The organism is Leptospira kobayashii (assembly GCF_003114835.2).
Lineage (GTDB): Bacteria > Spirochaetota > Leptospiria > Leptospirales > Leptospiraceae > Leptospira_A > Leptospira_A kobayashii.
This window is the reverse complement of record NZ_AP025029.1, coordinates 230,685-274,191: the sequence shown is the minus strand read 5'-3', so window position 1 is coordinate 274,191 and position 43,507 is coordinate 230,685. Positions and strand designations below refer to the sequence as shown.

The window sequence follows — 43,507 nt, the reverse complement described above, 5'->3', positions numbered from 1 at the left end:
AAACTAATCTTTGTCGATTCATTCCTAGGATTGTTCAAGAACGTTCTTTTGCCTAATCTTTTTTCGGATATTTTGATGGTTCAGAGAAAAAAGGGAGCCAAAAGGGTAAATTTTTAACCACAGCTTTCATGATGGTTATGGATTTTTTTGAGTTTTTAGAATTCGAACGGGTTTCAAAACGACTTTCCTCGGACGAAGCGGAAATTTCGGCCAGGTTAGTGAAACCGTTCTCGTCATGTAGTACCTCTTTTTTAATTGCAAGCGGTTTCGATTTGAAAAAGGGAAATCCCAAAATTACATACTCGACCGTTATTCGAAATCTTTTGGAAGATTCGGCTTATTTTATCTACCACGGCTTTTTCCCGAAGCGGAAGGGGAAAGTGACTCGCACATATCAAAAACAAGGCTTGGATTTAAAAAAAGTAACTTTTCGTATTGATGAAAGGTATTTGATCGAGATGGATTTAATGGCGAGTGCTTTGTCCATCTCTCGCAGTCATTTGCTTGGGTTATTATTGGAATGGCGGGAGATGGGTTGGTTGGCGATGGTCCGTGAGTTTGGAATTGTGAGAGGTACCCCATTTCTACGCTCCGTCCGTCTCACCCAAACATACGATCTCAAAACAGATCGTTATCCCACTTTCAAAGCCGAGCTCCTCCACAACGCGAACTCTTCATAAGAAAAACAGACGATCCCAAACGGGAACAATTAAAATAACTCGAGATAATTCGACACATGCTGATGAAAATAATCTCCAAGCCCATTTTTCTCATCCGTTGTAATTTGATCCATCTCAGTTTCCGCGACAATTAGATAACCCTTATAAATTCCTTCCCAACGAAGATAAACTTTTACAGGTGAGGAGATATCTTTCATTAGTATACTGGCTTTTCTGCCCTGCCAAGAAAAATAGTAAACCTTTGTTGCGTTAGTTGAAGGTAAATCTGAATTCAGATAAGGAAAAGATCTTTGGTTGTCTTGATTGGTGGAAGAAACTTTAATCCAGGCTATCTCGCCCGCTTTTACATCTTGATATTCTATTTTGTAAGAATTCCCGCTTTCGTGCAAACTGCCGGATTCCAATAACACAAAATCCTTTTTCGGGGACCAAACGGAATCATAGGTTAATCGAAGTTTTGTGATTGGTTTTGCCGTAAATTTCCCGCTATCGTTACGATTTTCTTTAGGGTCGTTTATTCTGCCGGATACTTCCGAAAGTTGGGAAGATTTGCACATTATAAGAAAAAATAAAAATGATGCCGCAATAACCGGAAATCTAATGAGTAACTTCATATTCTCCTCCATTAAAATTTTTAAACAGATAGGAAGTTTCTTTCTTCTCTATCAAATAATTTGGCCCGAGTAGTACTTTCCCACCGCCACCGGTCAGATCTTTCACATAATTGGGAACGGTAAGCCCGGACATTCTCCCTCGGATAGCATACATTAGGCGAATTCCTTCTTCGATAGGCACCACAAAACCGGAGCTACCGTAAACTTCGTCACATTGATGCAAATAATAAGGTTTAATCCCGAATCGGACCAATTTATAATTGAGCTCTTCCAGAGTTTCCACGGTATCGTTCACACCTTTCAGCAGAACCGACTGATTTAAAACAGTTACATTCCCTTTTCGAATCAATTTTTCGATCGCCACTTTTACTTCTTGAGTAAGTTCTTTCGGATGATTGAAATGAGTGACAATGTACAATGGAAAGTATTTAGAAAAAATTTCGCAAAGAGAATCGGTGATTCTCATTGGCATAGTAACCGGATATCTTGTATGAACTCTCAAATGATTGATATGATTGATTGTACTTAATTCACTCAGTAAATAATCAATGTGTTGATCGGAAAGAGTCAAAGGATCTCCACCGGAAAGTATCACTTCTTTGATCTCCGTATGGTTTCGGAAGTATTCCAGGGCCTCTTGCCATTCTTCCCGGTTCGGAGTTTCCGTTGGCTTGGAAACTTTCCTTTTCCTGGTGCAAAATCTGCAATAAACGGCACAAACATGAGAAATATACCAAATGGCCCGATCAGGATACCTATGGGTTACCCCTTTGATTGGCATATGAACTTGCTCCGCCAAAGGATCTTCCCATTCATTTTCTGCGCGAATTAACTCATTCGATCTTGGTAGAACTTGTTTTCGGATGGGGCAAGCTGCGTCAGTAGGATGGAGCAGAGAGAGATAGTAAGGAGTGATAGAAAACGAAAATTGTTCCTGCGCGGCCTGGAAAACGGATTCTTCTTCCTCAGAAAGGGTAATATGGTTTTTCAACGTGGCAAGATCGGTAATTCGATTCTGCATTTGCCACATCCAATCTTCCTGGCTCATCTTATGACCATACTTGGATTGACACCATGGCAAGTCCCCTGGATTTTGTTTTACGAGATTGAAATTATGACATTAGGCATTACAGAAGTTAAGAAGGGCATGATCCTTAAAATCGAAAACGAACTTTATTCCGTGGTTAAAACCGAATTTGTTAACCCGGGAAAAGGATCTGCGTTCATTCGTACCAAACTAAAGAACGTTATCAAAGACTCTTCTATTGAAAGAACATTCAAAGCTGCGGAAAAATTGGAAAGTGTTGAATTGGAAAAGAGAAAAATGCAGTTCTGTTATGCAGACGGTGACGATATCATTTTCATGGACGTGAATGATTACGAACAAATCCCTGTCTCCAAGGATTATGTAGAAGATATCCTTCCATTCATGAAAGAAGAAACTCCCGTAGAAGTTTCTTTTTACGAAGACAAGCCAATCGGTGTCATTCCTCCGAACTTTGCCGTACTCGAAGTCACTTACGCGGAAGACGGGCTCAAAGGAGACACAACAGGTCTTGCATTGAAGAGAGTTACCGTTGAAACAGGTGGGGAAGTCAATGTCCCTATCTTTATCAAACAAGGGGATATGGTGAAAATTGACCTTCGCGACATCACCTATGTGGAGAGGATCAATAAATAGGATTGGGTGACCAAGGTTTTATTGGAGAGCTGGTTCGACTCTCGCAGTTGTATTACCAAAGGCAGTGGATGTTTGCCACTGCCGGCAATCTATCTGTCCGATCGGAAAAAAAACATTCCTTTTGGATTACCGCCTCGGGCAAACACAAAGGAGAATTAAAAAACAACGACTTCGTTGAAATAGATATCCCTTCTCAGTCTATGATTTCAACAACAGACGGGAACAAACCGTCCGCAGAAACTTCCATTCATCATTCCATATACAATCATCTTACTGATGCAAATTCCATACTTCACGTTCACACACTCGAATCCAACGTACTTAATTTCAAGCTGACTCCCGAAGAAGGTTATCGGTTGGTTCCGATTCCTCCCGTGGAGATGATAAAGGCTTTTGGAATTTGGACGGAGCGGCCTAGTTTGCAAATGGCTGTTTTTTATAATTTTGGAGAAGTGAAAAAAATCGCGGATACCATTTCCTTATTTCTGAACAAACATCCGGATTATTCTCTTCCCTTTGTTTTAGTGGAAGAGCACGGACCCACAGTTTGGGGAAAAACAATTACCGAGGCCAATCGACATTTGGAAGCAGTTGCTTTCCTTTTTCAAGTCATGGCCCATCATAAATGAACAGATCCAAAAAAATATTTGTTTTTGGCGCCGGATCCGGCATCGGACAAGCGGTTTTTAACGAATTCCACTTGGATTCAAAGAACAACCAAAAGATAGAGGTTTACGGTTTTTCAAGAAGCGGACAAAGCCAATTAACCGAATTTATACCGAATACCAACCACAAATTCGACCTTACTGCTGATATGGATTTTGATCTTTGGGAAACAACCTGGCAAAAACAATGGAAATCCTGGGAATCCGGCAAGGAGAAAACCGAATATGTCGTCTACTTTGCGCAAGGCGATGGTATTTTTTCACCTGTCGAAGATATAAATCTGATTGAAATTCAAAAACATTTTAGTTTGAATCTATTTTCTTCTATGAGAGTATTAAAAATTATGAGTCCTGCTTTGAAGTCATCCCTTCCTGCGACGGTAGTTTTTTTCACTTCTACGGCGGCAAAACTAGGATTCCCCAATTCTACCGTTTATTGTGCTTCCAAACATGCGGCCTCCGGACTTGCCAAAGCTTTGAGAGAGGAATGGAAACCTTTTGGAACAAAGGTAATCAATGCTTATCTCGGCGCCATTGCAACTTCCATCTGGGATAGCCGTCCGGAATTTTCAAAAGAAGATATGGTAAATGTGAAAGACGCCGCGATTTTCCTTCATGATCTTGCTTTTCTTCCTGAAACGGTTTATCTGGAAGAGTTTTATATGACTCCGAAAAAAGGAATACTGTAATCATGGAAGTTCCCGAAACAATCATCATACTAACGGGCGGTAGTGGAGGAATCGGTCGGGAGATCGTGAGGTCACTCGTCTTATCCGGATTTTCCGTTTGGAATTTGGATAAAAAAAGACCGGAGACTCCTGTATTGCAGGAAACCTTCAGAGAAATCGATTTATCCGAACCATTATTCGTTTTGGAAAGAGCTCTCACCAAGATTATTTCCGAATGCAAGGAGAGTGGTGAGATTTACGGATTCGTTCACTGTGCCGGTTACGGCGGACCTTACCACAAGATAACAGATGTTAATTTGGAAGAGTGGCAGAATATTTTCCGCATCAATATGGATTCTCTTTTTCTTTTATCCAAATTATTACTTCCTAAATTCAAAGAGTCCAAGTTCGGTCGTATCGTTTCGATAGCATCTTCCCTTTCCATCGTGGGATCGGCTTTATCGGTGGGATACTCCGCTTCCAAACATGCAATGGTAGGATTCACAAAATCCATCGCGGATGAGTGGGGAGAATTCGGGGTCACCGCAAATTGTATTAGCCCGGGCTATGTGGACACTTCCATGGGGATTCAAGAGGATCAGGTCAAGGATCATCGCCAGATCATTATCAACAAAACTCCCGTTAAACGAGTTGCCGAACCTGCGGAAATCGCAAGAGTAGTCAACTTTTTAATGCAAAGAGAATCCGGATATATTTCCGGTGCCAATTGGTCTGTAGATGGAGGGATTACCTCTATCTAAATTATGCGAACCCACCCTCCGAAAGACGCATTTCTATCTATCACTTCCAAAGAAATGATTGGAAGGGCTTCGGGTATTATCCTTCAAAAAGAAGCATTGGTAATCATGAAAGCGATCGAAGCTCTTTCAACGAAAGATCAAATTGAAAAAGGTGCGCTCTTCCAAACCAACGAATCTTCCGTTGAAAAGTTGAAAATATCTTTGGAAGTGGCACTCGAACATCTTTGGGAATTGATCGATTATGGAATCGTTACGCAACTTTTCGAGATCCGTTACAATCATGGATTGGGTTCTATCGATATATATCCGTTTTGCGTTTCTGTCCCGGACGGACTTTCTATTGAAGATACGTTTCACCGTTTGCTTAAAAAATCTTCCGATGCGATTAAAAAATATGCAATCGAGAAAAAACAGTTGGGAGAAGAAGATTGGAGATCCATTTTATTAAAAATCTCCGATCCACAATTTATCAAAGAGGCAACTAACGGAGACGATATTGATCACTTATTGTTGCCGAATGAATTTCCTTATCCTCCCTCGCCGCTCATGCTTAGAAGATCGAAGGAATTGCTTTTGGAAGAATTGGATGCCGAAACCAAGCTGATAGTCCTTCCCAATATAGGAATTTTTTCCATTCTCGATAGCCAGGCACAACATTTCATTTCAATTGCGAATGAACTTTTTTTAGCAAAGGTAGAGCCGATAGCCAGGTCTTTCGATTTGGGACTAAGGGACCGCATTGATGAAATGAATGCTGAAATTAAGGAATCGCAAGCACTCTCTGACAATCACGAAATCGAAACAATTAAAAAGAGAATGGATGTTTATCTTGCTTATGAAGCGATCTTGAAAGAGAAAGGATATTTCCGCATAGTCAAAGTAATACGGAAATTGTGCGATATCGCGGCCGTTAATCAGGAGAAAAGCCAAAGAACGGAATTGGATAAATTGCTGAAAGTTTATCTGACAATGCTTGAAAGTACTTTCGATTTCGATTCCAGATTGCTTCGCATCAACTTGGAAAGAGATACCAAGAATGATATCATCATCGTAGAACAATTGAAAAAAAATCCGAATGTTCTTTCGGCGGAGTGGTTGGACCCGGACGCTAAAATGGCTATTTTTGCTTTGAAAAACATTGCCAGTTTGAAAGAGATTAATTCGCTTATTTACGAAAACTATCGTTTTACCACGGAATACATCCTGTATTTTAAGGCTCTCATTGAAACGAATGAAGCGGATGTAAAACCGATTTTTAAAGACGAAGACTTTGTAAAAATCTACGGGAGGAATTTGCAATCCGTTTATTTTAATTACATTCCCTGGTTTTACAAACTATTCTATATGTTGGGAGTCACACCTATTGTTAATAGTGGTTATGCGAAAGCAAAATCCATTATCGCATATGCTCAGATGGATCGCCAGTTTCAATATGAAAAAAGAAGGGAAAATTTTCTCAAAAAGAAGTTAAAAGAACGCGAAGAAAAAATCGAAAAGGATAAAAAGGTTCAAAATAAAAGGGTCCTCATCCAAGCCATTGAAGAAGCGTTTTTCAGCAAACGGATTCCTCCTACTGTAGAGTGGATCCAGGCGAATTATCCTATATTCAATTTGGAATTATTGGAGAAGATGATTCCGGACTTTGCCTTTCTCAAATTTCCGAATAAACCGCTAGCGGACGATACTATCATTTCTTTTCCCGACTCGACCGAGTTTGAGGCAAAGAATGCAAAATTAAAAGAATTATTGAATCGTTGGATACGCAGAGAAGAAGCGTTCGAAGAAAAATACGAATCCAAATTAGTTGAGATTCGTAACGCAATTCATTCCGTACACTAAAGCGATAAACCGGATTAAAACCATCTTTTGAATCTAAAGTACAAGTACATTGTAATTCCCGTACCTATCATCAATACCAAGGAATAAAAATAACCCCATTCCCAGTCTAGAGAAGGAATATTTTTAAAGTTCATTCCGAATATTCCGGCGATAAGTGACATCGGCAACATAATCGCAGTCATAATCGTGAGTGTTTTCATGATTTCATTCGTTTTTCTGCTGGAGATCGCGATATGAGCTTCCAAGGCCGATGAAATCGATTCGATGTTACTATCAACTAACTCTAGTATTTTGATGGAATGATCCCGTACGTCCCGAAAGAAAGCATCCGCTTCATCGCTGAAAAAACTGCTTTGGATCGCTTCCACATGTTCCAGAACCTCTTTGTTTTGAATCAGCCATTTTTTCATACTTTGAAGACTTCCCCGTAAGCTGTAAACATAGCTGATATCCAGTCTTCTCGTGTTGTTGAATATCTGATCTTCCAAATGTTCTATTTTTTCTTCAATTTTCTGGACGATCGCCAAAGTATGATCCGTCTCTATATCCAGGATTTTATGGACAACGAATTCGTAACCTTGCGCTAAAATGCGATGGTTCGCTTTCCAATTTTCAATTAGATCGCTGATTGTTTCGCGAAAATCAAGAGTAAGCGAGATGATTTGATTTTTCGTCAGAATAAAATTAAAATTCCGCGAAACAAGTTGGTTTTTCTCCAAATGAAATCCTTTATAAATAAAGAAGATATAATTCGGAAATTTTTCCAACTTGATTCTACTACTTGGGTTGAGTATGTCTTCGATGGTAAGAGGATGGATTTTGTGTTTATGAAATAACAATGTAAGCTGCTGTTCGTTTTCAGCTGTTATATGAATCCAATGTTTTCCTCCTTTGGATAGAGGCAGAGGTTTATTGGGAAGAATCTCCTCTTTTGTGGAAGGAGTAAGGATATAATTCAGAATACTCGCCATTTTAGCTCACTCCGAAAAATGAATTCTGAATTTGTTTGATTTCGGTCGGGATGATACTACTAAAGGAAAGTTTTTTGTTTTTATAACTTCCTCCCACTTCGATAAGAATCTCTTTCGTCTTTCCGTATCTGGACAAAAGTATCACTATTTTTTCTTTCGGTTGAAATTGTTTTTCCAATTTTTGGAAGCCGGAAAAATTCACCCGTTTTCCGTTGATTGCAATGATTTCATCTTCCAGTTGAATGTCCGGTGTAGCGGTATCCTTTCCATGGAGGATTTTTTGAACGAAAACATTTCCATTTTTTTCTTTCACTCGAAACCCCAGGTCCGAACTGAAATCGGAGTCCGTTCGGAAAACGCCGATCCATTTTAAATACTCTTCCACAGGAATCCTTACCGGTTTGGTCAAATACGTGTCAAATTCAGTTTTTAAATCCACACCTGTCGTCTCCAACGCAGTATCGAAAAACTCTTGTTTGGTGAATCCTCTTTTTTTCTCGATATAAAACTTTTTATATAAAGCCTGCATTATATTCTGGAAGGAATTTAAACCGGCAGTCTCCTTTCGAATGAAAAGTTCCATACACAAAACCAGAATCCCACCTTTTGTATAATAGGAGATATTCAGGTTATGACTATTCGCATTTCTTTTGTAAAACTTGTTCCAGGCTGTAAAGGAAGATTCTTCCAAACTCATCCATTCTTCTGCGTTCGTTTCATCCAGCGCAAAAATATCCGCCTGGATTTTGGTTAGATAATCTTCTTTTGTAATGAAACCGGAAAGATATAAAAAGTAGATATCGTAAAAACTGGTAATTCCTTCCGCAATCCAAAGTTCTTTTGTTAGGTTGGGTTTTTGATAATCGAAAGGACCGAGTGCAATCGGTCGAATTCGTTTGATATTCCAGAGATGAAAGTATTCATGAGCCAATAATTCCAAAAGACGTTTGTATTCTTCTTCGTCATGGATCTGATCGGGGCTGAAAAAATTAATACTGGAAGCTCTATGTTCCAATCCACCGTAGGCATTTTGGCTCAGATTCAAAACAAAAAGATAGTATGGATTCGGGTTGTCGCCCATCCATGCGATCTCGGTAGATGTTATTCGTTTCAGATCGTTCGCCAATTTTTCCTTAAAGGAATAGGGCACATCTCCTTCAATGAGAAGTTCGTGCTGACAAGATCCTGCTTCAAAGAATACTGAATTTTTATTTGTTAGGTGGAATGGGGAATCGAACAATTCGTCAAAGTCATTTGCATGAAACGAATGTAGGGAATTGTTTTTTGAAAGGGATGTGTATACATTTGAGAATATGTCCGAAACCTGAAATTGAATCTCCACAGGCTGTGACAAACCGTTCTCGGGATAAAGAAAAAAACCTGCAGGGTTGATAAATCCGAACTCAGTGTCCAAATAATTGGTTCTAACGGTATAATCTTCAAAGGCATAAATGATATAAGAAACAGTAACGGATTTTCCTTCGGAAAAAATTTTCCAATGATTCAAATCCGTTTGTTCCAAACGGACAGGCTCCTTTGTTTTCGAATGAATGGCACCAAATTTATGTAAGTGGGTGGAGTAATCCCTGATCATATAAGAGCCGGGTGTCCAAGCCGGCAAAACAAGATCTATCTCTTCCTTGTCTGATTCTATCATGAGGTTTACCTCATAATAATGTTTATGTAAGTCCCTGATTTTTACTAAAAAGGAAAATTCTTCCTTAGACTCTTTTTCTTTTTTTACCGGAACCGGATTTGCTTTTTTTTCCTTTGCCATTTGGTACAATGTTTATGTAATTTTCCCATTTTGCCAAATGTTTTCTTGACACTGAAATCCAAGAGTACTAGAAAAGGTTAGCTAAGGTATGAGCAAAGGAGGTGGTCTATTTGGATAGTAGTTGTTACAACACAAGAATTTTGACTCGCGAGGTGGCTGGGCAATAAGCCTACCAGCGTCGTTGCAAAACCGACCAGTCACGATCTTTCCAAGTTCTGAAAGTTGGTCCCTTTCAGGTTTCGTTAGTTGAACCTAGCGTGAGCAGTCGCTTGGAAAGATTTCTCCTTCCTTTGGTTTCAAAGCCTTTCCTTACAATTTGAATTTTTGTAAGACATCTTCTAGTTTTAAACTAATATTTGTCATGCGAGATGAATTTTCCGTCATAATTGCAGCTTGGTCCGATAAAATCTGAGATCCGTTCGAAATATTTACTGTCATGTTGGCGAGTTCGTCCGTGGCTCTTTTTTGTTCTTCCGTGGACTGTTGGATTGAATTAGTTTTTGAACTTGTGCTCCTCCTTTGTCGATGGATTCCAAGGCGCCTGCCGACAATTGATTGATTTGAGAAACCGAATCGGCGGCCTGAGAGGCAAGTTTGGAAATTTCTTCCGCTACCACGGCAAAACCTCTTCCTGATTCACCGGCGCGGGCCGCTTCAATCGCAGCATTCAATGCGAGTAGGCTTGTTCTTTCGGAAATATTGGAAATCACATCGGAAAATTCTGTGATCATTTGCGACTTTTCCTGGATTTCTTCGATGGCCTCGGAAGTAAGGGAAGCCATATTTCTCCCTTCTTCCGCACGTTGATTGGCTTCGACCGCAATTTTGCCGAAACCTTCCACAGCTTGTGTGATGTTTTGTACAAGCCCTTGGATTGTGATCAAAGACTCGTGAATGGATTTTGTATTGTCCACGGCTTGCCTTACATTTCCGTTGATGGTTTCGCTGGATGCATTCAGTTCTTCCACCGTGGCACTTGCTTCTTCGGAAGAAGCGGCTTGAGACTGGGCGAGATCGGAAAGTTCGAATATGGATTTTCCCATTTGACTTGTGGTTTGGGAAAGTTCTCCTCCGGAAGACTGCGCGACAGCTAATATCTGTTTAATGTTATCCGTCATCATTCCGACCGAATTGACAAGTCTACCCATCTCATCGTTTTTCATTTCGGAAAGGGAATGGGTTAAATCTCCCTTACTCGCTTTGTCCGTAAAATGAAGTATGTTCTGCAGACGTATATCCACTAACTTATGAAATATGATGTAATTGGAACTGACTGAGATGACGATGCCGATCAAACCGAGTATCAGCGCCAGCCAAAATAAAAACCGAATTTCGTTTGTGATCAATCGGATGGGATAGGAAATGCGGATGGTCCAGGGATTGCCGTCTTTTACCAAATGGATCGGAGCACTGATATGCAGATAACCGTCATCCGTATAAATTTGTTTTTTTCCGGAACTCATGGCAAGATTTACATTCGGATCCCATTCGTCTTTCCAGACTCCCGATTCTTTTTCAGGATGAAATCCGTCGAATAGCAAAATTCCGTTGTTTGCGATGAAGGTTAGTTTTCCTTCTCCTTCGAATAATTTGATCTTTCTAAAATAATCCTGAATGGTTTGCAAGGATAAATCCGCTCCGGCGATCCCAATAAACTTATCTCCTTTTAGAATCGGGTATACAAGAGAGACCATCATTGTATCCACTCCATCCACCTTATACGAGAAAGGTGGCAGTAGTTCCAGTTTTTTGGTTTTTTTAGGAAGTTGGTAAAATCCGGATTCTTCCTTATCATAGTCTATTACCGGTTCGATGATGATTTTGCCGTTGGATTTTACGGAATAAGGGACAAATCTCCCCGTACTATCATGATACTTTGCATTTCTAAAATTGGAATCCAAACCGTCGAATGCATTCGGTTCGAAAACAACGTAAGTTCCGAGGATCGTTTGGTCGGATGCGGTCAAAACATTCAACAATTTGAGAGTTTTTCCCCGGTCTAGAATCGATCCTTCTTCGATGGTTTTTTTCAAGATATAGGCCTCATTCAAAGGACCCGACAAGGAAGATGTCACTTCCAAGCTCATTTTGTCCGTGATTGTGGAAAGGTTTTCTATCACTTCTGATTTTGTTTTGTTATAAATGACAACGGATATGACTGTTAAAATGATTCCCAAACTTAAGAATGTAAAAATAGAAGTGCCTGTAGCTAACTTTTGTTTGATTGTCATAGAATTCCTATAAATGCAATGGCTCGGGGAAACTGCTGAGACCTAGTTTGTTTCCGTCTGGGTCCGAAAAATAAATTGTGAATTCGGTTCTTTCTCGGATGGAGGTTGAATTTAAAAATGATTTCCAATTCTGCCAATTCTTTTCTTGGTAAAGAAAGACCATAGCTCGGGGAGATTCTTTTTCTCCTTCTTCTATCATTAGAATCGTATCTGAAATTTGAAACCAGACAGACCGTATCCGATCCGAATCCGGATATAGGTTTTCTTTTAAAAACATACAATCGGGGATTTTTTTGTAAAAATCAGCTAGAACCCGAACAGACTTAGTACCAATCGCAATATGATGTATCATTTTTTTGTTTTCAAATCCATTTCCTTGAAGGATTGTATCAAGAAACATAAATCCTTGGAGATTTTCATGAAAAAATTACTTGTTCTTGCTCTCTTTTTGGGCCTTTCGCTCACAAATTGTAAATCGAAAGTTTACTCTCAAGAAGAATGCGATGCGGCTCTTACTTCTGCTTTCGTAGCGATTGAAGAAGAAGCAAAAAAGAACCCGCAAGCAGCACCGTTACTTGCAGGATTACAACAAGGCAAGATTAAAATGGTTGAGCAGTGTATGGAAGGAAAATTCGATCCAAACTGTTTGAAAAGTTCCCCTGGTCTTGCAGGCATTATGGGTTGTGTGAAAAAATAACCTGATTTTTGTGACCTCTAGGCCTTTTTACGTGCCTTGAGGTCACTTCTCTTCTTCCTCTAAAATGAAGCCTTCCGGCTCCAAATAACATCCATGCAAACGATAAGGTCCTGATTCATAAAAAAAGATTTTCTGAGCGTACTGTTTTCCCTGCAATATACATCTTTTGCATAGATAGGGAAGGATGGCCCAGTCTTCGCATTCTTCGGGACGAAAAGCAGGCCAAACTCTGAGAAGCGGTTTGGAAATTTCTTCTTCTTTCGCAATACGATCCGTCACCAACCCGAAAGTACATACCAGAAATAGAATCCAGATTCGTTTCATTCTATTTAATGTATCGGGGAAATCGCCCGTTTCCAACATGGAACTATCATGGACTGGAACCTAAAAATTAAAAAAGAATGGCAGGGTGCAATCCTCGTTCTCATAGGAGCCATTTTATTTTCGGCCAAAGCGGTGGTTGTCAAACTGACTTATCAATATCCTTTGGGTGCGCTTACTTCTTTATTCTTTAGAATGTTATTTGCTTTTCCTTTCCTGATTTGGATTGCCCTTTCGGAAGAGAAAAAATTGGGCCCTGCCGAACTCACAAGGAAAGAATGGTTCTCCGTATTTTTTATGGGAATTGTGGGATACTATCTTGCCAGCTTATTTGATTTTTTAGGATTACAATATATCACTGCCGGTTTGGAAAGAATCATACTTTTCATCTATCCTACGTTAGTTGTTATTCTGTCCTTTCTGTTTTTGAAAAAGAAAATCCGTTCCAGAGAAATATTCGCGCTTTTACTCACTTACACGGGCGTTGCAATTGCGTACAGCCAGGACTTGAAAGTAGGAGCCGCAAAAGATGTTTCCCTCGGCGCTATTTTTATTCTATTGAGTGCATTGACATATGCTATTTATCTTATGGGGACAGGGTCACTTGTTCCTAAATTGGGAGCGAAACGATACACTGCGATCGCACTTGCCATTTCTTCTTTGGCGGTATTCATTCATTTTGCGCTTTTCGGGAAATGGGAGGAACTGGACCAACCTTTCTCCCTTTACCTGCTTACCTTTTTTATGGGAACGGTAAACACTGTTCTCCCGGCAATTTTTGTATCGGAAGGAATCAAGCGGGTGGGGTCTAAAGAAGCGGCGATCATCGGATCGGTCGGACCTATGTCAACTTTGTTCCTGGCATATTGGTTTTTGGGCGAAACGATTACATTTTTCCACACAATCGGGACATTTTTCGTTTTATTTGGAGTCTTTTGGATTAGCTCTGGAAAAAAAGAAAAAGTTCTGAATGATTAGGAAATAAATTTTCGTTCATTTGTTGATCGATGTAGGGGATAATAAAGGCAAAAGCTAGGGTTTTTTGCTAAGGTGCAATCAGTTATGAAACGAACCGGATTTATATTTATAATCTTATTTGGGGTGATCCTGAAAACGCAAAGCCTACAAGCACAATTTACCTGTGAAGGGAAATCTTGCGCTTATTTGCCTTCCAACCTCACGAGCCTAACCAACAATACATACTACCGTTTTCAAAAAGAGTATTTAAACGAAGTAATGAAGACAAATACGGAGGCAGGATTTCTTGCCAATCTGGGCGGCTCTATCGTCGGTACCGGTCATGTTAGGCGATTTCAGGTAGGGGTAGGAGTTTCCGCCGCAGGTTATAAAAAAGACAATATAACAGTAGGTGATACCGGTTTTAAACTACCTGAACTTCCCAACGTGGGAGGAGCGATCATTCCTTCTTTCAATTTGGATTTCAATCTCGGGTGGATTCTAGGGTTTGATGATCAGCATTATATGCGCAGATTTTCGGTTTATTTGCATGGAGTGAATTCCGCCATTTCTCAAAAACAACTGGAAGGTCTTTCCAATAATAAAAACTACGAAGGCCGCATAACAGTCAAAAGTTACGGAGGGATGCTCCGTTACCAGGTTTTTGAAAAGGTAGGTTTTTTCGCCAATGTGGTTACTTGGAATGGAGTGAACTTAGGGGTCGGACATCATGTGATGAATGAAAGCTTCAGTCTCAGTTATTTGGAAGGGAAGGCTGCAACGATAGAAACAAACGGAGTCAAAGGAAAGTGGGGCGGAGATACCAATTTCGAATACCAAACAAAAGTTAGGACAACTCATGTTGATCTTCGAACCGGAATCGGTTTATTTTGGTTTTTGAATGTAATTGTAGGTGGTGGGTACAGCTGGAACACGGGTGATAGCGAAATTTCCCTTTCCAGAAAAGGACCTTTCCTGATTCAAACCGCGGCTGCCAATATTATCGATCTACCTAGGGAATACCAAAATCAAATCAGTCCTGCGTTACTTTCTGCAAGTGAGTCTGGCACTCTCGGACTTTCGGCATACGGTAGCGGCAATTCCAAAAGGAAAATAGGATATGGGATCGTTGGTTTGGAAATCGATGTGTTTTTGTTTAAAATCATCGCAGAAGGAATCTACGGTGGCCAAGACTTGTATTCGGGAAATTTGGGTGTAAAAATTTCCTTTTAATTTGGTTTTTTATTATTTCTTTCCCATTATTTTATCTTAAAAATCGTTAAATTTTATTTCCCATTCTCTTTGGATTTAGAGACTGGGAAGTAGAATGTTCAAAAGATTCGCTCTCAAATTTTTCATTTTCACAGAATTCATCAATCTAATCATTTTGATACCATTTGCCTTTTGGTTCGTGGTTTTTTTCATAGAGCCGTCTACTGACCAGCTCAAAATTTTATTGGGAGGGGGGATTTTAGCGGCCATTCTTGCTCAAGTTTTACAGTTGTTCATCGGGAAACAACTCAAACCCCTTAAAATTTATCTAAATCTTTGGGAACGGGGTGAAACCATTCCAAACGAAATTTTCCGTGATGCAAGGAACAGACTCGCCAATTTGCCGGGAAGGGTTGTTTTGATCGGAATCATAAGATGGACTCTCGGTACTTTGATTTCAACGATTCCTTTCTTTCTTTTTCAAGAATCGACTGTTTCTCAGGAAGTGAATTTTACCGGGATACTGATCTTTACCGCAATTGTAAGTATTCTTATCGCTTATATTGTAGCGGTTGTTCTGTTGCGGAATTTATACGTAAAAGAAATATTCATACCTCCCAAAAACTATCAGGGCGAAAATTTGGATTACCAAAGTTTAAGATTGTCTTTGCCGATTTTGATCTCCGCTTTGATTCAACTTTTGCTGATAGTGCTGGTTCTAATTAGTTTCAACTCTACTAAAAATGCAATAGATATCGCATTTCAAAACCAATTGTCCAATATCAATTCCAATAATTCAATCATAATCGAACGATTTTTCAGATCGAGAGAAACGGACATTCTGGACTTCGTATCTGACAAACGGATTATTCAGATAACAAAAGAAAAACGATGGAGAGAACTTTCTCCTTATTTACAAAAGATACACAATGATCCTTTGGCATTATATGAAAATACTTTTGTAGCATCTCCTTCGGGCATCGTTGTGGCGAGCGGATTGCCCGATGGTGCAGGCATTGGCAAAAATCTGCATGATGAGGCGGAAGCCAGAAACAACCTGAAATTTACTACGGACCAAACAACGATTTTCAGTAAGGCATTCCGTTCTCCCGTCACAAAAGAGTCCGTGATTCTTCTAACGGCACCCATTAGAGACGAATCGGGAGAGGTGATTGCCATTGCAGGCTTTCCTTTTCTTGCAGGCAAATTTGTCCAGTCGGTGGTCGGCGGACTGAAGTTAGGTGGGAAAAGCGGATATTCTCTTCTTTTGGATCGGGATTTGATCGCGATTTGGCACCCTAATGAAAAATACACTTTATATGATTTTAAAAAAGAATCCTTCGGAGAAAGGTTAGCCAGTGCTTCGGATGATGCATTTGTAAAGTATTCTTTCAACGGTTCTCATAAGGCATTGATGCGTAAGTTCAACGAAAAATACCAATTTTATTTCATTACTACTATAGGTGTGGATGAGATTGAAAAAAGCGCAATCGTTTCCATGGTTTGGCTTTCCGTGATAGGTACTTTGAGTTCTATTTTCATCAATATATTTGTAGTTTTGCTTTTGAAAAGTAGGCTATCGGGTTTGTCTAAAGTCGAAATGATTTTGGAGAGAATCAAAAAAGGCGACTTAACGGAAAAGACTCATCCCGACTCAGTTGATGAATTGGGTAAATTGCAAGAAGGTTTGAACAATACGATCGATCAGATCGCCGATGTAGTAGGCGCCAATCAAATGATATCGGAAGATTTGGCATCCTCCGCAGAACAAATGTCAGTTGCCCTGGGGAGCCTTTCCGCAAATGCCCAAACACAGGCTGCTTCTGCGGAAGAAATTTCCGCATCGATTGAAGAAATCACAGCTGCAGTTGAAAATGTGGACGCTAGGTCCGATGAGCAGGCGCAGAAAGTGGAAATTCTGAAAGCGCAAATGAATCACTTGTCCAATATCATTCAAGCAATGGGAAGACAAGTTGGAAAAGCTTCGGAGGATGTGACCGAAATCACAAACGAGGCTCAGAGGGGCCAGGCTTCTTTGGATTTTATGCGAAACAGCATAACGAAGATCAGCGAAAGTTCTCAGGAGATCGGAAGTGTGATAGAAATCATAAATAATATCTCCGAGCAGATCAACTTACTTGCATTAAATGCAGCAATCGAAGCGGCAAGAGCGGGGGTTTACGGAAGAGGTTTTGCGGTTGTTGCGGATGAGATCGGCAAATTGGCGGATAAAACTGCTCAGTCCATACAAGATATCGATTCTTTGATCCAAGCGAATGAAAAAGAAATTACCAATGGAACGGAAACCATTGAATCCACGATTTCTTTGATTCAGGCGATCATCAAAGGTGTGAATTCATTCCAGGATTTGACTCATTCCATCGAATCCAATACCAAAGAACAACTTGTGATCAATCAGAAAGTGATTACGGAAGTCGATAGTGTGAACGAAATCAGCCGAGGGATCAAACTTTCCATGGAAGAACAAAAGATTGCAATCGGAGAAGTGGCACAGGCGATTTTCAGTATCAACGATCTGACTCAATCTACGGCAGCAGGTTTGGAAGAAATGACTGCAACATCCAACGGAATGGCGAATTTGGCGGAAACTTTAAAACGGAAAATTAATTTTTTCCAATTGAGTAAATCGGTTCCTTTGATTCCGAGATCATAACGGTTTTAAATGTTGCAGAAGTAATTAGAGCCATTCCCATTGACCTTTAGGTTCACTGGAAATGAAATTATACAAACAATATTCCCTTAGGATTCTTTTAGTTTCTCAAGGTCTTTCCCTTGGGGTAGTCGTTCCACTCGGTACTATCTTTACCTATTTTCTGCTCAAACCGACCAAAGAACAGTTTGTTACGATTTTACTTTCCATCCTTGTCGCTTCGCTCACTTCTCAAATAGTACATTTCGGGTTTATCGCAAAGTATTTAAAAGAAATAAAAAACTATTTGGTTCAAAGGGAAAATGGAGAAACCATTTCTTCCGAAGCTTATCTAAAGGTATGGAATACCGCTGCGAGAATTCCCATTATATTCGCCATTGGCGGAGCGGTTCAATGGATCATTGCCGCCGCGATCATTTTAGTTCCTTTTCTCATGATGGATGTCACTACCAAGACCCAAGCTTTCTATTTTGAAAACATACTGATCTTCCTTGCTCTGATCAATATTCTTTTGGCTTTTGTGGGAACGGAAACAGCATCTCATTTTCTTTTAAAGAAAGATGTGTTTGATAGAGGATTTGAAGAAAAGGAAAATCCTTTCTACCGAAGATTGGGTAAAAGTATTCCTATCATGTTTTGTCTTTCTATCATTATGCTCAGCGACGTATACATGATGGTTTCTTTTAAAATCAATGCCAACTCCCTGGAAAAGGCATATTCGAATCAACTTTATAATTTCAATTCAAGCAATGAAGCCGCCATGAGCGTGTTATTCGAAGCACTTGAGGCCAGTATCACCGAATTTGCAGGTAGCAAAGAGGTAAAAGATGCATTTGCTACCAAACAGTATGGAAAACTAGCGCCTACTCTGAAAAGGATTTTGGAAAACCCTGCAAGCTTTATTGAAAATACATTTGTTGCCAGTCTTGATCCCGGTTATCCGGTTGTTGCAACCGGATCTCCCAAGGGCGCAGGACTTGGATTCAAACTCAGTGGCAATCCTTTGATCAAAGAAAATATCGATAAAGCCTTAAACGGAGAAATTCATTTTGGAATCGCAGAGGCTTCACCTCTAACCAAAAAGATCGTTATCTTTGTTTCCGCTCCGGTGAAAGATGATAAAGGCAAAACGATTGGAATTGTGGGATTCCCTTTTCTGATCGGGGACGCATTAAGTACTTTTTTGAAAAATGTTCATATTGGAACCACCGGTTATTCTTTTCTTTTGGACCGTGCCAATAAGATGGTTTGGCATCCAAATCCCAAATACCTGTTATTCGATCTTACGCCGGATAAAAATTTTCAAGAGTTGGCGAAGGACGCAGGAGAAACTGAGGCGTTTACAAATCCTTGGGAAGGATCCGTCTTTCTTCTTCGCAAAAAACTGAACCCTAAATATGGATTTCAATTTTATTCCACAATTGATTTGGATGAGATCGAAAAGGAATGTTATGATGCTTTGGACGGACTAATGTACCTCAGCATCAGCGGTGCATTTGCCATCGCATTCTTTATGTATGCCTTGTTCTATTTCCGTTTCAAACCGCTTCGTTCCATTGAAAAAACTTTGGAAAGAATGGCGGAAGGAGATTTGCAGGACAATGCCCATTTACAATCTTCCGATGAATTTGGAAAATTGTCACAAGGTTTGAATCGTACGATCGCACAGGTATCTGAAGTGGTTCAGGTGAATCAGTCCATCTCGGACGACATGGCCGCTTCGGCGGAAGAAATGACGGTTGCATTGAATAGTTTGTCTTCGAATGCACAGACACAGGCTGCCGCTGCAGAGGAAATCTCTGCCTCCATAGAGGAAATTTCGGCCGCCGTACAGAACGTAGATGCACAAGCGGAAGATCAGTTCAAAAAAGTGGAATTCCTACGCAAACAGATGTCCGAGTTGTCGGGAATCATCGAGTCTATGGGAAAAGAAGTAGGGGAAGCTTCCGCAGAAGTGAATCATATCACAAACGAAGCGAGAACAGGTCAGTCCTCTTTGGATTCTATGCGAAATAGCATAACAAAGATCAGCGAGAGTTCCCAAGAAATAGGGAGTGTGATTGAAATCATAAATAATATTTCCGAACAGATCAACTTACTCGCATTAAATGCGGCAATCGAAGCGGCAAGGGCGGGGGTTTACGGAAGAGGATTTGCGGTTGTTGCGGATGAAATCGGCAAATTGGCTGAAAAAACCGCTACCTCCATCAAAGACATAGACGAACTCATTCAAGCCAACGAAAAAGAAATCAGTAACGGAACAGTAACTATCGAAGCGACGATTTCTCTCATTCAAAGAATCATCCAGGGAGTGAATTCTTTCAATGCAATGACTCAATCTATTGAAAAGAACACCAAGAACCAACTAACGATTAATGTAAAGGTCAGCGATGAAGTGGAAAGAGTGAACCAAATCAGCCGAGGGATCAAACTTTCCATGGAAGAACAGAAAAACGCAATCGGAGAAGTAGCTCAGGCGATTTTCAGTATCAACGATCTGACTCAATCGACTGCGGCAGGTTTGGAACAAATGACAGCCACGTCGAATGGAATTGCTAATTTGGCGGATACCTTAAAGAAAAAAATCAACTTCTTCCATTTGAAGAAGTCATAATCCACGCCTGAAATAATTTCTTGACAAAATTGATTTTTAGAATTTCATACTTGTCTAATGAAAATTATTAAGTTCATTCTTTTTGGTTTCTTATCCCTCGTTCTAGTGTTTCTACTTAGTGGGTTCTTTCTACCTTCGGAGTACGGTTTGGAAAGAACCATATTCATTCAGGCAAACAAAGAGAAGGTTTTCGATCTTGTGAATGATGTGGAAAAAAATCAACTTTGGTCTCCTTGGAGAGCAAAGGATCCCGAGGCAAAAGTTACTTTTGGAGAAAAGAAGGCGGGACTAGGTGCCTCTTATAGTTGGGTTGGTCCTGTTTCCGGATCAGGCACTTTGACTATCACCAAGTCGGAACCTTTCCAAACGATAGAAAACCATTTGGATTTCGGTGATATGGGAAAGGCCGAGGCTTATTGGAAATTTTCTCCGAAAGAAAAAGGAATGGATGTTACCTGGGGTTTCACCGGGAAAGCGGAAGGATACATAGATCGCTATTTTGGTGCTTTGATTGAGCCGTTTTTGGGCCCGGATTATGAAGCGGGTTTGAGTAAGCTCAAAGCGATCGCAGAAGAATAATTTTCAAAAAAACTATTGTCAAAACCATACATATCAAGATTTCTTGATATGTAGATATCTTTTGGCAATGAAACTGGGAACATACCCCCAACCATCGGCTGGCCCGAGACATATTTTACCCGCCTTGAAAGCAGTTTCGGATGAAACCCGTGTACGCATCCTTCATATTCTCAGTTTTGGGTCTTTTTCTGTAAATGAAATCGTTGAGATCCTAAGCATGGGACAGTCTCGGATTTCCCGCCACCTAAAGATACTTACGGATGCAGGCCTGATTTCTTCCCGAAGAGAAGGATCTCTCGTATATTCTTCCCTTCCGGAAGACCCTTCCAAAACAAACGAAGGTAGTACGGAGATTTTTTCAAACGACCTTACCCATCTCATTCTTTCTTATAAAGAAGACCTTCCTGACAGAGAAAAAGACCAAAGAATGGTGAGTTTGATTCTGGAAGGAAGGGAAAAAAAATCAAAAGTATTCTTTGATAGAGTTGCTGCAGAATGGGAATCCATTCAGGAAGAATCTCTCAATCCGAAATTATACAGATCCTGGATCATCGAAAATCTACCGACAAACAGTCATCAGATTGTGGATTTGGGATGCGGTCCCGGAGGACTGATTCCTTATTTGCTTCCCAAATCCAAAATGGTGCTCGGGATAGATTCCTCTCCTAAGATGATCGAACTTGCCCATACCGCTTATGGGAATAATCCAAGTGTAAAATTGGCCCAAGCACAACTGGAATCACTTCCTATATCGGATGAAACTTGTGAAGCGGTGGTCGGTTCCATGGTGCTTCATCATATCTCCCATCCACCGACAGTGCTTGAGGAAATTCATAGGGTTTTAAAACCGGGTGGAGTATTTTGCCTGGTAGATTTGGAAAAACACAACCAGGAGTTTATGCGTGATAATTTCGCAGACTTATGGCTTGGGTTTGATAAAGATGTTTTGGAGTCATGGCTCATCAACGCGAATTTCGAGATCGAATCGGAAAACCAAATTCAAACGGATTCAATATTTAAAATATTAACAATCAAAGCAAGGAAGAAAGGAGGACAATATGTCCACAGCAACTAATACAAAATCAGAAAGACTGCCTTATAAAGTCAGAGATATCTCTTTGGCTGATTGGGGTAGAGAAGAAATCATTCTCGCTGAAAAAGAAATGCCAGGTCTCATGGCACTTCGTGAAGAGTTTGGAAAAACAAAACCGTTGAAAGGCGCGCGAATTGCAGGATCTCTCCACATGACGATCCAAACCGCAGTTCTTATTGAAACATTAATCGAGTTAGGCGCTGAAATTCGTTGGTCTTCTTGTAATATTTTCTCTACGCAAGATCATGCGGCTTCTGCCATCGCAAAAGCGGGAATTCCCGTATTTGCTTGGAAAGGCGAAACGGAAGAAGAATACTGGTGGTGTATCGAACAAACCGTTTTCTTTGACGGAGACAAAGGACCGAATATGATTTTGGATGACGGTGGGGACTTAACTCATTATATCCATGACAAATTCCCTCAATTTCTTTCCGAAATCAAAGGTGTTTCCGAAGAGACCACTACAGGTGTGAACGCACTGTACAAGAAATTGAAAACAGGTGAATTGAAACTACCTGCGATCAACGTAAATGACTCGGTTACAAAATCGAAATTTGACAACCTTTACGGTTGCCGTGAATCTCTTGCTGACGGTATCAAAAGAGCAACCGACATTATGCTTGCCGGTAAAGTAGCACTTGTTTGTGGGTATGGCGATGTTGGAAAAGGTTCCGCTGCTTCCCTTCGCAATTTCGGTGCAAGAGTCGTAGTGACTGAAATCGATCCGATCTGTGCTCTTCAAGCAGTGATGGAAGGATACCAAGTTCTAAGAGTGGAAGACATTATCGAAAATGCGGACATCATCGTGACTGCAACCGGAAATGACGACATCATCACTTTGGAACATATGAAAAGTATGAAAGACGGCGCTATTCTCTGCAATATCGGTCACTTTGACACTGAAATTCAAATGTCCAGATTGAACTCTGAAAAAGGCGTTACTAAAAAAGAAATCAAACCTCAAGTTGATAAATACACTTTCCCTGACGGTAAAGCAATCATCGTTCTTGCGGAAGGAAGACTTGTTAACCTAGGTTGTGCAACAGGACATCCGTCTTTTGTAATGTCTACTTCGTTTACAAATCAAGTACTAGCTCAAATCGAACTTTGGACTAACAAATATGAGATCGGCGTGTATCGACTTCCTAAAAAATTGGATGAGAAGGTTGCGGCTCTTCACTTGGAAAAACTAGGTGTAAGACTTACCAAACTCAATGCGAAACAGGCAGAGTACATCGCAGTTCCGATCGAAGGTCCTTACAAACCGGAACACTACCGTTACTAGAAAAAAGAAATCTCACCTGGCATACGTCGGGTGAGAAACACCAAATCTGATAAAGGAGGATTTCATGGCTTATGTAGTAACTGAACTTTGTGTCGATTGCAAATACACTAGTTGCGCGGCAGTTTGCCCTGTGGAAGCTTTCCACGAGGGGCCGGATACTTTATATATTGATCCGGATACTTGTATCGATTGTAACGCATGTCAATATGAGTGTCCTATCGATGCGATTTTTCCCGATTATGATGTACCGGACAAACATAAAGAGTCCATTGCGGTAAATCAGTCGGAAGCGACTAAGTTTCCTGTGATTGTCAACACCAAACCACCGCTAAAAGGTGCTAAGTGTATCGATCCGAGTAAATAAAATTTTTCACGAGGGATTCCCCTCGTGTTGTCTAATAAGTAATCATAATAAATATAACACAATGAAATTTGAATATACCAACCCGGCGGGCAATAGACTCGTACAACTCATTCAGGAAAGAATCCTCATTTTAGATGGGGCTATGGGTACTATGATCCAAAGGCATTCTTTGCAAGAAGATGACTTTCGGGGAGAAAGATTCAAGGACTGGACTTTATCCGTCAAAGGTAATAATGATATGCTTGCGATGACCCGCCCTGATATTATCGAAGCGGTTCATTTGGAGTATTTGGAAGCCGGATCAAATATCATCGAAACAAATACGTTCAGTTCCAATTCCGTCTCTCAGGCGGATTATAAAATGGAGTCCGTCGTCCGTGACCTCAATTTAGCGGCTGTTCAGTGTGCAAAAAATGCGGTTAAAAAATATACGGAAAAAACCGGCAAAACGGATATATTCATTGCAGGTTCCATCGGACCGACCGTAAAAACTGCATCTCTTTCCCCTGATGTAAATAACCCTGCGTTTCGTGCGATCACATTTGATCAGTTAGTCGATAGCTTCTACGAACAAATTACCGCTCTCATCGACGGAGGAGTGGATTTACTTTTACCAGAAACAAATATCGATACTTTAAACCTAAAGGCATGTATCTTTGCCATAGAAAAGATATTTGAAGAAAGAAATATCCGAATCCCTGTAATTTTGTCCGTTACCATTACGGATGCGTCCGGTAGAACACTTTCCGGTCAAACGGGGGAAGCATTTTATATTTCCGTAAAACATGCAAGACCTTTGGCAGTGGGCATCAATTGTGCGTTAGGTGCAGGGGAAATGCGTCCCTATATCGCGGAACTTGCAAAAGTGGCGGATTGTTACGTTTCCTGTTATCCGAATGCGGGACTTCCGAATGCGTTCGGCGGATACGATCAAACACCCGCCGAATTCGGTTCTTGGATGGAAGATTTTGCCAAGGCGGGATTTTTAAATATAGTCGGCGGATGTTGCGGAACCACACCGGATCATATCCAAGCAGCAGCGAAAGCGGTTGCTTCTTTCCCTCCGAGACAACTCATTACACAACCGAAACTCAGTGCGTTTTCGGGGCTTGAGCCTTTGAAACTTACCAAAGAACAGGGTTTTATCAATATAGGGGAAAGAACGAATGTTACAGGTTCTCCTAAGTTTAAAAAACTGATCTTGGATGGGAAATTCGAAGAAGCTGTGCAAGTTGCCTTACAACAAGTGCAAGCCGGTGCCAATATAGTCGATATCAATTTTGATGAAGCACTTTTGGATGGGGAAGGGTCTATGACCAAATTCCTCAATCTGATTTCGGGGGAACCGGAAATTGCCCGTGTTCCCTTTATGATCGATTCTTCCAAATGGTCTGTTTTGGAAGCCGGACTTAAATGTGTCCAAGGCAAGCCGATTGTAAATTCCATCTCCCTAAAAGAAGGCGAGGAAGTCTTTTTAAAACACGCTAAAACCATCCAGAGATTCGGTGCTGCCGCAATCGTAATGGCTTTCGACGAACAAGGACAAGCTGCGACAAAAGATGAAAAGATCAGGATTTGCAAAAGAGCATATGATCTACTCATTTCCAAACTGGATTTTGATCCTAACGATATTATTTTCGATCCGAATATCCTAACAGTTGCTACGGGGATCGAGGAACACAATAATTACGCTGTGGACTTCATTGAAGCAACCCGCGAAATCAAAAAGATTTGTCCGGGAGCAAAAGTTTCCGGCGGGCTTAGTAATATTTCCTTTTCTTTCCGTGGGAATAACCCGGTTCGGGAAGCGATGCATTCCGTATTCCTCTATTATGCGATCCAAGCCGGAATGGATATGGCCATAGTAAATGCGGGAATGCTCGAAGTTTACGAACAGATCCCAAAAGATCTTTTGGAATTGATAGAGGATGTACTTCTCAACCGCAGACCGGATGCTACCGAGAGACTCATTGATGCTGCTGGTACGTTTCATGGGGAAGCGAAGGTTCAGAAGAAAGACGATGCGTGGAGAGCCGGGAACGTGGAAGAGCGTTTAACACACGCTCTAGTCAAAGGGATTGATGAATTTGTAACACAAGATACGGAAGAGGCGCGACTTAGTTTTTCGAAACCGTTGGAAGTGATCGAAGGTCCTCTTATGAACGGAATGAAAGTGGTCGGGGAACTTTTCGGCGCAGGTAAAATGTTTCTCCCCCAAGTGGTAAAGAGTGCAAGGGTGATGAAAAAAGCCGTGGCATATCTATTGCCCTTTATGGAAGAAGAGAAAAGAAATCAAAAGGACGAATCCGCTCAAGCCAAGTTTTTAATCGCCACTGTGAAAGGGGATGTTCACGATATAGGCAAAAATATCGTGGGTGTAGTGCTTGCTTGTAATAATTACGAAGTGATTGATTTGGGAGTTATGGTTCCCGTTGAAAAGATTTTGGAAACTGCGAAAAGAGAAGGAGTCAAAGCAATCGGTCTTTCCGGGCTTATCACTCCTTCTTTGGACGAGATGGTGCATGTTGCAAAAGAAATGGAAAGACTAGGTTTCCAGGTTCCTCTTCTTATCGGAGGTGCTACTACTTCTCCCGCACACACTGCGGTTAAAATCGCGGAACAATACTCTCAACCCGTCATTCATGTACTGGATGCTTCCCGTGTAGTGAATGTGATGAACGGTGTCTTGAATCCGGCAACAACGGAAAGTTATGTGGCGACCGTGAGAGAAGACCAAGCGCGCATTCGGGAAGAATTTTATTCCAGAGAAAGTGAAAGAAATCTTTTGAGTTTTGAAGATGCAATCGCTAACAAAACCAAAATCAATTGGGAAAATTACAACCCTCCAAAGCCTTCTTTCACGGGGATTAAAGAGATAACAGATGTTACTTTGGATAAATTGGTTCCTTATATCGATTGGTCTCCTTTTTTCCTCGCTTGGGAATTGAAAGGCAGATTCCCGCAAATCCTAAAGGATCCTGTGATCGGAAAAGAAGCCACCACTCTTTATAACGATGCGAAAGTCATGTTGGAAAAGATGTTGAAGGACGAGAGATTGAAGCCGAGAGCGGTTGTTGGTATATTCCCGGCACATGCGGTAGGTGAGACTCTGGAAGTATATTCTGATGAATCCAAGTCGGTACTCCTTGAAAAATTTCCGATGTTGCGCCAGCAAAGCACGAAACTAGCTGGACAACCTAATTATAGTTTGGCTGATTTTATCGCTCCTAAGGAATTCAAAAAACAGGATTATCTTGGCTTTTTTGCAGTAACTACAGGCCACGGCGTGGATGAAATTGCAAAGGAATATGAAAAAGATCATGATGATTATAATTCCATTCTTGTAAAGGCTCTGGCTGACAGGTTTGCCGAAGCATTTGCGGAATATATGCACCATTGGATGCGAATTGAATGGGGATTCGGCAAAGACGAAAACTTATCCAGTGAAGATTTGATTCGTGAAAAATACCAAGGGATCCGTCCTGCTCCCGGTTATCCGGCTTGCCCTGACCATACGGAAAAACCGAAGATTTGGAAATTGATGGATGTGGAAAAATATACAGGTATTATACTAACGGAAAGTTGCGCAATGTGGCCTGCGAGTTCCGTGAGCGGATATTATTTTTCCAATCCTGAATCCAGATACTTTGCAATTGGTAAAATAAACGAAGACCAAATCATTGATTATACGGAAAGAAAAGGTATGGAAAAATCCGAGATCGAAAGATGGCTTTCCCCTTACTTAAATTATGATCCGAATAAGAAGCCGGCACTGTCTAAATCATAGGCAATACTTATGAATCACGATCACGGCTGGAACTTTCAAGGGGAAGTATCTCTGGAGAAGGGATTCCCCTTTCATTCCAAATTAAAGGATTGGATCGGAGAATATACGAATCTTCCCGAAGGACTATCCATTTCCATATTCGAATCAAGATGTGAAGAAGCGAATTGTCCTGTGGAAGAAACAAAACTTTCTTGGAATACGGAAAAGGGAGAAGATAGCCTTCGGATCGGCAGATCAAAGGAAAAGATTTCCAAACAGGATTTTTACCTAGCTTGGAAAAAAAAGACTTCGAATTAAAACTTTTCGGAAGCGCGAACCGGCAAAAGATATTTCAGACCTAAATTTCCCTGGATTTCGGGAGCCCAGAGATCGTCCAAAGTGCGACTCGCTTCACGGGCATTCAAAGGAACCTTTACCATACCTTCAAATACCAAATTGCTATTGGAGATACTGATCCCCGGCGTAACATAGATTTGGCGACCGATGAAATTTGTCCTGGAAGGGTCTTGGACTTTTAAAGCGGTATTGAAGTTTTTGGAAAAAGAATCGGAATCAAAACGATGGAGCTCCGATAACTGCAAAAACAATTCCCAGCGGGAGTTTTTCAAAAAAGAAAAAATATTACGGTTCAAACGGTAACTGAGGCGCATCTTGGTTTCGGAAACGTCAATGTAAGTAAGTCCTCCTCCGTTCAAAGACATACCGAAACTAAGCCCCATATCGAAACTGAATCCTCTTCTGAATGTAATGTATGTTACATTGGGTTGGTAGGACAATAAAGCGGAGTTTGCAGATCGGTTGACTACGTCAAAACTCCCTTCCGGATTTCGGTAAGGGTTGGTGCTGGAAAAAGGAATGACCGGAGAAAAAATCTGAATCCCAGACATAGGATCGGTTTGGTCTTTGTTTGCACCTACCGGCAGTCTTCCCAATTCCAGTTCCGCTGGGAAGCGGAAAGGTATGGATAAGGATCTCACCTCACTGTAATTTGGTGAAGCATTCACTTGGAAAAGACCGGGTCTAGGGTCGGAAAAAGAATAGCTGGAAAAGAAAGGCAACCCTTGCGCCAATAGAGCGACCGTCAAGAAGGGTATCAAAAGGATAATGATGACGGTCAAATTTTTCATCTATAGGAATATCATCGAAAAATCTTGAGAATTGCAATGAAATTTGCTTTCCCTACTGTGTTTTTTTGATAAAACTCTGGGAAATGAATCAAAACGATACCAAAGTAGAACAATTCGGTGACTGCCTTTATCCCAACCCGGCAGGGTATGATTACTGGACGGATGAGAAGTCGGTTGTGCTTTTCCAGACTGTATTTTCGGGGCAAGAAGAAGCCATTCATACGGTTAGGAACAGCCCTATCTTTTTTGAACAGGCCGGTCCTAGGGAAAAGATTTATTTTAACCCTTCCGATGTGACGGCAGGTATCGTAACATGCGGTGGACTCTGTCCGGGGATCAACGATGTGATCCGCGCACTTGTGATGGAGCTTCATTATCGTTATAAAGTTCCGCGTATTTTGGGTTTTCCTTTCGGTTATGAAGGTATGGTGAAAAAATCAGGGCATCGACCGATTGAACTGACTCCCGATAAAGTGGCTCATATTATGAACTTCGGCGGATCGATTCTTGGTTCTTCCCGGGGAAATCAGTCCACAAACGATATGGTCGACACCTTATGTCTGTATGGTGTAAAAATGCTTTTTTGCATCGGTGGTGACGGAACACTCCGGGGAGCACAAGCCATTCAGGATGAAGTGAAAAAAAGAAAGGAAGAGATCGCTGTGATCGGAATTCCCAAAACAATCGATAATGATATCAACTATGTTCAAAAAACGTTCGGGTTTTCGACTGCATTTAGTAAGGCGGTAGAAGCGGTCAATTGTGCTCATGAAGAAGCAAAAGGAGCTCCATTCGGGATAGGGCTGGTCAAGTTAATGGGAAGGCATTCCGGTTTTATTGCAGTGAATGCGGCCCTTGCTTCGAAAAACGTAAACTTTGTTTTGATTCCCGAATCCGATTTTGATTTGGAAGGCAAAGGTGCGTTTTTTGAAACTTTGAAAGATAGAATTCAGAAACGGGGTCATGCGGTGATTATTCTCGCGGAAGGAGCAGGGCAGAAATTTTTTGAGGACAAAGGGGAGATGGATCCGTCGGGGAATAAAAAACTTTCGGACATCGGTCTTTTCATCAAAGATAAAATATCGGATTATTTCAAAAGAGAAAATCAAACCATCAATTTGAAATACATTGATCCGAGTTATATCATCCGTTCTGTTCCGGCTACGGCGGAAGATTCCGTATTTTGCGGATTTTTAGCGCAAAACGCGGTACATGCGGCATTTGCAGGAAAGACAGGATGTGTAGTCGGGATTTGGAACAATGTTTTTACAGTGATGCCGATCACCCTTGCCATAGCGGAAAGAAAAGTGCTGAAACCGGAAAGAAGTACACTTTGGAGAGCCTTGCTTGCTTCGACGGGACAACCAAACTCAATGAAGGCGATAAACTGATTATCTATTTTCCACTTTCTTTTGGAACTTCAGGATATTGTCCCGGATTTCTTCTTCTTTCTGGTTGAGTTCATCGAAAAATTCGGAATCGATCATGACGGCAGGTTTTTTAATAAACTTGCTTTCATCGTAGTTGTCGATTTCGTGCAATAGATCTTCGATATTGGATTCCACTTTCACAAGGTTTTGAATGGTCTCTACGACTTTCTTATTGATAAATAAAATCTCTTTGAATCGAAGGATGTAATGTTGGAAACGATTGTCGCGAATCATCGCTTGCCTTTGCATTTCTTTCACGACTTCCCGTTCTTTCAATACTTCCTTCTTTTCCATCAGGATTTGATTTTTGAAAGTGGAGATTAGATTTTCCGTTTCCGATCTGTAATGATCAAAACTGGTCTCATGCGATCTTTGCATCTCTTCCAGCTTCTTTTTGAATTCTTTTTCTTTGAGTTTATCTTGTTCTTTTCTGAGTTTATCGGACTGGCTCAGGGCTTTTTGCACTCTCGTATCAATGACTGCATCTAACATTGCTTTATTGATTTTGTCCAGGCGCAAAGCTACCGCCATAGAATTAAGAACTTTGGTAAATTTCATAATCGACACCTATTAGTTTAGACGGATAATAAAGAGAGTAATATCGTCATGCGGCTCCGCATCTCCGATAAATTCGCTTACTTTTTGTAAAATCGCCTGACGGATGATTTCAGGAGGATCGTTGATATGAGATAGAACTACGGATTCCAATCGTTCCTCTGAAAAAAGTTCTTCTTTGGAATTCATCGCTTCCGTTACCCCATCCGTATAGAGCACAAGCAGGTCTCCGGGTAAGTAGGCCATCGTATGTTCCGAGAATTCGCAATTGCTAATCCCCATAGGTTGGCCTTTTCCGGAAAGATGTTGGATCTTATGGTGTTTCTTTTGGTAAAGAATCTGCAAGTTATGACCGGCAGAAGAGAACATGATTTCTTTTTTGGTCATATTGATTCGAACAAGCATCGCGGTCACAAACATGAGGAACCCTGACTTGTCTTGGATCATTTCATTGGCACGAGTAAGAGCTTCTTTGGTGGAAGTTGTTTTTGAAACTTCCTGTTGCAATACTGTCTTGGAAAGCTCCATAAACAATGCGGCAGGTGTCCCTTTCCCGGAAACATCCGCGATGATGCAGGACACTTCGTCTTTGCCATGGATCACCATATCATAGAAGTCCCCACCGATTTCACGGGAGGCTTGGTAATAAGTATCAAATTCAAGAAGCGAGTATTGTTTCGGAATGATCGGTAAAGAATGTTTTTGGATCATTGCGGCAACTTGCATATCACGATCGATATTTTTCAAACGATCACTTTGTATTTTTACCTGCAAGGCACGATAAGCTTCTCCTACTTGGTTGGAAAGAGTACGCAGGATTTTGATATCCATCTCATCGAATCGTGTTCTGGATGTTTTGTCGGATACTGCAAGAGCACCTAACCACTCTTTGTTTTTGAGAATGGGAAGTAACATCAGGCTGTGCTGGAAAATTCCGTTCTGAGTGAGTAAAATTCCTTGCGGTGACCCTGCCGTAATGATTTTAAAACCTTTGTTCATCCAGTCGGAACGGTCTGCGAATAGAGTGGTTTGCACCTCTTCATCCAAATACTGATCCGAAAATCCTTTGGATTTGGATCGGGGAAGTCCTTTCTGGTCTATTTTTTCGAATTTAAGCGCTACCCGATCCACCTGTAAAACTTCGGAAATGGTTTTTACCGCCAAATCCATGAATTCTTCCGAGTTTTGGATATTGGAAAGTGCGTTTGAAATCTGATACAAACAATTCAATTCGTTGGCGCGTAAGTTCAGTTTGTCGATGAGTAATCTGTTTTTGACCGCAATAGCGGCTTGATCGGAAAGATATCTGAGTATCCTGATATCGGTTTGATTGAACTCCCTGCCGTCTTGGGAATTTACCGCTTCCAAAACTCCTTGCACTTCCCCTTGCGCAATCATGGGAACACAGATTAGGTTGCGTGTCACATATCCTACAGTTTGATCGATTGCTTTGAAAATACGAGGATCGTTGGCCGCATCGTTTACGATTTCGGGTTGTAAGGTTTCAAGAACCATCCCTGCAATCCCTTTCCCTCTAGGCACTGTTAGGTTGGAGAGGGATTCTTCCTTGAGACCGCTTGTCGTATTGAATACCAAGACGTCCTGTTCTTTGTCATAAAGTAGTAAAGAAGACCCTTCCGTATCCAAAACGTCTCTGGTGATTCCCATGATCTCGCTTAAGAGGGTTTCTAAGTCTGCCGTAGAATTGATTCGACTTGCGATGTCGGAAATAAGGCGAAGTGTTAACTGTTTTGTAGGCATAACTTTCTGGTGTTTATTCGATGAGACTGCCGATTCCTTGATTTGTCAAGACCTCAATTAGCACGGAATGAGGAACGCGTCCGTCAATGATATGAGCTCGTTTCACTCCTCCTCGCATGGCGTCCAAACAACATTCCACTTTGGGAATCATCCCACCGGAAATCTGGCCTGATCTGATATATTCGTCAATCTTTTGTTTGTTGAGGCCTGTTACCAATTGTCCGTCGATTAAAATGCCCGGAGTATCGGTAAGTAATATTAATTTTTCGGCAGATAGGGAAGCAGCGATCGCACCCGCCATCGTATCCGCATTGATGTTCAGGGTTTTCCCCTCCTTGGAAACGGAAACAGGTGAAATGATCGGGATAAAATCTTCCGCTTGCAGTGTATGGATGAGTGAAGGGTTTACGTTCGTGATCTGCCCGACAAGTCCTAAGTCAAGGCTTTGCATCTTTCCATTTTCGTCTTCAAATTCCATCAGATATTTTTCCGCAAGAGTGAGTCCTCCGTCTTTTCCGGAAAGTCCGACGGTCTTTCCCCCTTTTTCCTGAATAAGGGAAACGATTTGTTTGTTCACTTTTCCGGTGAGTACCATTTCTACAACTTCCATCGTAGGTTCGTCTGTTACCCGATGGCCTCTGACGAACTGAGTGTTCAAATTGAGCGATTTAATCAACTGATTGATCTCAGGACCGCCACCGTGAACTACAACCGGATTGATTCCTAAATACTTTAATAAAACAATGTCTTCAGCAAAGGAGGCTTTTAAGTCTTCTTCGATCATGGCGGCACCGCCGTATTTGATTACGATGGTTTTGCCTGAATATTTGATCAAATAAGGAAGGGCTTCTAGGATATGATTGATTTTTTCCAGTTGGAGTTCCATATTTCCTCTATATGGTCATTGAAAATATACCGTGATTTCTTAAGGATCGTTTTTTTATGAAAGATATCTATAAAGCAGCAGTCATCCAAGTTTCCAGCAATGCAAGGGTGGCGAACAACCTAACCAAGTGCAGGCAGTACATAAAAGAGGCAGTGGAAGAAGGGGCAAAACTCATAGGCCTTCCTGAAAATTTTTCCTTTATGGGAAGTGAAGAAGAAAAAAGAAATCTATTGGGAGAAATCGAAATAGAAACCACCCAATTCCTTTCAGAGACTGCAAAGGATTTTCAAATTCATCTTTTGGGAGGAGGATTTCCCACTCGCGCGGAAAATGATAAAGTTTATAACACGGCTTTGCTTTTCGATCCATCCGGATCGGAAATATTCAGGTATTACAAAGCTCATCTTTTCAATGCGGAAGTAGGAGACGGATTCAGTTACAGTGAATCCAGATCCACAATGAGCGGCGGAAAAATTCCTCCCGTAATAGAAACGGAACTGGGTAAAATTTCTTCCGCCATTTGTTACGACATTCGATTTCCGGAATTGTTTCGCGATCTATCCCATAACGGTTGTGAAATATGTTTTTTGCCCGCTGCGTTTACAGCACCTACCGGTGAGGCGCACTGGGAAGTACTACTTCGAGCCCGTGCGATTGAAAACTTCATGTTTATCATTGCCCCAGGGCAAACGGGAACTCATGATCCGCATGGAAGAAGAAAAACCTACGGGCATTCTCTCATCGTTTCACCTTGGGGGACGGTACTTGCGGATGCAGGCAAAGAACCGGGTTTTGCAATCGCTGAAATCAATTTGGAATCTTTGCATGAGATCCGGCATAAATTGCCGGCTTTACAACATTCCTTATTTTTAAAAAAATGATTTTTTCAATCTGGATTGTTTTTTACTGATAAAAAAATCGGTGATCACTTTTTCGAATGCTTGTTTCTTCTCTAAGTGTACAAAATGTCCGCATTCTGCGAAACGAATCGCTTTGACATTCGGAGTGGTTCGTTCCAGTTCTTCCACATCTTTTCCGGGAATGACGGGATCGTCCTCTCCTCTCAACATCAAAATAGGTACTTCATTGCCGAATACAATAGGGCGGATATCGGCACGATCCAACATTTCCAAAATCATCAGTATATTTCTGGGGTTTAAATGCTCAAATTGAGGATAATATTCTTCGATGAAGGATTTGATTTCCGGATTGGAATGAAATTCTTTGGAGTCGTAAACTCCGAAAGAAAATCCCAAATTCAATACTTTGGGAATGGACTTTCCCAGTTTGAATCCCATATCAAAGAATAATCCCAAATTGGCCCGAAGGCCCAAAATCCCCAATTTCAAAGGGCCTCGTACCGGTCCGTGCACATAAGGAGCGATACAAATCACTTGTTTGATTCTTCCGGGAAAAAGGGCCGCAATGGCAAGAACTGCCATTCCTCCGGTAGAATGACCTACTAGAGTGATGTCTTTTTCTCCTGCCGATTCCCAAATCGCATTTGCCTGTGCTTCCAAAAATTCTTGTAAGGTGAGTTTCTTTTTGTAATCCAGAATCTCAGCGGGGTAATGCCCGATCAGATCCAATTCGATCACTTCTCCGAATTGCTGGAAGAAAGGAATATTCAATTTCCAATAATCCGCTGCAGAACACCATCCTCCTATGAGAACGATTTTTTCCTTTAACTTGGGTGAGGCGGCAGGGTGTTTTACATAAGTGATGCGATGGTTTTTCCATTCATAACTCTGTCTGGGTATCATATTTTCCTCTAATCAACGATCGTTCTTGGAAAACGATCTAATATTTTTGTAACAACTTCGTAATTGATGGTATTAGTCCAAAGAGCGTGATCATCCGCCGTGATGATTTCTTTACCCGAGCGGCCGATGATCACGACTTCATCGTTCAGTTTTACTTCAGGGATATGTGTGATTTCGATCATAGTCATATTCATACAGATACGGCCAAGTATTTTCGCCCTTTCTCCGTGAACGAGCATATAACCATGATTAGATAGTTTTCGGTCCAATCCTTCGTAATAACCCACGGGAACCACGGCAAGTCTTGTAGGATAAGTGGTTTTGTAAGTGGAACCATAACCCACAAAGGCACCGCTCGGAAGAGACTGGATGTGTTGGATTTTGGTTTTCCAGGTAAGTGCAGGTTTTAACATTCCGAATTCTTTTCCCATCTGAGAAAGGGAAAGTTTTGTTTCCAAACTCGGCCAAAGCCCGTACATGGAAATTCCCACACGAACCATATCCATCCTTGCCTCGGGAAATAACATCGCTGAGGCGGAAGAAGCGCAGTGACAAATCAAATCTTTAAATCCCAAAGAACGAAACAATTCGATTCCTTCTTGGAAACGATTCAATTGAAACATAGAATAGGAATGTTCCGTAAAATCTTCCGTACTGGCAAAATGTGTGGCAAGTCCTGCAAGAGGCAAATTTTTGTTTTTGATTTCGGTAGCGATTTCTTTCCAATGAAGGTAAGATTCTCCCAGTCTGGACATTCCCGTATCCAATTTGAAATGAATCTTGGGGGCAGGGGACAATCGGGAAAGGAGTTCCACCTCTTCCACCCGGGAAACCAATACCCAAAAATTCGGGTCGGCTAATTCCTGTGAGCGGGAGCTCAGATTCGGAACGGAACCCATAATCAGGATCGTGGGTTTTGGAAAGGATTTTCGTAAAAGGGTGGCTTCTTCCAGGGAATTGACCCCAAGTAGATCGGCTCCCGCCTCAAGCACCACACCGGCGGTTTCCAAAAGACCATGGCCATAGGCGTTGGACTTTACAATTCCTGCAAACTTGGTTTTTTCCCCGAGAAGTTTGCGGTAGAGGGAAATATTATGCGAAAACGCGGATCGGGAGAGAGTTACACTGCATGCGAGCATGGCTCTTCCATAATTTTTTACTTTTCTCGCCTGTCGCTACAGATATTTCTTTCTTTCAATGACTTCTTCCGAACCAAAATTGCCTACTTTTCCCATTCCGAAAGACTGGGAGGAAGTTTCCAAGCTCTACCCGATTCAAAATGACTCCATTTGGCTGAATTTTTGTGGAATTTCTCCCGTTTCCAGTTTCGCAGCCTCAGTGATGGCGGACTATTTTGATGAATATTCCCGATTCGGGATTTTTGCCCCCAGATATTCGGAACCGAAAATCAGAGTGATCTTGCAGGAACAATTGGCCGGACTTTTGAACTGCTCCCCCAAATCCATAGGACTCATTCATAATACTTCCGAAGGGATCAATCTCTATTCCCATAGTATAGGACTCAAATCCGGAACCCGCATACTTGTTCTGGAAAACGAATACCCGAGTAACGTATATCCTTGGGAACATTGGAAAGAAAAAGGTGTAGGTATTTCCTTTGTGCCTACGGGAAATACTCCGAGTGAATTTTTGGAAAACCTGGAAAAAGAAATCAAAACGGGGGATGTGTCTCTTCTCAGTTTATCACCTGTTCATTGGTGCACGGGAATGCCTTTGGATCTGGTAACGATCTCAAAAATTTGCGAAAGGGCGGGGGTTCGGTTGGTTTTGGACGGGAGCCAGGCATTCGGCCATATCCCGATCGATCTTAGCCAAATCAAAGTCGAATTTGCCGCATTCGCCGCCTGGAAGTGGTTACTCGGTCCTTTGGGAGTGGCTGCAATTTATATTTCCCCTGAGGCTTCCAAAGATTTCAGGCTGATCTTTAAAGGAGCGGGGAGTGTGAAAAACGATTCTCAATATCTGCCTTACCGGGACGAATTGAAACCTGCTGCCGATCAATTCGAACATAGTACTGCCAACTTCAATGATTGGATTTATTTTTATGCCACCTTACAAATGTTGTCTACCATCGGATTTACAAAAGTACAAAACCGGATCTATGAAATCTCGGATCTAATATCTGTTAGACTTCGTGATTTGGGTTTTGTATTGGACAATGATTCTTTCCCCGAATCAAAATCGGGGATCATAGGAGTCAAAGGGCATAAGTCAAAAGAATTTATACCTGATGCGATTAATCTTTTTTTCAGATCCAAAAAAATCTATACTGCGGTTCGTATGGGGCGACTTAGAATCGCTCCTCATATTCCTGTTACGGAAAGACATGTGGATATTTTGGAAAAAGCATTCAAAGAGTATTTAAACAAGTGAATCGAATTTTAGAAAGAATCGTAAATGCCTTTCCTTGGATCCTTTTGGGATTTTCCATTTTATCTTTTTTATTCCCCGTTTATTTCATTTGGTTTCAGGGACCATGGATCACTTACAGCTTGGGTGGGATTATGTTGGGAATGGGCCTGACTTTAAAATTGGAAGATTTTGTCCGGGTATTTAAGATGCCTCTTCCTATCTTACTCGGCACGATTTTGCAATATACTGTTATGCCATTTCTGGGCTGGTCGATCGGAATTTTATTCGGTTTGCCGGAGGCTTTCGCGATCGGTTTGATTTTGGTTTCCTGTTGTCCCGGAGGTACCGCTTCCAATGTCATCACCTATCTGGCAAAAGGAGATCTTCCTTTGAGTGTAACTTTGACTTCCGTATCAACTGTGTTAGCTGTAGTTGTCACTCCGGTTCTGGCATCATTTTTGATTGGAAACCGTCTGCAAGTGGATACTTTTTCCCTGCTTCTGACCACATTCAAAGTGATTTTGGTTCCGGTCACTTTAGGAGTGTTGTTACAAACATTATTTCCTAAGTTTTCAAACGCTGCCAACCGGTATTCCCCTGTTTTGTCCGTAATCCTTGTCGCGATGATCGTCTCATCCATATTAGGTGCAGGAAGGGAACTGATTTTGGCATCCGATTTCAGGATTTTTGCGTCCGTTTTTCTTTTGCATGCGGGAGGTTTCGGACTTGGATATTTTTTGACAAGAGTGTTTTACAAAGATTCAGTCATCCAAAGAACCATTTCCATCGAAGTGGGAATGCAAAATTCAGGACTTGGCGCAGTACTTGCCAAATCCCATTTTGCAGACCCTAGTACGGCAATCCCCAGCGCAATTTCCAGTCTGATGCATTCTCTCATCGGTAGTTTTCTCGCGGGACATTGGCGGAAAAAAAACTAGAATAAAATCCGATTATGCTCCTTGACTGAAATCCCGCGCGTTACGTAATGGCATAAACTATGAGAGAAATCATAAAACTCACTTGTGTTCCGTGTGAGATTCCAGGTCGTTCTACTTATTTCCAAACAAAAAATAAGAAGACCAAGACTGAGAAATTACTCACTAAAAAATACTGCAAATTTTGCAGAAAACATACTGATCATAAAGAATCTAAAGTCTAAACAATAGAATGCCAAAACAAGCCGCTTCAAAGTCAGTAGAAAAGGGAGTCGATAAAAAGTTCATTGAAGAAGTACGTGAACTTCTTCAAGAGAAAAAAGATTCCCTTCTCATTAAACTCAACCAGTGGGAAGATACCAGTTCTCCTTCCGGTTTGAAGGAAATGGGTGACATTGCGGATATTGCTTCTGAATTGAATTCTGAGGCACTTAGCTCGGTTTTGACTGAGAATGAGATCGATACCTTGAAAGAGATCGAACTTGCTCTGGAAAAGATTGAGAATGGTACCTATGGTATCTGTGAAGGTACTAAGAAAAAGATTCCTGTTGCTCGTTTGAAAGCGATTCCATGGACGCGTTTCACTATTGAATACGCGGAACAAATGGCAAAAAGCAGATCGAGAGCCGGTGGATATGGACGAATGGACACTCTTTCTTCCTATCCCACTTCTTCCATGGATATGGATTCTTTAGATTAAGAATCCACTTTCCGTAAGAACCAAATCCTTTTTAAATTTCATTTGCTTTCCTTCCTAGGGATTTTATTCCCTTAAGGAACTGTGCAGTTTCTAAATCGCCTGAAAAAGCTTCCCTTTGAAAATCTAATTTTCTTTCTTTCCTTTTCCTCATTACTTTTTGTTTTATACCGTTTTACCTTTCCTGTTCCTAAGAATTGGTATTTCCCCGCTTTTATTTTACAATTTTCAATCGGTTTTTCCGCACAAATGCACAGTAGGAAATCGGGAAGGATCGTTACAGCCGCTTCTGCTATTTTAATTTCCCGTTTGACTTGGTTTGTAGAACCCGGTTTACCCTTCCACCTAACCGATACCGTCGGTTTGTTTCTGGGTTCCATTCTAGGAATTTGGTTCAGAGAAGTTTTGCTTGTTTTATCGGGCAGGGCGGAAGTTGCTTTGCCCAAACAATCGGATCTGCTTGTTACTGGATGGTTTTTGAGAAATCCTCTTGCTCTCAGACAAGGTTCTATTTTTTTACAAACCCCTTTTTATTTTTTATATTGGTTGGCCATTCTGCTTTTGTGTTCTTATTTTGCAGGGTTTGGATTTTCATTTTTAGAAGGGTTAGGTACTCTTGAATTTTTTTATTATCCCAATTTCAGCTCCCGTGAGTATCTATCTTTTCCCGTTTTGATCTTAACCAGTGTCGGTTTTCCCTTACTTTATTTTTTTGCGGAAGAAAGATTTTCCGTAAATAATTCCAGGGATGGTATCGCCAAACATCTGATATTTGGGATATTCATCGGGTTTTTCATCCAGCTGGTTGTTTTATCCATCCAACAGATTTATTCTCCCGGTTTTTTATCCCAGGGATCGAATTTTTCCATCGTCGCAGGGAGGCTTCCCGGACTGTTCGTCGATTCCGGTTCTTCCTCGTGGCTGATTCCCGGAATTGCTTCTTTTTTCCTGGTACTTTCCTACCAAAAATACAAACTAACTAAAGAGAATATCTGGCGATTAATCATTGTTATATTGATTCTGACGGTGAGTATTTTAGGAATAAAACAAGCGAAGGCTTTTTGGGTGATTTGGCTTGGATTTCTTTTTATATCCTTCGTATTTGTAATCACTTCCCGCTATTTGCATTCCAAACTCAGCCTATGGATCACCAGGGTTTCGATTTTATGTTTGTTGCCTTTACTCACTGTGGCAGTTCTTTGGGGATTTTCCAAACTGAAATCTCCCGAACCGATCGCAAGCCTCGGTGCGAGATATATGAGTTTTCAATCGAAATTTTTAAAATCAAAGAATCTGAACGCATTTTATGCGTTAGATGAGAATCGTTCCGAATTGTATCGTATTTCCTGGCAGGGCTTCCAAAAAAAATTATGGTTTGGAAACGGACTTGCTTCACTTCCTGTTGTTTTGAAAGATCCTAAACTCCCTCGTACAAAACTGAATGGGGATTTGATCGATCTTCCCCCCAATTTTTTCCTGGCTTGTCTACATGATTTGGGAATTTTCGGAACGATCATTCTTTTGGGATTCGTAGGTTTATTTGTTTGGGAAAGAAATAATTATCTCAATATGTCTTTATTGTTTTTGCCGTTTTTATTCGGTATGCAAGTACAACATTGCGATGGCGCATTTATTGCCGTATTTTTACTTTTTTATCCGCTTGGTTCTATGGCGGTAGCAAACCAAATGAAACGAAATTCGAATTGGTTTCGTTATACGGTGCTCATTTTATGTTTGGGTCTGCCATTGCATTATCTGATATTCTTTTCCGGAGATTTTGTCAAATCGGGAATAGGGGCTGATTTTCGAAAAGACGAATTGGGGTTTTATCAAACCCAAGCCACCAAATTTGCAAGCGGCAATGAAAGGGAGGATGAATTTCACGGCAAAATCTGGGAATGGAAACTCAGTAAGGAACGTAGAAGCGGAGTATTTTTACTTCGGGCGAAAGAGGAAAATCTGCAGATGGAAATGATCTGGCTCAATTCCGAAAGAAGATTACTTTTAAAAACACTCATCTCCCCCCAACCAAACCGTAGTTATGTCCTGAGAGGTAGCTTTCCCCCCGGAGCGGAATTTGTAAGATTAAAATCAAAACGGCAAACCGAACTTTTTATCTCAAAAGATTATTTTGATTACAAGAATCAATTCGGATTTTTGTAATCGAAGAATTTACTTCGGAATTATTTTACCTTTTCTGAATATTTTAATAGGTATTTGACTTCCGTATAATCCGTTTTTCCATTGGGAAGTTTTGGAACTCGGTCTTTTTCCAAGAAGAGGCTAGGTATATAACTCTTTGGCATTTCCCGGTTTAGAATTTCTAACAAGTCGATAAGGCCCAGTCTTTCTTTCCATACCAAGATACATCCGAGTATGGTGTCTTCTTCCGTTTCGATGGAATCCACAGCTACTTCCGATAACAAATCCGTTGCGCCGATCAAAGTTTCGACCAGATCCAGAGAAACCCGTTTCCCATTTATCTTTGTTATACGGTCAGCTCTTCCTATATGATTCCATCCCAGATCACTCAAATCTCCCCAATCGTTTGTAGAGAAAAATCCGTCCTGATCAAGTAGGCTTTGGTTTTGCCATTCTGTTTCCAAGGTTTCTTTGTTTTGTTGCAGGCTCTTTGCCGTTTTGGACTGAAATCCGTTTTGAACGGATAGAATCTCACCTTCTTCCCAAACAGTGAGTTTTGTTTTTACTTCCGGAAGAATCAGAAAGCGGGCTTTCCAAAGTGGATTTCTGAAACCGATGGCTCCCGTTTCGGTCGATCCGTAAATTTCACGTAGCTCTACTTTGCCCTGATCCCGCAAAATTCTTGATAGGTGAACGGGAAATTTGGAGCCGGAAGACAGTATCTTTTCCGGAAGATTCGTTTCCTTTCGAATTAAATTTTGCAGAAAATTCGGATTTGTGATGAGGACCGTTTTGCCGCTCTGGGAGTGGATATCTTGAATTTCAAAAGGATCGCGGGTATAGTGGACCCTTTTATGAAGTTGTTTCGGTAAAAAATATCCCCAAATCAATCCGTATAAATGGCAAAGAGGAACTGTTGCAATCCATTGGTTTTCTTCTTCAAAATTCCAAAAGTGATCATCTGTTAGGTGTTTCCATGTCTCTGTTTCTTTTGCCAAAAGATCGGTGTTTTTTTCGATGAGTTTGGGAATTCCCGTACTTCCCGAAGTAACAATCCAGAAATGATTTTTTCGAGCTTCGGTTTGTATCGGGTGATTTGATAATAGTTTTTCAAGAGAAGTGTTTTTCCATTGGGGATCAATCAGTATGGGTTCTTTGCCTGCATCTAGGTCCTCTTCCCAAATACCATCTAGAAAATAATCCGAATCTGCAAAACGAAGTAGGCCCATAATACAAAAAAACCCTCCCCGATAGTTTTCGGGAAGGGAATCTTCGGTAGGGAAAATCTTTTAATTAGGAAGCTGCGTTCGCTTTAGGTCCTCTTTTTTTCATAAAGAATCCGAGAGCGGCACCGATTACAATCAAACTTGCTGACACTTCAAAGATGTTCTTACGAACCGCTTTGATCAGATAAGCTGAGAATCCGTTTTCTGTGTAAAAGTCTTTGATTTTTACCACATAAGTCGGATTGGTGATTTGAGTGTACCAATCTTTGTGTGAAGTTCCGTTTGATTCCGCCCAAGTGCTGAAGTAAGCATAACCTGTGCTAGATGCCTTTCTGATATCGGAACCTGCTGTAGGATGGTTGAAAACACCGGGAACAATGATCGCCCAAGGAAAACCTTTGGAGTCAATGTATGTGTCTTTTCCATTGGCACCGAAAACGTAACCGGGACGATAGATTTGTCTGTAGACATTGTTGGTTTTTTGATTGAATGCAAGGAACCAATTCAAATGACCACCAACCATGTTCTTACTCGTGTTCAAGTCGACCGGTTCTGCGAAAGTAATGGTAACATTGGAAGTCACACCTCGAACAAAGTCTTTTGCGGCAAAACTTGCACCCGGAGCAGGAGAGTTTTGTTTTCCGAAAAGAGTTTTGTCAGAACTAGGAAGGATTAGAATTCCTTTTTTAAGTTGTGCTGCAGTTAGAGTTCCGCCAGTGCAATCACCTGTAGCACCTGCTACGTATTTGGCGGCGGCGGCGCATCCTGTCCAAGCCTTATTGGAACCATCCACATAGTTTACTTGGAATGTTGCTCCCACAGGAACATCCAGAGACAGACGCAATTCATGATTGTATCCGGCTCCTTTTCCAACATGTGTAAAAATTCCTCGGATTACCTTCACTTTGTTATCCGGTGTTTTGTCCATCTCAGTAGTAAATACCGTAGTATGGTCGTTTAGATCTGCGTCACCCGCATCCGGAAATAAGTCTTCAAAAGCGATCGTATAACGACCTGATCTGGCAACGAAAGCGAGCTTCGGATCAGTTGGGAATTCGTCATATTGGTCCGCGACTCCGTCACAATCAGCGTCAACTGCTTGGACGCATCCGTTGGTTGGTTGAAAATTATTTGTATTTAAATTT

39 protein-coding genes (1 of these 39 running past the window's edge) are annotated in these 43,507 nt (G+C 41.2%); 24 read left to right on the top strand and 15 right to left on the bottom strand.

All coding sequences use genetic code 11. The annotated features are described in order from the left end of the window. Positions 1-272: 272 nt before the first annotated feature. Positions 273-680 (top strand): DUF1564 family protein, encoded by a 408-nt coding sequence (locus DI077_RS19530; RefSeq protein WP_242935458.1) that lies wholly within the window; start codon positions 273-275, stop codon positions 678-680. A 29-nt stretch (positions 681-709) separates the two neighbouring features. Here the strand turns inward: DI077_RS19530 and DI077_RS19525 are convergent, their stop codons facing one another. Further along, positions 710-1,294, bottom strand: coding sequence for a hypothetical protein (locus DI077_RS19525; RefSeq protein ID WP_109022268.1), 585 nt, complete (start codon positions 1,292-1,294; stop codon positions 710-712). After that, positions 1,278-2,342: a KamA family radical SAM protein gene (locus DI077_RS19520; RefSeq protein ID WP_109022269.1), complete on the bottom strand. Its 1,065-nt coding sequence runs from the start codon at positions 2,340-2,342 to the stop codon at positions 1,278-1,280. The genes DI077_RS19525 and DI077_RS19520 overlap by 17 nt, the downstream gene beginning before the upstream one ends. Before the next feature lie 66 nt (positions 2,343-2,408). Here DI077_RS19520 and efp point away from each other — a divergent pair, with 66 nt between their 5' ends. The 5 genes from efp (at position 2,409) to DI077_RS19495 (ending at position 6,908) form a co-directional block, all read left to right on the top strand. Continuing rightward, complete coding sequence (efp, locus tag DI077_RS19515; protein WP_109022270.1) at positions 2,409-2,975, top strand: elongation factor P; 567 nt, start codon at positions 2,409-2,411, stop codon at positions 2,973-2,975. A gap of 68 nt (positions 2,976-3,043) precedes the next feature. Further along, entirely contained in the window at positions 3,044-3,604 is a 561-nt protein-coding gene (gene mtnB / locus DI077_RS19510; RefSeq protein WP_109022271.1) for a methylthioribulose 1-phosphate dehydratase, read from the top strand. Then, a complete protein-coding gene (locus tag DI077_RS19505) occupies positions 3,601-4,329 on the top strand; it encodes an SDR family NAD(P)-dependent oxidoreductase (protein ID WP_109022272.1) in 729 nt (242 codons plus the stop codon). The genes mtnB and DI077_RS19505 overlap by 4 nt, the downstream gene beginning before the upstream one ends. A 2-nt stretch (positions 4,330-4,331) precedes the next feature. Beyond that, the gene (locus DI077_RS19500) at positions 4,332-5,069 is read left to right on the top strand and encodes an SDR family NAD(P)-dependent oxidoreductase (protein WP_109022273.1); all 738 of its coding nucleotides are present in this window, start codon (positions 4,332-4,334) and stop codon (positions 5,067-5,069) included. A 3-nt stretch (positions 5,070-5,072) separates the two neighbouring features. Then, positions 5,073-6,908 carry a hypothetical protein gene (locus DI077_RS19495; RefSeq protein ID WP_109022274.1) on the top strand — a complete coding sequence of 612 codons (1,836 nt, stop codon included), beginning with the start codon at positions 5,073-5,075 and terminating at the stop codon, positions 6,906-6,908. A 14-nt stretch (positions 6,909-6,922) separates the two neighbouring features. On the opposite strand, the gene corA is transcribed toward DI077_RS19495, so the two are convergent. The 4 genes from corA to DI077_RS19475 form a co-directional block, all read right to left on the bottom strand. Then, the gene (gene corA, locus DI077_RS19490; RefSeq protein WP_109022275.1) at positions 6,923-7,879 is read right to left on the bottom strand and encodes a magnesium/cobalt transporter CorA; all 957 of its coding nucleotides are present in this window, start codon (positions 7,877-7,879) and stop codon (positions 6,923-6,925) included. Between the two features lies 1 nt (position 7,880). Further along, a complete protein-coding gene (locus tag DI077_RS19485) occupies positions 7,881-9,656 on the bottom strand; it encodes a M61 family metallopeptidase (protein ID WP_109022276.1) in 1,776 nt (591 codons plus the stop codon). Between the two features lie 434 nt (positions 9,657-10,090). Next, the gene (locus tag DI077_RS19480) at positions 10,091-11,887 is read right to left on the bottom strand and encodes a methyl-accepting chemotaxis protein (RefSeq protein WP_135354938.1); all 1,797 of its coding nucleotides are present in this window, start codon (positions 11,885-11,887) and stop codon (positions 10,091-10,093) included. A gap of 7 nt (positions 11,888-11,894) precedes the next feature. Continuing rightward, positions 11,895-12,287, bottom strand: coding sequence for a VOC family protein (locus DI077_RS19475; protein ID WP_242935456.1), 393 nt, complete (start codon positions 12,285-12,287; stop codon positions 11,895-11,897). An 18-nt stretch (positions 12,288-12,305) separates the two neighbouring features. Here DI077_RS19475 and DI077_RS19470 point away from each other — a divergent pair, with 18 nt between their 5' ends. Then, positions 12,306-12,584: a TIGR04454 family lipoprotein gene (locus DI077_RS19470; protein ID WP_109022461.1), complete on the top strand. Its 279-nt coding sequence runs from the start codon at positions 12,306-12,308 to the stop codon at positions 12,582-12,584. Between the two features lie 42 nt (positions 12,585-12,626). Here the strand turns inward: DI077_RS19470 and DI077_RS19465 are convergent, their stop codons facing one another. Further along, positions 12,627-12,884: a hypothetical protein gene (locus DI077_RS19465; protein WP_242935472.1), complete on the bottom strand. Its 258-nt coding sequence runs from the start codon at positions 12,882-12,884 to the stop codon at positions 12,627-12,629. 72 nt (positions 12,885-12,956) lie between these two features. On the opposite strand from DI077_RS19465, the gene DI077_RS19460 reads away from it, so the two are divergent. The 10 genes from DI077_RS19460 (at position 12,957) to DI077_RS19415 (ending at position 27,764) form a co-directional block, all read left to right on the top strand. Next, the gene (locus tag DI077_RS19460) at positions 12,957-13,883 is read left to right on the top strand and encodes a DMT family transporter (RefSeq protein ID WP_109022279.1); all 927 of its coding nucleotides are present in this window, start codon (positions 12,957-12,959) and stop codon (positions 13,881-13,883) included. A gap of 84 nt (positions 13,884-13,967) precedes the next feature. Continuing rightward, positions 13,968-15,095: an Lsa36 family surface (lipo)protein gene (locus DI077_RS19455; RefSeq protein ID WP_109022280.1), complete on the top strand. Its 1,128-nt coding sequence runs from the start codon at positions 13,968-13,970 to the stop codon at positions 15,093-15,095. A 94-nt stretch (positions 15,096-15,189) separates the two neighbouring features. Next, positions 15,190-17,748: a methyl-accepting chemotaxis protein gene (locus tag DI077_RS19450; protein ID WP_109022281.1), complete on the top strand. Its 2,559-nt coding sequence runs from the start codon at positions 15,190-15,192 to the stop codon at positions 17,746-17,748. Positions 17,749-17,809: 61 nt separating this feature from the next. Continuing rightward, positions 17,810-20,359, top strand: coding sequence for a methyl-accepting chemotaxis protein (locus DI077_RS19445; RefSeq protein ID WP_109022282.1), 2,550 nt, complete (start codon positions 17,810-17,812; stop codon positions 20,357-20,359). 57 nt (positions 20,360-20,416) lie between these two features. After that, the gene (locus DI077_RS19440; protein ID WP_109022283.1) at positions 20,417-20,938 is read left to right on the top strand and encodes an SRPBCC family protein; all 522 of its coding nucleotides are present in this window, start codon (positions 20,417-20,419) and stop codon (positions 20,936-20,938) included. Positions 20,939-21,005: 67 nt separating this feature from the next. Next, positions 21,006-22,013: an ArsR/SmtB family transcription factor gene (locus DI077_RS19435; protein ID WP_109022284.1), complete on the top strand. Its 1,008-nt coding sequence runs from the start codon at positions 21,006-21,008 to the stop codon at positions 22,011-22,013. After that, positions 21,997-23,316 carry an adenosylhomocysteinase gene (gene ahcY, locus DI077_RS19430; protein WP_109022285.1) on the top strand — a complete coding sequence of 440 codons (1,320 nt, stop codon included), beginning with the start codon at positions 21,997-21,999 and terminating at the stop codon, positions 23,314-23,316. The genes DI077_RS19435 and ahcY overlap by 17 nt, the downstream gene beginning before the upstream one ends. Before the next feature lie 64 nt (positions 23,317-23,380). Next, a complete protein-coding gene (locus tag DI077_RS19425) occupies positions 23,381-23,680 on the top strand; it encodes a DUF362 domain-containing protein (protein ID WP_109022286.1) in 300 nt (99 codons plus the stop codon). A gap of 61 nt (positions 23,681-23,741) precedes the next feature. Beyond that, positions 23,742-27,467 carry a methionine synthase gene (metH, locus tag DI077_RS19420; RefSeq protein WP_109022287.1) on the top strand — a complete coding sequence of 1,242 codons (3,726 nt, stop codon included), beginning with the start codon at positions 23,742-23,744 and terminating at the stop codon, positions 27,465-27,467. A gap of 9 nt (positions 27,468-27,476) precedes the next feature. Beyond that, positions 27,477-27,764, top strand: a complete 288-nt coding sequence (locus tag DI077_RS19415; RefSeq protein WP_109022288.1) for a hypothetical protein — start codon at positions 27,477-27,479, stop codon at positions 27,762-27,764. Here the strand turns inward: DI077_RS19415 and DI077_RS19410 are convergent. Continuing rightward, a complete protein-coding gene (locus DI077_RS19410) occupies positions 27,761-28,594 on the bottom strand; it encodes a hypothetical protein (RefSeq protein ID WP_109022289.1) in 834 nt (277 codons plus the stop codon). The two genes, DI077_RS19415 and DI077_RS19410, sit on opposite strands and share 4 nt — an antisense overlap. An 83-nt stretch (positions 28,595-28,677) precedes the next feature. Between DI077_RS19410 and DI077_RS19405 the strand changes: the two genes are divergently transcribed. Further along, the gene (locus DI077_RS19405; RefSeq protein WP_109022290.1) at positions 28,678-29,985 is read left to right on the top strand and encodes an ATP-dependent 6-phosphofructokinase; all 1,308 of its coding nucleotides are present in this window, start codon (positions 28,678-28,680) and stop codon (positions 29,983-29,985) included. Here DI077_RS19405 and DI077_RS19400 read toward each other — a convergent pair whose 3' ends face one another. Genes DI077_RS19400 through argB form a run of 3 tightly spaced genes read right to left on the bottom strand, consistent with a single transcriptional unit; the run spans position 29,986 to position 33,226 of the window. Beyond that, positions 29,986-30,582, bottom strand: coding sequence for a hypothetical protein (locus DI077_RS19400; RefSeq protein WP_109022291.1), 597 nt, complete (start codon positions 30,580-30,582; stop codon positions 29,986-29,988). A gap of 12 nt (positions 30,583-30,594) precedes the next feature. Next, positions 30,595-32,340, bottom strand: a complete 1,746-nt coding sequence (locus DI077_RS19395) for a SpoIIE family protein phosphatase (RefSeq protein WP_109022292.1) — start codon at positions 32,338-32,340, stop codon at positions 30,595-30,597. A 13-nt stretch (positions 32,341-32,353) separates the two neighbouring features. Next, positions 32,354-33,226, bottom strand: a complete 873-nt coding sequence (gene argB, locus DI077_RS19390) for an acetylglutamate kinase (RefSeq protein ID WP_109022293.1) — start codon at positions 33,224-33,226, stop codon at positions 32,354-32,356. Positions 33,227-33,282: 56 nt separating this feature from the next. Here argB and DI077_RS19385 point away from each other — a divergent pair, with 56 nt between their 5' ends. Further along, positions 33,283-34,107 (top strand): carbon-nitrogen hydrolase family protein, encoded by an 825-nt coding sequence (locus tag DI077_RS19385; protein WP_109022294.1) that lies wholly within the window; start codon positions 33,283-33,285, stop codon positions 34,105-34,107. On the opposite strand, the gene DI077_RS19380 is transcribed toward DI077_RS19385, so the two are convergent. Both DI077_RS19380 and alr read right to left on the bottom strand, forming a co-directional pair. Then, on the bottom strand, positions 34,096-34,989 hold the full coding sequence (locus tag DI077_RS19380; protein WP_109022295.1) for an alpha/beta fold hydrolase: 894 nt from the start codon (positions 34,987-34,989) through the stop codon (positions 34,096-34,098). The genes DI077_RS19385 and DI077_RS19380 overlap by 12 nt on opposite strands. Before the next feature lie 8 nt (positions 34,990-34,997). Beyond that, complete coding sequence (gene alr, locus DI077_RS19375; protein ID WP_109022296.1) at positions 34,998-36,128, bottom strand: alanine racemase; 1,131 nt, start codon at positions 36,126-36,128, stop codon at positions 34,998-35,000. A gap of 58 nt (positions 36,129-36,186) precedes the next feature. Here alr and DI077_RS19370 point away from each other — a divergent pair, with 58 nt between their 5' ends. The 5 genes from DI077_RS19370 to DI077_RS19350 all read left to right on the top strand — a co-directional run bounded on the left by DI077_RS19370 (position 36,187) and on the right by DI077_RS19350 (position 41,157). Then, complete coding sequence (locus DI077_RS19370; RefSeq protein WP_109022297.1) at positions 36,187-37,383, top strand: aminotransferase class V-fold PLP-dependent enzyme; 1,197 nt, start codon at positions 36,187-36,189, stop codon at positions 37,381-37,383. Next, positions 37,380-38,300, top strand: a complete 921-nt coding sequence (locus tag DI077_RS19365; protein ID WP_109022298.1) for a bile acid:sodium symporter family protein — start codon at positions 37,380-37,382, stop codon at positions 38,298-38,300. Before DI077_RS19370 ends, DI077_RS19365 begins: the two co-directional genes overlap by 4 nt. Positions 38,301-38,359: 59 nt before the next feature. Continuing rightward, a complete protein-coding gene (rpmG, locus tag DI077_RS19360; protein ID WP_109022299.1) occupies positions 38,360-38,521 on the top strand; it encodes a 50S ribosomal protein L33 in 162 nt (53 codons plus the stop codon). An 8-nt stretch (positions 38,522-38,529) separates the two neighbouring features. Further along, positions 38,530-38,997: a TraR/DksA family transcriptional regulator gene (locus tag DI077_RS19355; RefSeq protein ID WP_109022300.1), complete on the top strand. Its 468-nt coding sequence runs from the start codon at positions 38,530-38,532 to the stop codon at positions 38,995-38,997. Positions 38,998-39,243: 246 nt separating this feature from the next. Further along, positions 39,244-41,157 (top strand): O-antigen ligase family protein, encoded by a 1,914-nt coding sequence (locus tag DI077_RS19350; protein WP_135354939.1) that lies wholly within the window; start codon positions 39,244-39,246, stop codon positions 41,155-41,157. 20 nt (positions 41,158-41,177) lie between these two features. Here DI077_RS19350 and DI077_RS19345 read toward each other — a convergent pair whose 3' ends face one another. Both DI077_RS19345 and DI077_RS19340 read right to left on the bottom strand, forming a co-directional pair. Further along, entirely contained in the window at positions 41,178-42,365 is a 1,188-nt protein-coding gene (locus tag DI077_RS19345) for an AMP-binding protein (protein ID WP_109022302.1), read from the bottom strand. Between the two features lie 64 nt (positions 42,366-42,429). Further along, positions 42,430-43,507, bottom strand: the 3' portion of a protein-coding gene (locus tag DI077_RS19340) for an LruC domain-containing protein (RefSeq protein ID WP_109022303.1). Its footprint extends 863 nt past the window's final position; 1,078 of the gene's 1,941 nt are visible here — the last part of the coding sequence; its start codon lies beyond the right edge, outside the window; the stop codon is at positions 42,430-42,432.

Coding starts and splice junctions, on each gene's coding strand:
- efp (WP_109022270.1), top strand. CDS start 2,409: ATGACATTAGGCATTACAGAAGTTAAGAAGGGCATGATCCTTAAAATC.
- metH (WP_109022287.1), top strand. CDS start 23,742: ATGAAATTTGAATATACCAACCCGGCGGGCAATAGACTCGTACAACTC.
- DI077_RS19485 (WP_109022276.1), bottom strand. CDS start 9,656: ATGGCAAAGGAAAAAAAAGCAAATCCGGTTCCGGTAAAAAAAGAAAAA.
- rpmG (WP_109022299.1), top strand. CDS start 38,360: ATGAGAGAAATCATAAAACTCACTTGTGTTCCGTGTGAGATTCCAGGT.
- DI077_RS19480 (WP_135354938.1), bottom strand. CDS start 11,887: ATGACAATCAAACAAAAGTTAGCTACAGGCACTTCTATTTTTACATTC.
- DI077_RS19440 (WP_109022283.1), top strand. CDS start 20,417: ATGAAAATTATTAAGTTCATTCTTTTTGGTTTCTTATCCCTCGTTCTA.
- DI077_RS19380 (WP_109022295.1), bottom strand. CDS start 34,989: ATGATACCCAGACAGAGTTATGAATGGAAAAACCATCGCATCACTTAT.
- argB (WP_109022293.1), bottom strand. CDS start 33,226: ATGGAACTCCAACTGGAAAAAATCAATCATATCCTAGAAGCCCTTCCT.
- DI077_RS19495 (WP_109022274.1), top strand. CDS start 5,073: ATGCGAACCCACCCTCCGAAAGACGCATTTCTATCTATCACTTCCAAA.
- DI077_RS19500 (WP_109022273.1), top strand. CDS start 4,332: ATGGAAGTTCCCGAAACAATCATCATACTAACGGGCGGTAGTGGAGGA.
- DI077_RS19405 (WP_109022290.1), top strand. CDS start 28,678: ATGAATCAAAACGATACCAAAGTAGAACAATTCGGTGACTGCCTTTAT.
- DI077_RS19525 (WP_109022268.1), bottom strand. CDS start 1,294: ATGAAGTTACTCATTAGATTTCCGGTTATTGCGGCATCATTTTTATTT.
- DI077_RS19370 (WP_109022297.1), top strand. CDS start 36,187: ATGACTTCTTCCGAACCAAAATTGCCTACTTTTCCCATTCCGAAAGAC.
- DI077_RS19435 (WP_109022284.1), top strand. CDS start 21,006: ATGAAACTGGGAACATACCCCCAACCATCGGCTGGCCCGAGACATATT.
- alr (WP_109022296.1), bottom strand. CDS start 36,128: ATGCTCGCATGCAGTGTAACTCTCTCCCGATCCGCGTTTTCGCATAAT.
- DI077_RS19410 (WP_109022289.1), bottom strand. CDS start 28,594: ATGAAAAATTTGACCGTCATCATTATCCTTTTGATACCCTTCTTGACG.
- DI077_RS19355 (WP_109022300.1), top strand. CDS start 38,530: ATGCCAAAACAAGCCGCTTCAAAGTCAGTAGAAAAGGGAGTCGATAAA.
- DI077_RS19445 (WP_109022282.1), top strand. CDS start 17,810: ATGAAATTATACAAACAATATTCCCTTAGGATTCTTTTAGTTTCTCAA.
- DI077_RS19450 (WP_109022281.1), top strand. CDS start 15,190: ATGTTCAAAAGATTCGCTCTCAAATTTTTCATTTTCACAGAATTCATC.
- ahcY (WP_109022285.1), top strand. CDS start 21,997: ATGTCCACAGCAACTAATACAAAATCAGAAAGACTGCCTTATAAAGTC.
- DI077_RS19385 (WP_109022294.1), top strand. CDS start 33,283: ATGAAAGATATCTATAAAGCAGCAGTCATCCAAGTTTCCAGCAATGCA.
- DI077_RS19400 (WP_109022291.1), bottom strand. CDS start 30,582: ATGAAATTTACCAAAGTTCTTAATTCTATGGCGGTAGCTTTGCGCCTG.
- mtnB (WP_109022271.1), top strand. CDS start 3,044: ATGTTTGCCACTGCCGGCAATCTATCTGTCCGATCGGAAAAAAAACAT.
- DI077_RS19425 (WP_109022286.1), top strand. CDS start 23,381: ATGGCTTATGTAGTAACTGAACTTTGTGTCGATTGCAAATACACTAGT.
- DI077_RS19460 (WP_109022279.1), top strand. CDS start 12,957: ATGGACTGGAACCTAAAAATTAAAAAAGAATGGCAGGGTGCAATCCTC.
- DI077_RS19395 (WP_109022292.1), bottom strand. CDS start 32,340: ATGCCTACAAAACAGTTAACACTTCGCCTTATTTCCGACATCGCAAGT.
- DI077_RS19520 (WP_109022269.1), bottom strand. CDS start 2,342: ATGAGCCAGGAAGATTGGATGTGGCAAATGCAGAATCGAATTACCGAT.
- DI077_RS19505 (WP_109022272.1), top strand. CDS start 3,601: ATGAACAGATCCAAAAAAATATTTGTTTTTGGCGCCGGATCCGGCATC.
- corA (WP_109022275.1), bottom strand. CDS start 7,879: ATGGCGAGTATTCTGAATTATATCCTTACTCCTTCCACAAAAGAGGAG.
- DI077_RS19345 (WP_109022302.1), bottom strand. CDS start 42,365: ATGGGCCTACTTCGTTTTGCAGATTCGGATTATTTTCTAGATGGTATT.
- DI077_RS19475 (WP_242935456.1), bottom strand. CDS start 12,287: ATGTTTCTTGATACAATCCTTCAAGGAAATGGATTTGAAAACAAAAAA.
- DI077_RS19455 (WP_109022280.1), top strand. CDS start 13,968: ATGAAACGAACCGGATTTATATTTATAATCTTATTTGGGGTGATCCTG.
- DI077_RS19470 (WP_109022461.1), top strand. CDS start 12,306: ATGAAAAAATTACTTGTTCTTGCTCTCTTTTTGGGCCTTTCGCTCACA.
- DI077_RS19350 (WP_135354939.1), top strand. CDS start 39,244: ATGCACAGTAGGAAATCGGGAAGGATCGTTACAGCCGCTTCTGCTATT.
- DI077_RS19415 (WP_109022288.1), top strand. CDS start 27,477: ATGAATCACGATCACGGCTGGAACTTTCAAGGGGAAGTATCTCTGGAG.